The organism is Anaerosolibacter carboniphilus (assembly GCF_014205875.1).
GTDB classification, from domain to species: Bacteria; Bacillota; Clostridia; order Peptostreptococcales; family Thermotaleaceae; genus Anaerosolibacter; species Anaerosolibacter carboniphilus.
Genome location: NZ_JACHEN010000002.1, coordinates 175,499 through 218,877 on the forward strand (window position 1 = coordinate 175,499; position 43,379 = coordinate 218,877).

The 43,379-nt window shown below is 37.9% G+C and carries 40 protein-coding genes and 2 tRNA genes (1 of these 42 cut by a window edge); 13 read left to right on the top strand and 29 right to left on the bottom strand.

Annotated elements, in window-relative coordinates:
- From HNQ80_RS02835 to HNQ80_RS02850, 4 genes are all read right to left on the bottom strand, one after another.
- Positions 1-1,769: the 5' portion of a GAF domain-containing protein gene (locus HNQ80_RS02835; protein ID WP_184307979.1), read on the bottom strand. It extends 79 nt beyond the left edge of the window; the window shows 1,769 of its 1,848 coding nt (coding positions 1-1,769); its start codon is at positions 1,767-1,769; its stop codon lies beyond the left edge, outside the window.
- 13 nt (positions 1,770-1,782) lie between these two features.
- A complete protein-coding gene (locus HNQ80_RS02840; protein ID WP_184307980.1) occupies positions 1,783-3,363 on the bottom strand; it encodes a DUF342 domain-containing protein in 1,581 nt (526 codons plus the stop codon).
- 481 nt (positions 3,364-3,844) lie between these two features.
- Entirely contained in the window at positions 3,845-4,591 is a 747-nt protein-coding gene (locus tag HNQ80_RS02845; protein WP_184307981.1) for a nitroreductase family protein, read from the bottom strand.
- A 118-nt stretch (positions 4,592-4,709) separates the two neighbouring features.
- The gene (locus tag HNQ80_RS02850) at positions 4,710-5,642 is read right to left on the bottom strand and encodes a helix-turn-helix transcriptional regulator (protein WP_184307982.1); all 933 of its coding nucleotides are present in this window, start codon (positions 5,640-5,642) and stop codon (positions 4,710-4,712) included.
- Between the two features lie 143 nt (positions 5,643-5,785).
- On the opposite strand from HNQ80_RS02850, the gene HNQ80_RS02855 reads away from it, so the two are divergent.
- Complete coding sequence (locus HNQ80_RS02855) at positions 5,786-6,208, top strand: pyridoxamine 5'-phosphate oxidase family protein (protein ID WP_184307983.1); 423 nt, start codon at positions 5,786-5,788, stop codon at positions 6,206-6,208.
- Positions 6,209-6,378: 170 nt separating this feature from the next.
- On the opposite strand, the gene HNQ80_RS02860 is transcribed toward HNQ80_RS02855, so the two are convergent.
- The 4 genes from HNQ80_RS02860 to HNQ80_RS02875 all read right to left on the bottom strand — a co-directional run bounded on the left by HNQ80_RS02860 (position 6,379) and on the right by HNQ80_RS02875 (position 10,586).
- Positions 6,379-6,786 (bottom strand): DUF2000 domain-containing protein, encoded by a 408-nt coding sequence (locus tag HNQ80_RS02860; RefSeq protein WP_184307984.1) that lies wholly within the window; start codon positions 6,784-6,786, stop codon positions 6,379-6,381.
- Between the two features lie 66 nt (positions 6,787-6,852).
- Positions 6,853-7,641 carry an AraC family transcriptional regulator gene (locus tag HNQ80_RS02865; protein ID WP_184307985.1) on the bottom strand — a complete coding sequence of 263 codons (789 nt, stop codon included), beginning with the start codon at positions 7,639-7,641 and terminating at the stop codon, positions 6,853-6,855.
- Positions 7,642-7,840: 199 nt separating this feature from the next.
- Positions 7,841-8,494 (bottom strand): phosphatase PAP2 family protein, encoded by a 654-nt coding sequence (locus tag HNQ80_RS02870; RefSeq protein WP_184307986.1) that lies wholly within the window; start codon positions 8,492-8,494, stop codon positions 7,841-7,843.
- A gap of 229 nt (positions 8,495-8,723) precedes the next feature.
- Positions 8,724-10,586, bottom strand: coding sequence for a DUF7910 domain-containing protein (locus HNQ80_RS02875; RefSeq protein ID WP_184307987.1), 1,863 nt, complete (start codon positions 10,584-10,586; stop codon positions 8,724-8,726).
- A gap of 516 nt (positions 10,587-11,102) precedes the next feature.
- Between HNQ80_RS02875 and HNQ80_RS02880 the strand changes: the two genes are divergently transcribed.
- The 4 genes from HNQ80_RS02880 to HNQ80_RS02895 all read left to right on the top strand — a co-directional run bounded on the left by HNQ80_RS02880 (position 11,103) and on the right by HNQ80_RS02895 (position 15,088).
- Positions 11,103-11,885 (top strand): ABC transporter ATP-binding protein, encoded by a 783-nt coding sequence (locus tag HNQ80_RS02880; protein ID WP_330602740.1) that lies wholly within the window; start codon positions 11,103-11,105, stop codon positions 11,883-11,885.
- 172 nt (positions 11,886-12,057) lie between these two features.
- The gene (locus tag HNQ80_RS02885) at positions 12,058-12,714 is read left to right on the top strand and encodes a response regulator transcription factor (protein WP_184307989.1); all 657 of its coding nucleotides are present in this window, start codon (positions 12,058-12,060) and stop codon (positions 12,712-12,714) included.
- Positions 12,711-14,156: a sensor histidine kinase gene (locus tag HNQ80_RS25800; RefSeq protein ID WP_184307990.1), complete on the top strand. Its 1,446-nt coding sequence runs from the start codon at positions 12,711-12,713 to the stop codon at positions 14,154-14,156. The genes HNQ80_RS02885 and HNQ80_RS25800 overlap by 4 nt, the downstream gene beginning before the upstream one ends.
- 47 nt (positions 14,157-14,203) lie before the next feature.
- On the top strand, positions 14,204-15,088 hold the full coding sequence (locus tag HNQ80_RS02895) for a hypothetical protein (RefSeq protein WP_184307991.1): 885 nt from the start codon (positions 14,204-14,206) through the stop codon (positions 15,086-15,088).
- A 168-nt stretch (positions 15,089-15,256) separates the two neighbouring features.
- Here HNQ80_RS02895 and HNQ80_RS02900 read toward each other — a convergent pair whose 3' ends face one another.
- The 5 genes from HNQ80_RS02900 to HNQ80_RS02920 form a co-directional block, all read right to left on the bottom strand.
- A complete protein-coding gene (locus HNQ80_RS02900; protein ID WP_184307992.1) occupies positions 15,257-15,706 on the bottom strand; it encodes a hypothetical protein in 450 nt (149 codons plus the stop codon).
- Positions 15,707-15,720: 14 nt separating this feature from the next.
- Positions 15,721-16,479, bottom strand: coding sequence for a DUF5683 domain-containing protein (locus HNQ80_RS02905; RefSeq protein ID WP_184307993.1), 759 nt, complete (start codon positions 16,477-16,479; stop codon positions 15,721-15,723).
- A gap of 174 nt (positions 16,480-16,653) precedes the next feature.
- Positions 16,654-17,964, bottom strand: a complete 1,311-nt coding sequence (locus HNQ80_RS02910) for a sensor histidine kinase (protein WP_243182942.1) — start codon at positions 17,962-17,964, stop codon at positions 16,654-16,656.
- Positions 17,954-18,640, bottom strand: a complete 687-nt coding sequence (locus HNQ80_RS02915; protein ID WP_184307997.1) for a response regulator transcription factor — start codon at positions 18,638-18,640, stop codon at positions 17,954-17,956. The genes HNQ80_RS02910 and HNQ80_RS02915 overlap by 11 nt, the downstream gene beginning before the upstream one ends.
- A gap of 140 nt (positions 18,641-18,780) precedes the next feature.
- The gene (locus tag HNQ80_RS02920) at positions 18,781-19,548 is read right to left on the bottom strand and encodes a sialidase family protein (protein WP_184307999.1); all 768 of its coding nucleotides are present in this window, start codon (positions 19,546-19,548) and stop codon (positions 18,781-18,783) included.
- Positions 19,549-19,838: 290 nt separating this feature from the next.
- Between HNQ80_RS02920 and HNQ80_RS02925 the strand changes: the two genes are divergently transcribed.
- The 3 genes from HNQ80_RS02925 to HNQ80_RS02935 all read left to right on the top strand — a co-directional run bounded on the left by HNQ80_RS02925 (position 19,839) and on the right by HNQ80_RS02935 (position 21,959).
- Positions 19,839-20,810 (top strand): helix-turn-helix transcriptional regulator, encoded by a 972-nt coding sequence (locus tag HNQ80_RS02925; RefSeq protein WP_184308001.1) that lies wholly within the window; start codon positions 19,839-19,841, stop codon positions 20,808-20,810.
- Between the two features lie 72 nt (positions 20,811-20,882).
- Positions 20,883-21,332, top strand: coding sequence for a GyrI-like domain-containing protein (locus HNQ80_RS02930; RefSeq protein ID WP_184308003.1), 450 nt, complete (start codon positions 20,883-20,885; stop codon positions 21,330-21,332).
- 150 nt (positions 21,333-21,482) lie between these two features.
- Complete coding sequence (locus HNQ80_RS02935) at positions 21,483-21,959, top strand: SAM-dependent methyltransferase (protein ID WP_184308005.1); 477 nt, start codon at positions 21,483-21,485, stop codon at positions 21,957-21,959.
- Positions 21,960-22,407: 448 nt separating this feature from the next.
- Here HNQ80_RS02935 and HNQ80_RS02940 read toward each other — a convergent pair whose 3' ends face one another.
- From HNQ80_RS02940 to HNQ80_RS03005, 14 genes are all read right to left on the bottom strand, one after another.
- On the bottom strand, positions 22,408-23,121 hold the full coding sequence (locus tag HNQ80_RS02940; protein WP_184308006.1) for a flavodoxin family protein: 714 nt from the start codon (positions 23,119-23,121) through the stop codon (positions 22,408-22,410).
- A gap of 54 nt (positions 23,122-23,175) precedes the next feature.
- A complete protein-coding gene (locus tag HNQ80_RS02945) occupies positions 23,176-24,045 on the bottom strand; it encodes a helix-turn-helix transcriptional regulator (RefSeq protein WP_184308008.1) in 870 nt (289 codons plus the stop codon).
- Positions 24,046-24,145: 100 nt separating this feature from the next.
- Positions 24,146-24,625: a 23S rRNA (pseudouridine(1915)-N(3))-methyltransferase RlmH gene (rlmH, locus tag HNQ80_RS02950; RefSeq protein WP_184308010.1), complete on the bottom strand. Its 480-nt coding sequence runs from the start codon at positions 24,623-24,625 to the stop codon at positions 24,146-24,148.
- A complete protein-coding gene (locus HNQ80_RS02955) occupies positions 24,622-24,972 on the bottom strand; it encodes a rhodanese-like domain-containing protein (RefSeq protein ID WP_184308012.1) in 351 nt (116 codons plus the stop codon). Before HNQ80_RS02955 ends, rlmH begins: the two co-directional genes overlap by 4 nt.
- A gap of 148 nt (positions 24,973-25,120) precedes the next feature.
- Positions 25,121-25,288, bottom strand: coding sequence for a CxxH/CxxC protein (locus HNQ80_RS02960; RefSeq protein WP_184308014.1), 168 nt, complete (start codon positions 25,286-25,288; stop codon positions 25,121-25,123).
- A gap of 63 nt (positions 25,289-25,351) precedes the next feature.
- Positions 25,352-26,608, bottom strand: coding sequence for a serine protease HtrA (gene htrA, locus HNQ80_RS02965; RefSeq protein ID WP_243182944.1), 1,257 nt, complete (start codon positions 26,606-26,608; stop codon positions 25,352-25,354).
- Between the two features lie 17 nt (positions 26,609-26,625).
- Positions 26,626-27,438: an MBL fold metallo-hydrolase gene (locus tag HNQ80_RS02970; protein ID WP_184308016.1), complete on the bottom strand. Its 813-nt coding sequence runs from the start codon at positions 27,436-27,438 to the stop codon at positions 26,626-26,628.
- A 79-nt stretch (positions 27,439-27,517) separates the two neighbouring features.
- A complete protein-coding gene (locus HNQ80_RS02975; RefSeq protein WP_184308018.1) occupies positions 27,518-28,780 on the bottom strand; it encodes a UDP-N-acetylglucosamine 1-carboxyvinyltransferase in 1,263 nt (420 codons plus the stop codon).
- A 236-nt stretch (positions 28,781-29,016) separates the two neighbouring features.
- The gene (yycI, locus tag HNQ80_RS02980) at positions 29,017-29,838 is read right to left on the bottom strand and encodes a two-component system regulatory protein YycI (protein WP_184308020.1); all 822 of its coding nucleotides are present in this window, start codon (positions 29,836-29,838) and stop codon (positions 29,017-29,019) included.
- 17 nt (positions 29,839-29,855) lie between these two features.
- Positions 29,856-31,346, bottom strand: coding sequence for a two-component system activity regulator YycH (yycH, locus tag HNQ80_RS02985; RefSeq protein ID WP_207726830.1), 1,491 nt, complete (start codon positions 31,344-31,346; stop codon positions 29,856-29,858).
- A gap of 30 nt (positions 31,347-31,376) precedes the next feature.
- Entirely contained in the window at positions 31,377-31,913 is a 537-nt protein-coding gene (locus HNQ80_RS02990) for a hypothetical protein (protein ID WP_184308023.1), read from the bottom strand.
- A gap of 92 nt (positions 31,914-32,005) precedes the next feature.
- Positions 32,006-33,808, bottom strand: a complete 1,803-nt coding sequence (locus tag HNQ80_RS02995; RefSeq protein ID WP_184308025.1) for an ATP-binding protein — start codon at positions 33,806-33,808, stop codon at positions 32,006-32,008.
- Between the two features lie 2 nt (positions 33,809-33,810).
- Positions 33,811-34,500 carry a response regulator YycF gene (gene yycF, locus HNQ80_RS03000; protein ID WP_184308028.1) on the bottom strand — a complete coding sequence of 230 codons (690 nt, stop codon included), beginning with the start codon at positions 34,498-34,500 and terminating at the stop codon, positions 33,811-33,813.
- A 378-nt stretch (positions 34,501-34,878) separates the two neighbouring features.
- A complete protein-coding gene (locus HNQ80_RS03005; RefSeq protein ID WP_184308030.1) occupies positions 34,879-35,703 on the bottom strand; it encodes a peptidase MA family metallohydrolase in 825 nt (274 codons plus the stop codon).
- 249 nt (positions 35,704-35,952) lie between these two features.
- Here HNQ80_RS03005 and HNQ80_RS03010 point away from each other — a divergent pair, with 249 nt between their 5' ends.
- Entirely contained in the window at positions 35,953-37,254 is a 1,302-nt protein-coding gene (locus tag HNQ80_RS03010; RefSeq protein WP_184308032.1) for a S8 family peptidase, read from the top strand.
- Positions 37,255-37,285: 31 nt separating this feature from the next.
- Here HNQ80_RS03010 and HNQ80_RS03015 read toward each other — a convergent pair whose 3' ends face one another.
- Together HNQ80_RS03015 and HNQ80_RS03020 are read right to left on the bottom strand one after the other, a co-directional pair.
- Positions 37,286-38,713: a M23 family metallopeptidase gene (locus tag HNQ80_RS03015; RefSeq protein WP_184308034.1), complete on the bottom strand. Its 1,428-nt coding sequence runs from the start codon at positions 38,711-38,713 to the stop codon at positions 37,286-37,288.
- 265 nt (positions 38,714-38,978) lie between these two features.
- Positions 38,979-40,496 carry a M1 family metallopeptidase gene (locus HNQ80_RS03020; RefSeq protein WP_184308036.1) on the bottom strand — a complete coding sequence of 506 codons (1,518 nt, stop codon included), beginning with the start codon at positions 40,494-40,496 and terminating at the stop codon, positions 38,979-38,981.
- A 154-nt stretch (positions 40,497-40,650) separates the two neighbouring features.
- Here HNQ80_RS03020 and HNQ80_RS03025 point away from each other — a divergent pair, with 154 nt between their 5' ends.
- The 4 genes from HNQ80_RS03025 (at position 40,651) to HNQ80_RS03040 (ending at position 42,953) form a co-directional block, all read left to right on the top strand.
- On the top strand, positions 40,651-41,700 hold the full coding sequence (locus tag HNQ80_RS03025; RefSeq protein WP_184308038.1) for a DnaD domain-containing protein: 1,050 nt from the start codon (positions 40,651-40,653) through the stop codon (positions 41,698-41,700).
- Positions 41,701-41,714: 14 nt separating this feature from the next.
- Complete coding sequence (locus HNQ80_RS03030; protein WP_184308040.1) at positions 41,715-42,698, top strand: ATP-binding protein; 984 nt, start codon at positions 41,715-41,717, stop codon at positions 42,696-42,698.
- Positions 42,699-42,797: 99 nt separating this feature from the next.
- A tRNA-Lys gene (locus tag HNQ80_RS03035) sits at positions 42,798-42,873 on the top strand.
- A gap of 5 nt (positions 42,874-42,878) precedes the next feature.
- Positions 42,879-42,953, top strand: a tRNA-Thr gene (locus HNQ80_RS03040).
- Positions 42,954-43,379: the final 426 nt, after the last annotated feature.

Sequence of the window (43,379 nt, forward strand, 5' to 3'; positions counted from 1 at the left end):
ATTTTGCAGAAAAGATTTCGATTCATGGTTTCATAGGTGAAGAGAAACACTAGATTATCAACCACATAGCACTCTTCCCCTTCAATAAACATATCTTCAAATTTTTCAAAGGGACTCTTATCTACAATCTTATAATATAGATAAAAATCTGATCCATATTCCTTTCTTTCCGCCAATTTTCTCTCTGCAGCCCGAAGGAATTGCTGTAGTGGGTCGACTCTATATTCCCCTCGAATTCGCTGGTTTAAATCCATTTGATAAATGACAGGGGTAATATTATTGGCAATCGTATCTATTAAAAGTATCTCTTCTTCTTTGAGACTATCCTTGGTTTCCAGGACAATCAGAAAACCTATGGGCGAAGAGACTTCATGAAGGAAAGGTCTCCCAGTGCATATAGGAGAAATAACAATACAATTGGAGCCCCCTATTTGTTCTATAAAACTTTTTTCAAAAAAACTTTGTACTGCATCCTCCCGAAAATCTAAAATCATTTCTCCATGCAATGCATTTTCCCATTCATCATTCAGCGTAAACTTTGTTTCTGCGCTCTCTACCCCTAGCCCTATGCCATAACGGACCACATAATCATTCTGACTACGATATGCAAAGAAGGCTTTTTTGATACCAAAGTTTAAAGATAATACTTTCAAAGTTAAGATAGACAATTCTTCAATATTCGTACTGTGATTGATATTACGAATAATTTTGTTCAAAGTGTTTAGTATGTCAAATTTTCGCTCAGCACGCTCTTTTTCTGTAACAATTTCTTTGAATAATAGCGCATTGGAAATGGCAATATGGGTAAAAGATGCCAATGTTTCAACAAGCTCAAAAACAGCATGGTCATAAATATTGTCATTAACTGGTTCACTGAGGGTAACTACTCCTAAAATCTCATCTTTTACCAAAAGAATAACATATTTAGCTTGAAGTGCTTCAAACTCTTCCCCATTACTAAAAATAGATTCTATAATTTCTCGGTCCTTTTCCAGTTCCAAAACAACACGTTGAGATTGATAGGTATGCTCTAGTAGATGTAGTTCTGTAACAAAAGTAGTATAAGTAGACACATTCCTATAGCCTAGCACCTTAATGCTTTTAGAAATCGGATCATACATACCAAATGAAGTAACTTTACTGCAGGTAGTCTCGCTAAACACATCGGTAGCTAGCGCGTACAAAGCGCTTAGACTAACCTCTGAGAGTAGGGACTTTGCACTCTGATTGATTGCAAATAGATTAAATATCTTCTGATCCAATTGCTTGTTTTTCTCATAAAGCTCATGTATTTGCCTGCTGTTTTCAAGGGAATTTCTAAAGAGTTTTGTCAATGCACTGGCAATAATCAAGTCATCTTCATTCAAGCTGCCAAGGATCTTGCCATTTGAAATGATAAAACCATGAAGCAAGTCATGCATAATCAGCGGAATTACCAGTCTCATTCCAGATTTTTTAATAACTTCTTCAGTAAAAAACGCTTCAAATCTATTGGTAATGATATCTCCGTGAAAAATCGGCAGTTCTTCAAGAGCCTGACTATTCGGGATTGTCCATGGCTCTCTATCACACAATCTGCTGCCCTTCTGAACAAACACATCCCCATCCCAAATAAATAATATAGAGGCATTTAGTGTTAGCATCTCATTTGCAAAATCGAAAGCATAGTTTCCCAATTGATCCAAATGAAACCTTTGGGTGAAAAAATCTATCGCTTGTAACAATGCTTCATAACGATATATCTTATTGGTGGTCTTTAATTCGTCCAAATTAATCTCTCCCTTAATCATACATCAGTTGATTATCTAATGCATAAAATGTACCGCTGGTAACTTTCTTAATCCGTTTTTGAATGTTCTTAATTTCTAAGAAAGTCTGAGGATATGCTTTTTCATAGATAGACACTTCCCCTTCTCCCTTAGATGATAGAACATTTTTCAAATTCTTTCTTTGTTCCTCCAATGCATAGATTTTATTCAATATATCTTCATGGGCGTTATGATATTGAATATACTCACTCGTACTTTTTATCTCCTTTGAAGTGGTTAGTGTGGTCTCATATATTTCTAACTCACGTTCTATTCTTTCCGCGTCCTCAAGCAACTTCTTATATTCCATCAACAGATCATCCAATTCCTGCTTCACCGCTCTTCTATCAAACCCCTGTACTTGAATATCGGTTTTTTTCTCATAGATATTGCCTACAGTACGCAGTGAAACCTTTGCCTTTGCATGTATACTGCCACCAATGGTTTTTCCATTTTTTGCTTCTACCAATATACTATTGGCTTCCAAATGACTATTTAAGGCATAGAATCCTATGTTAATAACATCTCCAGCTTTGATTTTACATGCATTCGAATATTTGACAAACACGTTCTGCCCTGCTTCAATGATCGCTTTCCCTTTGCCAGAAACTCCACCCTTGATGTAGATATTTCCTTTCCTTGAAACAATTTTTTCTACTGCCCCAATTCCCATATCACCTAATATGGAAATATCTTTATCTGCCATAACTGAAAATCCATCCTCAACGATCCCATGGATCGTAACATACCCCTTAAAATCGATGTTGCCTGTTGCATAGCTAACATTCGTGTATACAATCAAGTGGTCCACAACACCGATTCTTCCTTCTTTGATTTGTACCGCTCCATCAAACTTAGCACGCAGCACCGTTTTATTACCTTCTTTAATGACTTCCACACTATTGCCATCAATTCTTAAATTTTTATCCCGTCCTGACTTCGAAGGCAATATTTCTCCTTTGATATTCATTCCAGGTTCTCCTGGACTCGACAATACCTTTTCCCCTAGCCAATCTCCTTTCTTGACGTAACGGAATAAATTCATCTCATAAAAATCTACACTTCCATCAGCTCTAACGGTGGGTTTCATCTCAGGTAACTCAAGATAAACAATATTGGCATCGATACCATGCTTTGGTAGTTTGGCAGTTGCTACAGTGATATTCTTCTGAACTTCTAAATGTTTATTGATTACATCATATAGGATGCCGTATGTAATTTTCTTACCTTCTAATAGTTGTAATATTTCATCTGCAATCTCTGCTTTGTTTGCATCAAATTCTTCTTTTGTCAAATTGAGATAGATTCGACTTTCCAAGTTATCTGGCGTAATAAAGAGTTCTACTTTGGGTTTTAATTTGCCAAACTCAACGCCTTCATTGGTGGGCTGCTCCAAAGCATTTTTCAGCATAAGAAAGTTACTTACGAGAATACGAGGATGTTTCTCCATAATCTCTTGGAATTCACGGATAGAAAAACCTGGACATACCGTATGTATAAACAGTTTTTCACCCTTTACTGTAATAGAAAAATATTCATTTTGCACAAGAACCATAACGTCACCTTCTTTATCATGGGATTTATTTTTTCAATATGGATGGGATATGTGAATTGGCTAAACAATATAGATAGGTATTGGATAATTAAATGCGTTCACTTTAATTTACTATTATTATACCTGAGCACCAAATACTCCTGTAGGGCAAAAGTAATTTAGTTTTGTGCAAGAAGCACTAATTATACGCATTAGGACATACAGTATCCTACTTAAGTCCTAAAGAAATTCTGTATCGCTACTACTTGTGTATATCCATATGAAAACAATTACTTCAAGTGAAGTCCACTAGACCATCAATCCGACTGCTAAATATTCTCTTTTATTTTAAACTGGTCAGGTAACTTTTTAGTTCTACCCAAAAAGACTTTTTTCTCATTTATAGATAGGACAATGATAAAACCCCGTACAGCATTTAATGCAGCACGGGGTTTTATCTACACTCTGAGGCTACTACTCGGAAACAGTAGTAGCCTTTATATTATTCTGACCGAAATTTTTTAAGATATTCCGATGCCGAGCGATTCATCTCCAAAGCAAAATCGGACATATACTTACGTTTGCAGAAAGCTTTTATATCTGCATTGATATCTTTATTTGCTAAGCCCATCTTTTCATTTCTTGTATGATGCATTGCCAAGTGTTCATCTTTGGTTACCCTATGGTATTTATTCTCAAGCACTACATACTCTTTTTCAAAACGTGCAGGTTTTTTCCTGTTTTTTTGAGCCTCCACAGGATAGCCATAAACCACCATAGCAGCTGGCAACACATAATCGGGGAGTTCCAACAACGCCCGAACAGTTTCACAGTTTTCAATGATATCACCAATATAACATGAGCCAATTCCAAAGGATTCTGCCGCTACCACGGTATTTTGAGCAGCTATGATTGCGTCCGCACAAGCAAGCAGAGCGTCTCCCTCCCCTGGTTCCCTAGGATTGCAGTCCTCAAAGGAAAAAGCATCATACCATCTCTGATAGTCTGCAAGGAATATAAGCACCAACGGTGCCTTTGCAATAAACGGCTGATTATCACAGGTTACTGCCAACTTTTCCTTTAATATTTCATCCGTAATATCGAGTATGGTATAAAGCATCATGCACCCTGCAGTTGGTGCTTCAAATGCAGCATTTAATATTTCCTTTTTGAGCTCATCTGTAATTGGTTTATTCTCAAACATCCTCATTGATTTTCTATTTTTTATTTGTTTTAAAACGTCGTTCATCGTATTACCCCCTTGTATATCAATATTTCTTTGAAAAAAAAAGGATCCTAAGCAACGCCCTTTTATGGCTCTATTCCATGTCCAATAGAGATACTAAATTTTCAATTTTAAAATCTGTTTATTGTTTATACACCTCCAGTATTTTTTTTATTCGTTGAATAACCTCCATTCGTATATTTTCAGGTTCTAAGCATTCACATTTGTCACCAAAGCTAAGTAAGAGATTATACCCTAGCTCATCTTCTACGAATGGAAAATGGACGATTAATTTATTATTCTCATCTGGTTCGATGTTTTCTTCTCCACAATGTTCTACCATTCGTTCCCTGAGAGACTCATCAACCAATAGTTTGATTGTAATACTCCTATTTTTTATCCAATCTACCTCACCTAATGGCTTGGCATGAAATTCCCGAGGAATAAACATTTCTTCCATTATTTCAAGAGCTGAAATACGAGACAGTTTAAACGTTCGAAAATCTTTCTTAGAAATACAGTAGCCTTGCAAATACCAGTTTGTCTCTTTTAACACTAATTTATAAGGTTCAACTTTTCGACTGCTTTTTTTACCACTGCGGTCGGAATACTTAAAAGATAGACATTTACTCTCATTTAACGCCCTCTTGATTTGCTCAAGGTTGGGCTGCAAGTTCTTATTACCAGCCCATGGGGTAAGGTCGATAGTAATTTGACTTGATTTTAATTCAATATCTCTAAATTGCTCCGCTGGAATTAGACCTTTTACTTTTGCAAGGGTATTTACGATTTCTTCGCTGGATAATGTTGAAGAGATACTTCCAAGTCCTATCAGGAGTGTTGTAATATCCGATGTAGTGAAAAGCTTTTTATCTAATTTATATTCCTCCATGATGCCAATGCCACCATTGGCACCAGGATAAGTAACAATAGGAATCCCTGCCAAGCTTATTGTTTCTATATCTCTATATATAGTCCGAGGCGTTACTTCAAACATTTCTGCAAGCTTTGTTGCACTGATTTTTTTACGTTCAAGCAACACCATAATAATGGAGATTAGTCGATCTATTTTCAATTGTTATCATCCTTTGATTCTATTTGATTTATTTCATCATATAACCATGACATACTGTTGTCAAGGTTGTATGATAGAATAGGATTATATTTGGAAAGAATCTTGAATAACCATTTATAATAATCTATAGGAGGAGAATGAAAATGGAATTTTTACAAGCGTTTCATAGGATGATGGAAAATACGAAGGATATCGCTTTGGCGACTTCCGTAAACAATGTTCCGAATGTTAGAGTTGTGAATTTTTATTATGATCCTCAAAAGAAAGGTGTTCTTTATTTTTCATCGATTAAAGATAATCCTAAGACTTTCGAGTTTTCACAAAATAATAAGGTAGCATTTACAACAATTCCAGTTGATATGATTGAACACACTCGCGTTACGAAAGGGATAGTTAAAAAAAGTGATTTCACAATATTTGATTTAAAAGAGGCATTTATCAAAAAATATCCGAGTTATGAAATAATGATAGCACAAGCTGGAGATAGGCTAGCTATTTATGAGATTCATTTTAATGAAGCAAATATAACATTGAGTTTTGACAAGCAGGGTAAAGTAACTTTATAACATAATTTTATCTTGAATCTCTGCTTTAGTTATTTCAACAATTATTAAAAACCGCAGTCAGAGTTGTACGCTTCACCGTACCTCTCTGACTGCGGTTTTATAGACGAAAAAAGTCAAATAGCCCGATCCCTGTAATACGCTATATTTTCATTGTAGGCTGTTTATTCCAACTATCTTAACATTTTCAAATTTCCGGTCAGTTTATTGATCTTTTTCTTTGGTCCGTAGAGACATAAACCTAAATAGTTAATTTCACTCTTACTTACCCCTAACAGCTTTACCCCATAATCATCATAATTCAAGGATTTTTGAGCGATCTCACTAAACCCAATCACATGAATATCTTCATCTTGCTTCTCTAATAGTTCATCGTACCTAACCTTTATTTCCTCTTTGGATAAGGTTAATATTGGAATTGGGATATTGGTAATGCCTTGATGGGTTCTGCCGTCCTTATCCAATAGTTTTTTACCAATCAATCCATTTACTGCACTTGCCAGACTAATCCCTAAAGCGGCAGTTGTGTTTGCAATAATCCCTGTAGGCAAGTTTTCGTCAACAATCATTATACACTTCATAGAAATACCTCCTTTATGAAAAATTATAAAGGTATTTTCTATTTGTTTATTGTATGATATTGACCCTTAATCATGTAAAGCTTTGTAATATTGGAACGGTGTGATTCCATAAGCCTTTTTAAACTCTTTTGTAAAATGAGCCTGATCATAAAAGCCAGATTTCAGTGCTATATCTACAATGTCATCGCTGCTTTTTAATAAGCATTTCCCATAATCAGTTTTAAGCTGCAATTGATATGCACTTGGCGTCGTATTAAATTGACTCTTGAAATTTCTAATCAAAACAAATTTACTAATGTCAAACTTTTCTTCCATGTCTTTCAGCTTTAAAGGTTCAAGAAAGTTTTCTTCAATATAAGCCTTTACTGCAGTTATTTTTTTGCTGCTCTGTAGCTGTATTGCTATATCCTGTACGTCAAATAAATGTATGAGCGTACTTATCAATTCAACTTCCTTATCAAATCCACTGGTATTGCTTTTTAAAACATCGACTAAACTTTGAATTTGATTAAATTCAAAAGTGCCTAATTTCTTTATACCAATTGCATTTTTGCTGCCTAAATGATGAAACATCTCTTCACAAAATTCATTCTGTATGTAAATCATTGTGAACTTCCAATCATTCAGATCTAAAGGCTGGCATTTATGACTTACATATGGATATATCATGATAGCTTCTCCAGCTTTCATGTAATAATCGCTTCCATTAATATTTAGTATGGATGATCCTTTTTCTATATAGCCAATGGATAGCTCTTGGTGAAGGTGGTCTTTGTACGCATGTATATCGTTGGAGCAAGTTTTAACTTCCACCATGTTAAATGGTTCTGATCTATAATAATCAATCCTTTTCATATGCACCTTCCTAGAAAATCATAGACTAGATTTTTTTCTATGCCTTGATTCTATTATCGAATTCTTTTTAAGTCAAGAATCATCTATTTGACAAAGCGCTATTTGTCTTTAAGCATGGAAAAACTCCTTTTGGCAGTAGTGTCTTGACAGCCCCATCATACCAAATTAGGGGTTTTTCTTTATAGAATTCAACTTATTACTAACGATTTTTTCCAATATTCAAGATATATTTTTCAGATGCCTCTCCTTGCCTCCAACATATATTACTAATCAGATTAAATAACACTTCCCCTAAGAAAATGGCAGCAATAGCGTCTAGCACAACATGCTGCTTTACAAATAGGGTAGACAAAATAATAGTGAAGGCTATACTCGAAATTACCAGCTGGTTTCGCTTATTTTTGATACTGCTATGTCTAATCCCCTTAAACATCAGATAACTGGTTAGGGAATGGATACTTGGAAAACAGTTAAAGGGTTGATCCGTAGCATACACCCATGCCACCATTCTGGTCAAAATATCTTCTCCTACTAACAAAGGTCTGGGCACTGTAGTCTGATAAAAAAAATACACGCCATAACAAATCAAAAGACCTAAATTCAGAGAAAGCAGTGTTTTATAATAGGTCTCCCGATCCTTCAAGCAAAAGAAAACAAGGGTACCAAGTAAAAATAGATACCATGCCACATAGGGAATAATAAATATTTTTAAGAATGGGATTCCTCGATCTATATCTGTCATAAGACTATATGCACCCCTGTCCCCATGGTTCAAGATACCATAGAGGATATTTAAAAGGGGAATGGACATCATCAGACATAAGGCCATAACATTTCCCTTGATTTTTTTCATTTCCATCTCTCCTTTACGATTGCTATTGTTATTGTAAAGGAAAGAGATTAATAAAAGGTTGGAAGATCCTTAAAACTTCATTAGAATTCCATTAAAAACCATAAACATGGGATCTTTCGTAGATCACGTGAAAAATGGCACTGTAGCTATATCCGAAACAATGGGGCATATTCCTTTGTCTTCACTCTCTATAAATAAGAAATGAACAAGGCTAAGCCTTGTTCATCTCTTATCTGTTAATCTTAATGGTTACTTTTTTTGTTGTTCCATCCCAATCTGCCTCGCACCCAAGATTCTCAACGATGAATCTTAAGGGTAACATTGTTCTGCCACTTTCTGAAATATATGGTGCTACATCGCTCTCTTTGCTTGCACCATTAACTTTTGCAGTTTTGCTTCCAATCCAAAGATAGATCTTGTTGTTCTTTAAATATATACTAACCCTTTTATCCGATGCGTCCCATGCTACTTCTCCACCCATGGATTCAATAACCGCCCTTATAGGAAGAAAAGTTCTACCATTTTTTATAGTCATTGTGGTCCCCTTACCAGGGTCTATTTCTTTTCTCTGTCCACTAACGAACATATACTTGCTTCCTACTTCTAATACAATGGTTTTGTTATTTGAACCAGATTTTACACTAACCTCATTTGAAGCAGCGCCTAGCGTTTTATCCTTATAAACAGCTTTCAAAATATAATAGTAGGTAGCGTTATTTTCAACATTTTTATCCGTATAGGATGTTCCTTCTATAGGGAAATCTGCAATAGGAGTACTTGACTCTCTACCTGAAGCAGTTCCTCTATAAAGGTTATATCCTACAATGCTACTTGCATCACTTGGTTTGTTCCATGATAGATTAACACCATTTTCTCCTGCTTTTGCACTTAAAGTTATTCTGGATTTCAATGATACTGCCACTTCATTAGAAGTAGTTCCTAATGTCTTATCTTTATAAACTGCCCTTAGCACATAGTAGTATGTGGTTCCACTTTCCAAGTTTTTATCCATATAGGAAGTTCCTTCTATAGGAAAATCGGTAATAGGAGTACTTGACTCTCTACCTGAAGCAGTTCCTCTATAAAGGTTGTATCCTATAATATTTTTTGTATTATTTGGTTTGGTCCAAGTGAATGACACGCTTTTATCACCAGGTATTGCGGTTAAATTACATTTGTCAGAATGAGCTTCTTGAACTTTTATGATTTTAAAAGTAGACCACTTATTCACTTCTTTGCTGTTTGCTGCAATCTCATCTTCATCCTCTACAGTTACATATTTTCCATTGCTAGCTTTTAGTGCTACTCGATCATTCCCTAAATCGGAAAAAACAAACTTTGCTCGATCACTTATTTTTGTCGCCTTTGCATTTATATTTCCATCTTCTTCATCTTGAAGATAGAGATACTTGCCATTACTTGTCTTCAAAACTACGGTATTTCTATCTACCTTGATGATTTCAAATGTTTCCCAACTACCGATTTGATCTCTATTTGCTACAACTGCATTGCCGCCTCCATCTTCAGCACACAGATATTTTCCATTTGCTGCGAGTAATGCTATATATTCTAATCCTTCAAAGTCTATCTGGTCATCACCTGTTTCAATTAACTCAAAGGTTTCCCAGTCTCCTATTTTCTTTCTGTCCGCAACTACTTTACCCCCGCCGCCATCTTCTGCACACATATAATTTTTATTATAGGTTTTAAAAGCTATTTTATTATTATCTAGGTTTATTAATTGAAATATCTCCCTCTGCCCTATTTCGTCACTATCCACATAAACATTTTTTCCATCTTTAGAGACACTCACATAATCTCCATTACAGCCCTTCAGCGCAATATACCCTTTTCCCAGATCGACCATTTGAAAGATTTCCCATTCTCCAACCTTGTTTCTATTCGCTGTTAATTCACTTCCGCCTCCATTCTCAGCACACAGATATTTCCCATTAAATGTTTTGATGGAAACCGTCATCTTTACATTATTTAACCCGTAGACGTCATCCGGCAAAGCCATCAGTGATATCAACATCACGAATGCGATCACATAAACTGTACATGTTTTGAAATGGTCTTTCATTTTTTTCATACCAACACTCTCCTATTTTTTTGAACTAAATCACAATAAGTATTCACTCAAAAAATTATGAAATATGAATATCTCTTTGAATTAGTTTAGTATCATTATTAGTGTCGTACTCTCTGAAATATTCACATTCTATGGAACTGTAATGAAAATAAGATAATTGTAATCATAATGTAAATAAAATATAAAGCTACTGTAATTATTTCTAGCTCGTTTTTAAAAAACACAGATAGCCAATCATCTGAGTCACCGACAACTGCCGTGGCTCTCTAACTATAAAGATTATTCAATTTTTTCAAGAATCTAGTTCAAATCATAACGAAACACTTGTTATCTTCATCCTAAATATCTAAAACTTTCATGAGATTCTTGCCCGAAATAACAGGCAGTAAACTTTCCTATATCTACACAAAGAAATAAAAAGATGACTTTATCCAGAAAATTTATTATAATAAGAAAAATCAATCAAATGCTATTAGGCATTAAAATCTTATTTTAATAAAGGAGCGAATTCAGTTGGTGATCGAAGCAAAGCAGGTTTCAGTTATTCGGGATTCAAAGTATATTTTAAAAGAAGTGAATTGGTCGGTAAAAGCTGGCGAGCATTGGGCAATCTTAGGGTTAAACGGTTCAGGGAAAACCACCCTGTTAAATATGATCAACGGATACCTATTTCCTTCAACGGGAGAACTCCAGGTTCTTGGCAAGATCTTTGGGAAATATGATTTGAGGGAGTTAAGAAAATCTATCGGTTGGGTAAGTACAGCTCTTCAAGAGAGACTCTATGGAACTGAATCCGTAGAAGATATCGTTTTAAGTGGCAAGTTTGCTACGATCGGTCTATATGAACACCCTAGTCAAGAGGATAGAGATTTTGCTAAAAGTTTATTGGATCGTTTGGCTAGTGGTCATCTGTCCAATCGAACCTATCAGTCCTTGTCCCAAGGTGAAAAGCAGCGCGTTCTAATTGCTAGGGCTCTTATGTCTTCCCCCCGGTTGCTTATTCTGGATGAGCCCTGTACCGGATTAGATATATTCGCAAAGGAACAATTGCTCTCCACCATAGAAAAATTAAGCTACGAACAGGATGCCCCTACACTGATTTATGTTACCCATCGTACGGAGGAAATCCTACCAACTTTTAGCCATACCCTACTACTGCGTAGAGGACAAGTCCATTCTTCAGGAAAAACAGCTTTTGTGCTGACCAAAGAGAATCTTTGTGATTTCTTCGAGGCACCTGTCCTATGCGAGAAGCTAGGGGATCGGTTTTTACTGCGTCTTGATTCTCAGCCATTTTAGCGCCTGTATCTATAGACAAGCGCCCATACGCTCTGCCACTGGTCTCAATTAACAGTTTTAAGGTATGGTAATTCGTATCTTATCCCTTATCCAATATCCACCAACCCGAATTTACAACTCTATTACATTTCTTAATTATCATATATGGTAAACTAAGAGCGGAGGTGGTTTTATGGCGCATATTCTCATCGTTGAAGATGAAAAATCCATAAACGATCTTATTGCTATGAATCTAGAGTTGGTAGGTCATACCAGCACACAGGCATATGAAGGCAATGAGGCGCTTGACTACTTAAAGCAGAATACTTATTCACTCATTATTCTGGACATCATGCTTCCAGGACTAGACGGTTTTTCCTTGATGCAATATGTTCCTGAAAATACACCTGTAATTTTCCTTACTGCCATGGGCAATCTATCGGATAGAGTCAAAGGATTTAAGCTAGGTGCTGACGATTACATCGTAAAGCCTTTTGAAACAATTGAGCTACTGGCACGTATTGAAGCTATACTTCGCCGCACCCAACGATCATTAAATATTTTTTCACTAGACAGTACCGTTGTAAATCTGGAGAGCAGAGTCGTTACCGTGAACGGAAGTGAAATCGAACTTACCCTTCGCGAGTATGAATTACTGGAAATACTCATTAAAAATAAAAATATCGCCCTATCCCGGGAGAAACTGCTGAAACTGGCCTGGGAGTATGACTACTTTGGAGAGACAAGAACAGTAGATGTGCATATTCAAAAACTGCGTAAAAAATTAAACTGGGAAAACAGAATAAAAACTGTATATAAAATGGGATACCGTTTGGAGGTGGACCAGTGAAGTTTTGGCAAAAAGCATTTATTGGAATTTTAATTATTTTTATTATTTCCATCAATATCTGTCTCTACCTTACTTCTAAATATAGCTTCTCCCTTAACATGCAGCGAGATACTGACCGAGCACTGGGTGAATATCACTTCATCATGAATGGTATTCATGAAACGATGAACAGCATTTACTACCTTGAAAAAGCCGAGATGACGCCCTCCTCTATAGGGAACTTGATGCGCTCCTATGCTGACTATTATAGAAAGCAAGATGTGTTCCTTGAGCTAAAGCACTCAAACGAGCTCCTTTTCACAAACATCCCTTTTGCTGTCACATACAATACAGATAATGACGCGCTAGATTGGAATGCTGTAAAATTACAGGTACTATCAAACAATGGAAAAAACTACCTATATATCGCTGGAAAAATAGGTGGGCAATATGAAGACTATGCGCTTACTTATGTTCGTGACCTGTCTGAACTGTATCATACCCACTCCCAGCTCACTCGCTATCTGATCACGGTTACTGCATTGGTGGAAATCGTGCTCACATTGATATTGCTGTTGTTATTAAGGAAGCTTACCCGGCCAATAAGAATTATGCAGAAGGCTACCCGTAAAATATCCAGTGGTGTATATGATGAACGAGTTAATATACCAGGCAAAGATGAATTCCATGACTTGGCAGAAAACTTCAATCAGATGGCTTCCCGCATACAAGAAAAGATTATTGAGCTTGACAAAAATGCACAAGATAAACAGCGTCTCGTAGACAATTTAGCCCATGAGCTGCGGACACCGCTTACAGCGATTCGCGGCTATGCCGAATATCTCCAGGCCACTAACACCAACGAGCAAAACCGCATAAAAGCAGCTGGTTATATTGTAAGCGAAACTGACAGGATGCAAAACTTAGCATTTAAATTGCTAGATTTAGCACTTATAAGAAATAGTAAGTTGGATGTACAGAAAATAATTCCCTTGGAATTGTTTCATCAGGTAAAATCAGCGTTAGAATCAAAGTTAAAGGAGAAATCCATCCAGCTGGATATTCATTCCTCATTAAATGAACTAATAGGAGATCCTATTCTTCTCCAATCACTATTAGTGAACCTTGTAGACAATGCAGTGAAAGCATCTTCTAAGGATTCTTTCATACAACTGTCCGCTCATTTTGATACTGTACCAATACTTGAAGTAAGGGATTGGGGTTGTGGAATGGGAGAGGACCAAACTGCCTTGGTGTGGGAACCCTTTTACCGCGTGGACAAAGCTCGTTCACGAAGCACAGGCGGTATAGGATTGGGATTATCCCTTTGTAGAGAGATCGCCCATCTACATGGTGCTGAGCTGAAGATCCACTCTTTCTTAGGAAAAGGGACCACCGTTCAAATCGTTTTTACAACTTCTTTACAACCTTCTGAAAACTCCGTAATCCTTAGAGATGTATGATGTATTTGTAGTACTACATTACATTTATTGAAAAGGAGATCATCAAAATGACAAAGTTTAAGACAATCGCTAAAAACACATGGGTATTTGTTGCAGCAGCCGCTCTAATCGCTGGAAGCAGCTCCGCAATGGCTTTAACACTTGACCGTAACGTGCCCGAAAGTGTATCGGCAAATGCAGTTCGCACCACAACGAATATTACGGAGTATGTGAAAAGTCAATCTGCTGAAACTGAAACTATCGCAGAATATACTGTTATTGACCTATCTAAGGCTGGATCTGAACGAATGGGCCTTATTAGAGAAAAGTTGAGCAAGATTCCCGGCATCACCCCTGAGGGAATCGAAGAGAAATATAATGAGATCATTTCTAATCTTACACCCGGCGATAAAGATATTTCAGCACAGCAAGCTGCCGCTTATGCTGCAGACATACTTAAAAAGGCCTATGGGGTTGATTTTAAAGGCTACACTGCGGAAGCAAGTTTTTCAAAAAACGCTGTTCCAAACTCTGATAATTGGACAGTAGTATTCCGTTCACCAGAAGCAGCCCAGAATAAAGATCAAAACAGGATTGTAAGATCATATATTGCCAGCGTAAATTCTGTGAGCGGTACAATGCTTGACGCAGGTTTTTACGATGATGATTATACTACGCATATCAGTAAGAATCTGGAAGACCCTGCATGGATAGAAAAGGCAGAGCAAGCTATCTCCGTATTGCTTCCAGAGAATGTTTCCATAAGCAGCAGCAAAGTGGTATTAGCAATGCCTGAAGCCGGTGTCACCGTGGTATGTGAACTATCTGACGGTTCCGCATGCGCAGTGCGCTTAACTGGTGAAAACAAAGAAGCAGCAGCCTATATATACTTTCCAAATGGTTACGACGGAAGTTTAGATTATAAGCCACTCACAGATAAAGCAGTAGGATAATAGATCAACGGGACGTTTTGTTTGATATAAACTTTTCAAACAAAACGTCCTATAATTATACAAATCTTTTTGTCCCGTGCTATAGAATTTAATAACAGCTAAATCGTGTACGGATTACTTACATGCCCAGCCGCTGTTTGCAATTCACATCGACAAATGCGTTTTATTTTAGGAGACCTGTCCAATCGTCAGAACATCATATTTCCACATAATCTCCATAACCAGATTAGAATGTTCTTCTGAACATTGAACGATGATAGTAGCTTCAGGAAGTTCTTTTGAAAGATTTCGATGAGCGCTCTTATAAAAGAAAAAATACAATCCAAAGCCTATAATGAATCCGATAAATGCAGCCGTTAATCCCCAAATAATTGGGCCCCATCTCAAAACGAATCCCATACTAGTACCTATAACTGAACATGCAGTTGCACACGCCATACCTACTTCAATGCCTTTTGAATAAAAGTCATGGGATTCACTTATAAAATCTATTGAAGTACCAACGTAAGTATTCATAGGAACAGCTAATATATGTTTTCTAGATATACCATTATTCTCTAACTCCCCTAAAGCTTCCTCCAGTTCAATAGAATATTTGAAAGCTCCAATTATTAGCATATGTTAAACACCTTCTAATCAAAAATGCGTACATCAGAATCTTGATAGCGTTCTTTTAGAAATCGACGCTGTTCCAACCGAAAAAGTCGATTGTGTTCCTTACTAGTAATAAATGCATGATACACTGACCCACCTAAAACTGATGGCATAAATAATAGCCAATGGGGATGAAGAAGGGGGATTGACATTTCAATATTTCCAGTTATTATCATGGTTAAAGATTCATGGGCCCGCGACAGAGTCAAATATATCCACCACCATAACATTGCATAGAATGCAAGTCCAAATCGATGATTATATAATTGCCCCAGCCCTGGAAAGAAAAAAGAATATATTGCTGCTGTAGCTGGTTTTTTCTGTTCTAGGTATTGAATCTCACTGGAAGTAAAAAGCATACAATCCAATCGTTCATTTTCAAGCTCTGCTAGATGGCACATTTTGTTTTGTGCCAAAGTTGAGCGATAACTATCCCAAATTGAATAGAAATAAATAATAATATACCCTAATGCCCATCTAGGTTGTAAGACCACTTTAGCCCGCTCAAAATCTCCGCAAAAAGTATATACGATAGCTTCATTGACATGGGCGAGAGTATTTGTAATTACTTCCGTTAATGTTAACAAGGTAGCTCGAAAATACTGATTTAGTAAATAATGACCAAATCCAGGAAAAGCAGCAGCCCACCAAGCTACTATATAAGGATTCTGACGATGTAAATTAGTAACTCCAAACTTGCTCAGGATTGCCAAAGGACGGCGGTGATATTTTTTCATAATCATTACACCTACTACATGGATAGTCCACCTTGAAAGTCATATCTTTTGCTGATGATTCTACTATATTTTCTCATTGTTACTTATGTTTTATTCTTGTTGAAGTATATCTATTGCCACGCCTAAAAATTTCATAGCGCAGACAACGCGCCCTATATCATTTTGCTTGATACATTACAGTCTAAGTGTAAATGTAAAAGTCGTCCATTCATTTTCCACGCTTGTAGCACCTATCTCGCCGCCCAACCTATCTATGATTGTTTTTGCAATGGATAGCCCTAAACCATAACTGCCGTTTTCATGGGTTCTGGATGGATCTGCTCTATAAAATCTATCAAAAACTTTCGCTAAATCCTGTTTTGCAATTCCTTTCCCACTATTTTTTATAGAAAATACAACTTGCCGTTTTGATTTTTTAAGTGATATATCAATCTGCCCATTTTCATTTGAATATTTTATAGCATTATCGAATAAAATCGTAACCACCTGTTTAACTCTTTCTGGATCACCTTTAACAATTATGTCAGGCTCTATCGAATGGGAAAGACCAATACCTTTTTCAAGCACTACTGCTTCCATCGACAACATTACATCATGAATAGCGCTGCTCATATTAAATGGCGTTTTTTGTGCTTCTAAATTTATATCCTCTATTTTAGCCAAAGACAAAAGGTCATTTATAAGTTTTGTCATTCTATCTGTTCCGATTCTTATATAGCCAAGCCATTTTAATTGACTTTTAATGGTTTCCTCCTGATTTGCCAAAAGTGCATCGTAATTTGCGTTTATAATTGAAAGGGGTGTTTTCAATTCATGAGAAGCATCAGCAACAAATTGTTTTTGCTTTTCCCATGTTTCGGCTATTGGTCTAATTGCCCGATTGGCAAAGTAAAGGCTAATGATAAAAATAACAAAAATCATTATTAGTCCTACGAAAAGTAACGTAGTAAGCAGTTCAAACAGGGTTTTATTGGATTCCGTCACATCTAAAAACATTATCTGATACTTGTTTTCTACGACAGTATATTGTTGTCCGTTTCCTTGAATAACATGCTTTCTCATTTGGTTTATAGTATATTTCCATTGTTTTCCTTCTAATGTTATTGTAGTATTGTTTTTTCTATTGCTCCATGCAGTCTCTGCAGCTTTATAATAGGCTTCGTTAGGCATATCAATAAAAGAGTTGATTTTTAAAATCTTACCATCCGTATCTACCTCGATGTTAAATGAAAGAGGACCATCCAAAGAAAAATTTTGGGAAGTGACCATAGAACCTCCCTTTTCCGCGTCATCAGGCAAGTCGGTTCCTTCTATCGCTATTTGCATTTCAGATCCTGCATTCAATTTTTTTTGAATTTCCGAATGTATATTGCTATAGGTAATAAAATAAATGATAGCAAACGCAGCAATCATTACCATCGAAGTAATTGCCATATTAAGAATGAGAAATTTGTTGCGCAGCTTTATAAACATTTTATTCTCCATCCTTTACTGTCTTCAGCACATATCCCGCACCCCGTATCGTGCGAATAGAAACCTCAGATTCTAGCAGCGTTAATTTTTTTCGTAAAAGGGATACATGTATTTCTACATGGTTATCTTCAGCATCAGTATCATAACCCCATAATTTTTCAATAATAATCTCTTTTGAAGTGATCATGTTACTTCTTTTTATTAGTAGTTCTAATATTTGGGACTCTTTTAAGGTTAGTTTTATCTCCTTATTTTCACAGCGAAGCATGAGCGTAAGCGGATTCAACTCAATATCTCCATATTTAAGTATGCCGTCATTGATCAGTTCCATTTTTCTACGCCCCAATGCACGCAAACGAGCTAACAGCTCGTCAGTATGAAATGGTTTTGCCAAATAATCATCCGCACCGCTGTCAAGGCCGCGTACCTTGTCCTCTGTTTCACCCCTTGCCGTTAACAGGATAACAGGTGTTTCAATACCATTTCGGCGTAATTCTTTGAGCACGCTTATACCATCTATTCTGGGAAGCATAATATCTAGAATGATGATATCATAAATGCCAGAAATCCCACAGTCCAGCCCATCTTCACCATTATACTCCAAATCAACACTATAGTGATTCTTTTTAAGGACTTGAGCAATCGCTTCAGCCATATACTTCTCATCCTCCACCATTAAAATCCTCATTTTCACACCTCCTACCTGCAAATTCAAACAGAGATAAAAACAAGATGGTTCCACGGCATAGGGGCTGATTTCAGCTCCTATGCCGTGGACATTTTTCTGTCTTTTTTACCGCATCTGAGCAGATTTGTAGTTTATGCCGATTAATTCCCGATTGTAACACTATCCTCTGCACCATCAGGAGCCTTCTCACTCCAGGTCTTACCTCCATCTGTGGAGTAGGTTCTAACGCCGTTCTCCACTTTACTCAATAAGCCCTCCCCTTCACCATCTTTCGGGAGTGTTCCGTTCATCATGATGATTTTGCCATCATCACCTATTGTTACACCGTTGGGAGCATTTTTACTCCAGGTCTTACCCCCATCTGTGGAGTAGAATCTAACACCATTTTCCATTTTAATCTGTAAACCTGTTCCATTAGCATCTCCAGAAGGAATACCATTCATGTGGGTTATTTTTCCATCCTCACCTATCGTTACGCCGTCCTTTGCACCATCAGGAGCCTTCTCACTCCAGGTTTCACCTCCATCTGTGGAGTAGGACCTTACACCATTTTCTACTTTGCTCAATAAGCCCTTCCCTTCACTATCTTTAGGCGGAGTGCCGCTGGAGATGGTGAGTTTGCCGTCCTTGTCGTTAACCATTATACCATCGGGAGCATTTTGGCTCCAGGTCTTACCATCATCCATAGAGTAACTTCTAACGCCATTCTCCATTTTAACCTGCAAGGAAGTTATAGAATTTGCTGCAAAAGCCGTTCCGGCACCTATTGCTGCCACAAGTGCTCCACAAAGAGCAATAGCGCCTACTTTCTTTTTTGCTGTGTCCAGCATTGATAGAGTTTTGTTTTTCATATTCATGATACCTCCAAAAAATTTTTTTGTAAGCAGCTGCCTTACATTTACTATCATAAACACTCTACCTTTAGCGAACCTTTAATAAAAAATAAAATGAAAAATTTTTCCCTCAAACTATTTGTTTCTTACTAGGAAAAGTGAGACCATCAAAAAACTCATCCTAGGACAAATATATGTTTTTTCTTTTAACATTGCTTGCACAAAAATTATTCAATTGAATTGTTTTATTTCTTATAATAGGTATAAGGAATATCCTATATTGAACTTTAGATGGTCATATTTTTATATATAGCATTTTTCATTTTTGATAAATTCTCAAATCAATTAAGATAGGAGTGTTTTTAATGAGGCTTCACAGACTTTTGGGAATTATTATGCTGCTTGATTCACGGGGGGTAATGACGGCAAAAAATTTAGCGAAGATACTTGAAACCTCGGAAAGAACCATATATAGAGATATCGATATATTATGTGAAGCAGGCATTCCTATTTTTTCAATTCCAGGTCCTAATGGAGGCTATTCTTTTATGGAAGACTACAAAATTAATTCAAATGTCTTGGAAAGTGGAGATGCAATTCATCTTTTACTTTCAAGTATGGGCATTAGACCGGAAAAGAACACTGAAATGGCTCAACAACTTAAAAATGCTATGATTAAGCTTGAAAACAACGTATCAAAAGAACATAAAGAAGAACTCATCAAAGCTAAGGAAAGATTTTTTATTGATTCAGAACCATGGTGGGGCAAAAGAATAGAGAGCAAGAATATAGATATCATTAAAAAATCAGTACTTAATTTGAAAAAGTTAAAGGTGCGCTATAAAAAATTTAATGGAGAAGTATCTGAAAGAATTTTAAGACCTTATGGTGCTGTGGTTAAAAATTCAGAGTGGTATGTAATAGCTTTCTGTGAATTGAAAAATGATATTAGAGTCTTTATGAGTAATAGAATTGAAAATATTGAAGTTCTAGATGAAAGTTTCAGCATGGCAGAAAACTTTTCTTTAGAAACTTTTTGGGAAAATAGTAAACAACAATTTGTGAAACATGCCTCCCTTAAGATAGAGCCTAAAGTTTATCCTGTTAAACTTAAATTCTATGAAGAAAAGCAGCAAACGCTTCAAGGTTTTTATGTGCATTCTTTCAGTAAAGTGGAGAATGATTGGATTTATGACATAGATATGATAAGTTTTCAAACCGCTTGCAATGTACTCTTTCCACTGAGCGACAGAATAGAGGTTTTAGAACCCGTAGAACTTCGGGAATACATAATCAAAAAATCCACTAAAATCTTAAATTTATATAAAACTAGATAAATTCCTGACATACTATTGGCAAGGATTACTTGATATAATTCAAATATCCAATAAATGAAGGGAGTTAATAATATGGAAGGAAAAATCGTGAACATCAAAGAATTCAAGGCTATAGGTATCACCTACTTTGGAGACAACAAGAATGGAGAAATTCCAAGTCTTTGGGAGGTATTCAACAAACACTACAAAGACATAAAGCAGAAAAGTAAGTCCATGCTGTGTTATGGTATATGCGATGGTGAACTAGATTCAGAAGATAGGTTTCACTATACTGCATGTGCAGAAGTAGACAGCTTTGAGGATGTACCAGAAAATATGGAGACAAAGGTTGTTCAAGAGGGTAAGTATATCGTATATACTTATATCGGTGCTTTAAAAGATTTAGGAGAATTTTACGACAATATATTTACTAAGTGGATTCCAGCTTCAGGGTATGAACTAGATTATAGACCGCAGCTGGAACTATATGATGAGAGATTTATGCGCAATGGAGAATTTGACATATATATTCCCATTAAATAATATTTTGTAAACGTAAAAAGGATATGGGTATTTTGATATAACAAGCCTTTACCGTTCACAAATTATTTCTCAAAAATGCTTGTAGTATAAAAACACATTGGTATACTGAATATAACGGCGCCGTAAATAAAGCGAAAAGGAGATTTATTTATGGAACAATTTATTGTGAAATCAATTGGCAAAATTCATGTAGATGATAAGGGAACGCGGTTAGTATTGGATAAAGAATATACCCCTGCCCTTACAAATCTTGAGGATTTCAGTTACATTAATGTGCTTTGGTGGTTTGATCAGTGTGATAACGCTGACTCCCGCTCAAAACTTATTGAGAAAAGCCCTTACAAAAATTCCCCGGAGATATTAGGAACTTTTGCAACACGTTCTCCAGAGCGTCCAAATCCTATTGCGCTAACCTGTAGCTATGTGACTTATATCGATACTCAAAACGGCATCATTGGCTTAGCTTATATCGATGCCAAGGACGGAACCCCTATTTTAGACATTAAACCCTACACGCCTAGCCTTGATAGAGTAGAGACTCCATCCGTACCAAAATGGTGCTGTGATTGGCCTAAAAATATAGAGGAATCTGGAGATTTTGATTGGAGTTCAGTCTTTAACCGCTAGCCCTTAAAGCTAAAAATCTTTTAAATGACCGAAAAGCCTGGTTTTCTTTTTTAGAAAACCAGGCTTTTTGATGAATTACGTCAGCTTGTACACCCTATTTCTTTTGCATATTAAACCGCCGTTTACCATTTCATCTATGCAATCCTGTAGAACTCGTGTAGAACCCAAGCATCACAGTCCAGCTAACGAATGTCAAAAAAAGTTAAAATGAAAACGTACTGAAAAAGGGCATAAAAATGATTTTCTCGGATTCAGGGTTAAATTATTCGCTTACTTTCTTTCAATCAACAGCACACACTCGACATGAATAGTATGTAAAAATGTACATGTGCAAAACCCCAGTCACTCATGATACGGCTCACCGTATCGCTGTAACTGCGGTCTTCTTAGGCGGATATTATAGTTCCATAAAGAAATACAGCTAACCTTTTCGATCAGCTGCATTTCTTTATCGGCTATTAATCTGTTGATTATATACATCCACAGGTATAAGCGGCGCATCTAATTTCCCTTGTGTTTGTTCGCTAATACAACACTGTGTTGCTATTTCTCTTCCCGCTTGTCTAAGCAACTCCCGATAATGATCAACAATGGGCTTCAATTGCTCATTCTTCATAGCCAGAAGGGGCCCTTGTCCTCTAAAAATCTTTGCTATCACTTCGGAACTCATGTTTCTTGCCATTCGATCCATCATAAATTCCAAAGCTTGGAACTGACTTTTTTCTGCGAATCCACCGTTGCTGATTACAATAATTCTAGGCGCCTGTTTTCCATTATGTTTTTCCTTATAAGCGTCAATGTGCTTGCTTTCCCCATGTTCATCTTTTTCTATAAAGTATGATCCATAGGCAATACATCGGTCTAAGAATACCTTTAACATACCCGATACATTATCAAAGTACAGGGGTGTACCCAATATGAGGATATCAAGGTCCTCAAAATGGGATATGGCATCTTCCATATCATCATTCAAAATACACTTGTTCTTCTCCACGTACCAACAATGAAAACATCCAGTACAGTGGTGAATATTTTTTTCTGAAAGTGTATAGTTAACTACCTCTGCACCTTTCTCCTGAGCGCCTTTTAACACTTCATCAATCATCAGATTCGTAACACTATTCTTGCCTTTTGGACTTCCATTATATGCAACAATTTTCATATTTGCACCTCCTATTCTTAACTATTAGTATAAGTGATAGAAGGAATTCGTTCTTTACATTCCTTGCGGTATTGCTCGAATTGGTAAGAATAAACTAAATGAACCATCTTCTTGATACGTCTGATCATAGGCTTGTATAAAAGATATCTCTGTCTCAACCATTTCGATTTTAGCGATAGTCATCCACCGCTTTAGATCTCGAACAACCATATCCCCTATATACAGCAAATCACCTGTATATCGAAACTTAGCATAAAGCATATTAGGAAGCTTGTATGTTGGCCAAACTAAGTTTTCATCTTCTGCTTTCCAGCCAATCCCGAAAAAAGTATGAATACATTTATTTTCCAACTCCGAGGTCTTTTGAAAATAGATTGCAAAGGCATTATACCCATCTTTAGGTTTTACGGACTGTAAAAAGGCCTTAGCTTTACGGTTCACTCTGTATTGAATATCTTGATCAGAAAGATCCACGTCCATGTAGAAACCTATTAAAACTTGTTGTTCTTCCTCTACAAATGTGAAGTCTGTTACCACATCACTATTAAAATTCTTCAGCGCTCTCTTAAGAACAGCAGGGACCGGTGTAGGGCTTAACTTCACTGCTCCTTTGCGCACATAACCGGGCGGAAAACCATAGTTGTTTTTAAAAGCTCGGGTAAAGGAAGCTTGAGAACCAAACTGTAGCCTATAGGCAATGTTCACTATAGGTTCAGAGGTATCCAGCACATAGGTGAGGGCTTTATTAAGGCGTCGTTGCTTGATGTATTCTATTAATGAGCAGCCCATCACTGCTGAAAAAATACGATGAAAATAGTACTTAGACAAGTAGCACCTTTCTGAAAGTGAATCTAACGTCAATTCTTCTTCCAAACTTTCTTCGATATATTTAATGGTATTCTCTATTAAATATATGTAATCCATATCATTGACTCCTAATGTCTCTTCGCAGTTACAATAAAATCCAATAATTAATCTCTTTTATCAATCCTATTATATTTCTTCTTGCACTAAAAAAACATAACTATTTATGATACGGTTCACCCTTCATGATCCGAAAGCCCCTATAAATCTGCTCTAGCAGGATCACCCGCATCAGCTGATGGGGAAAAGTCATAGGTGAAAAGGACAGACGAAAATCGGCTCTCTTTCTTACCTCGTTCGATAAGCCCAAAGATCCTCCGATAATAAAAGCGACACTGCTATTTCCCTGCAAGCCCAGCTTCTCCATCTTGTCTGCCAGCTCCTCAGAGGATAGCATCTTTCCTTGAATATCCAGAGCAATCACATACATGCCTTCCTTCACGTGCTTTAAGATATTCTCTCCCTCTGCTGCTTTAACTTGCTCCATTTCTTTATCGCTTAAATTTTCGGGCGCCTTCTCATCGGATACTTCAATGATATTTAGCTTGCAATACCTACTTAATCGTTTTGCATATTCATCTATGGCCTTTACCATGAAATTCTCTTTTACCTTCCCAACACCTATAATCGTTATATTCATTCTTCGTCCTCCTCTGTCAAAGTAAAGGTATAATTTTCATCTCCCTCAACTTCCTTTTTCCAAGCAGTGTAACCTCCCGTGAGATTTAGCACCTTTTCATAGCCCTTCTCGCTGAGCATAAAGGCAAAGGCTTTGCTTGATCGCCCTATGTAGCAGCTGACCACGATTGCCTTATCCTTGGGTAATGTATAAGCCTCCCCGGGCATTTCAAATACAAAGGGCATGTTGACTGCATGGGGGATATGGCTTTCTTTATAAAATCTAGGCAGCCTAGTATCTATGATGATCAAATCTTCATGGTTCTCTATCTTTTCTCGTAGTTCCTGCGCTGAGATACTCCTGAGCATGGTATCGTCCTCCTATGGTAAATACTTAATCCTGCCCGAAACGATGAGGGCGCCTTTCCCTAGTTATTTGATTTCAGAATGAGCATGCAAGTTTACCTCATGTAAAATTTATCTTCCAAAAACAAAGGCGAGGTTTCCCTCGCCTATATTATACCACTAAATATTTAGGTCCTTTATCACAAAAATCACAGGTATTGGGTGTAATCCAATCGGTAAAGGACACCTTGTCTAATTCGTAAAGATCCGGCGGCTGCTCATAGACTTCTACAAAATCGTCTATAGCCTCAGAGAGATGATCGGGGCATACTACGTACATGCTATCCACTCCATAGTCATTATTTTTTAGTTTATCACAATCCAGCAGGTTCTATACCCTTTATTATCTTTGAGATGTGCTCTCCAAGGTTGCCTCCAAGGTCATTCTCTTTTTCTCACGAACAATTTCAAGGACCACCCGATCTCCAGGCCTATACTGATAGAGTTGTCTCACCAGTTGTCCCATCGTGTCGATTTTTTCGTCATCAATAGAGGTGATTACGTCTCCAGCTTTCAATCCTGCTCTACTGGCTGGAGAATTTTCTACGATTTCATAAATAAATGCGCCTTTTTCTGTTCCCAAGTTGTTGCCATAGCTAGCTATGTATTGGGTTACACCGATACCACGGATTCCCAATTGTACCTTTGTAAATTCGCCTTTCTCAATAAACTCATCTACAATAGGTTTTGCAATATTAATAGGCACCGCAAAGCCTAAACCTTCGCCTGTTTGAATCTTGGCCGTATTGATCCCAATAACCTCTCCCTTGGTATTTAACAAGGGGCCTCCACTGTTTCCAGGATTGATGGATGCATCCGTTTGGATCAGTCCCTCAATGCTTTCAAACTCGCTGAGGGGGATACTTCTCTCTAAACCACTGATGATACCTGATGTGACTGTCCTTTCAAAGGTTAATCCCAAAGGGTTTCCTATGGCTACAGCCGTTTCTCCTACCACAATTTTATCAGAGTCTCCTAGCGTAGCAGCCTTTAAGTTTTCGGCCGTTACCTTTAGTACAGCTAAATCCAATGTGGGATCGTTCCATAATACCTCAGCCTTAGTAGTGTCTCCATCATAGAGCAACACATTTACTTCTTCACTTCGACCATCATTGACCACATGGGAATTGGTCAATATGTATCCTCGACTATCTACAATAACCCCTGTCCCTACACCTTGACCTTTTCTGGCACCAAAGAAAAGATCTCTCTGGACAGTAATCGTCGTGATTCCTACCACGGAAGGCATGGCTTTTTTTGCCACTGCTGGAATCACATTGAGTTCCTCGCCTTTGGTCACAATTTCGATCTGCTGCTGACCGACACCATCGGTCTGAGGATACGGCACATACTTACCATATAAATACCTTGGTCCGATATAGGCACCTAGGATACTCCCCAACATGCCAGCAATCAATGCCACCACAACGATGGTAACATAAGGAGTCTTTTTTTCCTTGTAATAGTAGCTTGCTCTTGGCCTGGTAACATAATAGCTTTCACTGGATGGCTGTTCTTCCTTCTTCTCTTCTTCGCCCTCTTGAAAAGCAATCCTTTTTTGGAAGTCGTCTTGATCCTGATCATCATTACGATAATCCATGGGCTTCCCTTCTTTCTTTATAGTGATTTATATACCTCATATACTTTACTTACCCGATCTCGATAGGTTAAATCTATATTTATATCCATTCCTACCTTTATTTTTCTGGCGTTGAGTATGCCTTTTACCGTTTCAAAGGCCAATTCAGGAAAGTTATTTTCCTTGCTCAGATGGGCCAACAATACATGCCGAAATGATCCATTGTTCTCCATCATTTCTGCCAGCACGCTCCCCGCTGTATCATTAGATATATGTCCATGATCCCCTAATATTCTCTTTTTTAAATACCAAGGATACTTCCCCATTTTCAGCATGTTTACATCATGATTGGATTCCAAAACCAAAAAATCTGCATCCTGGATTTCTTCCTTAATCTCATCACTTACATAACCTAAATCTGTAGCCACACTGATCTTTGCCTGATCATGATGAAAAGAAAATGCCACTGGCTCAGCCGCATCATGGGAAATAGAACAAGCTTTAATGGAGATATCTCCGATTTCAAAAGATTTTCCAGTTTCAAAATATCGGATATTCTCTTCTTGAACAACACCAATTTTATCTCTCATAACTTCCCATGTTTTAGTATTTGCATAGATCGGTATATTAAACCTTCGAGACAATATTCCAATTCCTTTAATATGATCGCTATGCTCATGGGTCACCAAAATACCATTTATCTTTTCAGCATTCTCTCCGATGCTTTCCAGCCCCTGCACTATTCTTTTTCCTGCTAACCCTACATCCAGCAGGATACGGAATTCTTCTGTAGCAATATACTGACAGTTTCCGCTACTGCCGCTGGCTAAAGAACAAAATCGAAATCCCATATAAATCCTCCAGTTCTATATCTCTAGTATAATCCTTCTTATATATAAAAGGAAAAACAGGCGGTAATATACTGCCTGTCTATATTTCAATGCTCCTAGAAATTTTGGCGCCAAGGCTAACGAGCTTCTGCTCGATATTTTCATATCCTCGATCGATATAATGAATATTTTCAATCTCTGTGAACCCTTCCGCCATCAAGCCTGCCACAATCAAAGCGGCACCAGCTCGTAAGTCAGTGGCTGATACGGCGGCCCCTGACAGGCGTTCAATGCCCTCAATAACAGCAACACGACCCTCTACTTTGATTTTTGCACCCATGCGCTTCAGTTCATCCACGTGCTTAAATCTACCTTCATAAATGGTTTCCGTTACAATACTAGTTCCTATGGCTTGAGTCAGCAACGCTGACATAGGCTGCTGCAAATCTGTAGGAAACCCAGGATAAACCAGAGTTTTTATATTACACTTTTTGGGTCTTCCATTACCCATGATGCGAATCGATTCTCCGTTTTCTTCTATCTCCAATCCCATTTCTCGCAATTTAGCCGTGATTGGGTCTAAGTGCTTCGGGATCACATTGTCAACAACTACATCACCACCGGTAGCCGCGGCAATAATCATAAACGTTCCTGCCTCAATTTGATCTGGAATTACACTATAAGTACATCCTCTCATTTCGTCGACGCCATGAATCTTGATTACATCCGTTCCTGCGCCCCGAATATCTGCGCCCATGGAATTTAAAAAGTTGGCCACATCCACCACATGGGGTTCCTTCGCAGCATTATCGATAATGGTGGTACCCTTTGCTCTACACGCAGCCAGCATAATATTGATGGTTGCACCTACGCTCACCACATCCAGATAAATTTCTGCCCCCACCAGTTCATCTGCCTCCACATGAACAATCCCATGATCGATGTTGACCTTTGCTCCTAAAGCTTCAAAGCCTTTAATATGCTGATCAATCGGTCTTGTACCAATATCACAGCCGCCCGGATAAGCAACACGAGCCTTTTTAAACCTTCCCAAAGCTGCACCTAAAAGATAATAGGATGCCCTAAGCTTCTTCGCCATTTCATAGGGTGCATAGCACTCTTGAATCTTACTGCTATCTATATGCATTGTCTTTAACTGGCTGTCAAATGCCACATCCGCTCCAAGCTCTTGGAGAATTTCACCTAACACTTCTACATCCTTGATATTCGGTAGGTTTTCAATCGTACATTTATCTCCTGCCACAATTGCAGCCGGTATGATGGCCACTGCGGCATTTTTAAATCCGCTAATACTGACTTTCCCCTTTAATTGGTGCCCACCTTCAATAACAAACTTCTCCATGTTTTGTTTTCAATCCTTTCAATGAATGATTACATGTTTATGTAAACCAACGAAAGCGCAATGTTTCAATCAAAAGTTATACTTCCCCAATTCTATGATATGTTAACCTTCACCCATTATATCACTATTGTTTCTATTTGATAAGTAGCAATTATATGGAAACGATGACTTTTAAGCAAAAAAATAAACCTCTGTATCATATTTACAGAGATTTTGCTTTCATTCTTATTTTTTAATCAATGGTTTTCATAGGCATCGATAAAAATCATTGTACCTTCTTCCAGGGCAATTCTCCATACAGGGAAGGCCGTCCCGGATTTTGCATTTTGCATGCTAGGTGGATCAAAACGATAGCCTACGCCAACGTCTATAATCGTTTTTGGTCCTTCGATTTCATTTAGTTTTTCAATAGCTTTTAACAACGCCTTGGTCGCTGGCATGATTTCGTTTTTGCTATCCCCTAAGTTGATGGGTCTTAACCATACTCTTTCAAAATACTGTATATCACCTAACTCCGTCACTTGGATGTTCATATAGCTATCTTCTAAAAAAGTCCCTTTATATCTCTGTTTAAATACTACGTTATACGATTCACCATCAAAATCTGTACGCCAATAATCTACATCATTTTTCATAAATCCATAATACTTTAAAAAACCTTCTGCCCTATCCTGGGCTTTTTTACTGTCAATTCTTACCCCCACTTTGCTGCTGCCATCAGCAGCATATATAAGAATTTTATCATTTACCACTTCAAACTGCCCCTTTGGACCATTGTCCCTATCCTTCTCCTTATAGGCAAGTCTAGCAATCTCCTCATCTTCATAGGTCTCATATTCCACCTCCAAAACTGGCATGGGCGTCATGGTTCGAGGAATATCCGTTTTGATATGGATATCTTTTTCCTCCATGACATGGATTACGCCTTGAACAGTTTTATCGATAGGTAGTGGAAGATTTGGCTCCTGAAATAAATTTCTTTCAATAGTAATGACGAGAAACACGTTGGTAACAATGAACGCAATGATTAGTATGTTTTTCGCCTTTGACCAATCCATAGTTTCCTCACCATTCCTTATATTTTTGCTTTCATACGATTGATAATATTTCCCTTCATAGCATCAAAGAAATATGTGCCATCCTCTATTTGTATTTTCCACACGGGAATCAATTCGCCTTTGTCACTGGCATTATCGCCATAGTAGCAGAGTTGAACGGATGCTAGTTTTGTCATGATATCATTGAATACCTTATCTTCATCTCCTGTGAGACCAAGATCTCTTTTCATTATCTCTGCATTGATATCAATCACCTCATAGATGGCCAATGGCTCTGGACGCTGAGGTGGAATAAAACTCACATCAATTTTTTCCCTTAATAATAACTTTTTATAAGAGGTAACTTGCTTCCCGAATACTTGGACCTCAATGGATGCCTGGGATGGATTCTCTTTTACATACACAGGAAGACCATTGATACGATTTGCGAAGAGAAGCTGATATCCCTTCCTCTTATCTCCTTCATTACCTCCAATGGGGCGAATGTCTCTTAAATAAATATCTTGACCCGGCGTAATCTCCCGAGAAATTACGAACTGAACCGCTGTTTTGATAGACTCGGTTATATCCGTACTGGCTGTGGCCTTGTTATTGTCCAATCCCTCTACATACTCCATGGCACCAGACGCGCTTACTTTCAGCACCTTCTGGCCATAGCCGTACATATAAATAACCGAACCATCGGTTTGAATGATTTTCTTTACAAAGTCAAAGTTCTCTCCAAAAAAAGCACTGGCAAAAATATCTATCTGCTTTAAAGTACTTGCATAAGTAGATGCCTGCTTTAATCCCTCAACGTTGATTTCATTTTCAACTTTTATTTTTAATAGTTCCCTCGATAGATCTAGTGGAACCAACACATTATTATCAATCGCATAAACTTGTCGAATGGATGAATAGTAATCGTAATTGTATTGACTCCCGATCTGATCTATTAAGAAAGCCACTTTGTCCTTATTGATTTTGCCGAGCAATCTAAAAAATCTTCCATTGAATTTGTCAGATATGTAAATAACCCCATCCTCTGACACAGGAATCAAAATGCTATCCAAAGCAATTATTTTCCCTTGAATGCCAGGTCCTTTACCTCCTACGATACTACTTAAAATACCGATGGGCATGCTGTAGCCAAACTCCATTTTGATTGCTCTTATATCGCTAATTTCTTCCCATCGCGCTGGTGTTATATCTTCAACGGTAATCCCATCTTCAAAGTATCCCCTTAAAATCGGCAGTACTTCCTTCCAGATTCCATGGGAGTCGGAAAAAAGTACTGTATGATCTTTACCCCCAAAACTAATTACAAAGCTTTGGGGGTTAATAACGTCAGATATGCTATTCACTTCATTCAGTTTATTGCGATCTGCCTGTAGAGTCTTTTCTTTTGAAGAAGGTATGCCAGAAGCCGTTGGCATAGTAATCCACAGCTGTTGGGTAAGGGCGATGCTTAAAACAACCAGCACTGCCAGCAGTATTGTCTTAAAGCTCTCCTTACGCATTTTGGTCATCACTCCATATACATCTATTTGTTAATTAAATTATTCTTTATTCAATAAATTACCTAAGGCGTCGGTACTTTGGATGTCTTTTAAGGTTTTAGTCACTTCTTCATCTTTATTTTTCACCGTGAATTTCTTCACCATGGGTTTTTGTTTCTTTCCATCTTTATCCTTAATCTCAGACACGATAGCATATTCTCCAGGGCTTAACTTAATTCTCTTTTGGTAGAATTTTTCACCTTGATCGATCTTATCGTCAAGGACTACTGCCCCTTTGATCGTTGTTTTTTCATCGACTTCAAATTCCTCAATTTTTACCTTATCTGCCTTTACCGCATCCTGCTTGTAAATTTTCAAAGAAACAGTGGCATTATCATAAACCTGCACAGAGATTAATACATTATTTTCAAAAATAATATTTTGATCTGCAGAAGGTTGAATAATCTTCACATAGTTTTCTGTAGTATTTCGAGCATATCGATAAGATGGTATCTTACTTGATGCAGCATGGCCTGTTACACTTGTTGTGCCCAAAATCACAACGACCAGTGCACCCGTGACAACCTTTTTTAACATCACAATTCCTCCTAGTGTACACATTCATCATTATACATTTACATTATATACTATGAATGTTACAGACATATTACAGGCGGTTTAAATTCCCATTACACAACTTTTTCCTCTAATGGCAGTTGAATGATCACTTCCGTACCCTCTCCATATTCACTGTCTATGCGTATACTTCCATTATGAGCTTCCACAATCTGCCTTGCGATAGAAAGCCCCAAGCCAGTACCGCCCATTTCTCTTGATCGTGCCTTATCAACCCGATAGAAACGCTCAAACAATCTAGGAATATCCTCTTTCGGAATACCCATTCCATTGTCGACAACGCGAATGATGCCTTGGTTTTCTTTACACTCTAAGAATACTTTAATTTGGCCCTCCTCCGGTGTATACTTAATAGCATTGGATACAATATTTAGAATGACTTGTTCGATTCGATCACTATCAAAATAGCCTGGCATACTGTCTTCCTGAGAAATATATTCTAAGGTTTGACTTTTATTTTTTGCAGTCATTTCTACTTTCATAACAGAATTTTTAACAATTTTCACTAAGTCATAATCTTTTTTATTCCATTTCACTTGCTTGTAATCCAAACTAGACAGCTGGAGCAAATCCCTTACAAGTCTTGTCATTCGATCTGCCTCGCTATCCACAACCTTTAGAAACTGTTCGGCCATCTCCTTATTTTCCAGGGCACCATCCAACAAGGTTTCTGTATAGCTTTTGATACTGGTCAAAGGTGTTTTTAGCTCATGGGATACATTGGCTACAAACTCTTTCCGCATATTATCTAGCTTCTGGCGTTCCGTAATGTCCTGCAGCACCATAACAATGCCTGCTTTCTCATCCTTTTCATCCTTAAAAGGCGCATAGTTGGCTTGATAAATGGAATCATTGATGCGGATAATCTCACTGCCCTCCCAGTCTGGATTGTTTTCTGAAAGATAATCAAGGGTTAGACTTTCATTTAGATTACGAATCAAATCATCATAGGAATCACAAATCAGTTCATGCTTCGATAGATTTAGCATCTTCATGGCGCTAGGATTGGCATGAATGACATGGCCTTGCATATTGACTGCAATCAATCCATCTGCCATATAATTTAAGATGGTTTCCATCTTACTCTTTTCACTGGAAATTTCAGATAAGGTATCCTTTAGCTTTTCTGTCAAATAGTTAAACATACTGGCCAATTGACCAATTTCATCATCAGATTTCACTTCTACAACCTGATCAAAATCTCCCTTTGCCATTTTGGCTGCCTTCACTGTCACATCAGTGATAGGCTCTGTAACACTTCTAGCTATAAAAAAACCAAGCACTACCGTAATGAATAATGCTAATGCTGTAGCCTCGATTAAAATATCCTTTGAATTTTCTAAAGTTGTATAAATATTTCCTAAATCTGAACGGAAATATAAGATGCCTTGAATTTTTCTATTGGCATCCTCAATGGGAAAGATGATATTCTTTACAGGCGTAACTTCTCCTGTAGTTTGATTTGTAACAAAGTCTCTTCCTTCTGCCATTCGTCCTGCGCGACCGTCTAGCAACAAATGCTCGTCCACGATATCTAACACATTTTTGCCAATCAAGCTGTCATTGCTGCTGGCAATAATCTTAAAATCTGTGTTTACCACAGAGATTTCATCACTCAAGGCGATCTGCCAGTTTTTAATCATGCTTTGCACTTCATTCTGATTGGCATCTAACCCATTTATTTTACTCAGATCAGGCAACACCGTATTTCGAGCAACTCTCTCTAGGTTTCCACTGACAACACCTAGGTGATACTCCTCAAATTGTTGTAAAATAAACACACCTACAATCACCATGGCCATGAATACCAGGAGAAAGTAGATGGTAATAAATTTCCACTGAATGCTTCGAAACATCATTAGCCCCTCCTAAAGTAGTATCCTACGCCTCTCTTCGTTTGGATATATTGAGGGTTGCTGGAATTGTCTTCAATTTTTTCCCTTAATCTTCTTACCGTAACATCCACCGTACGGATATCACCATAATACTCATAACCCCATACTTCCTCAAGAAGTTGCTCTCTGGTAAACACTTGATCCTCTTGGGTAGCTAGGAATTTTAACAATTCAAATTCCCTTAGGGTCAAATCAATGGTTTCCTGTCCCTTTTTCACTTCATACTTGTTTAAATCGATATTTAACAAGCCAAAGCTTAAGGCTTGGCCCTTCACGCCATTGCCATTGGAATCCATCCTACGCATATTCGCCTTTACCCGAGCTATCAGTTCCCTTACGCTGAAAGGCTTCGTGATATAGTCATCTGCACCTAGTTCTAGGCCCAAGACCTTATCCACCTCTTCTTCTTTTGCAGTCAGCATTAGGATCGGCGTGTTCATGCTTTCCCGGATTTTTTTACATACTTGAAAACCATCAAGCTTTGGCAGCATAATATCTAATAGAATCAAATCCGGCTCAAACTGGTATACCTTACGAACAGCTTCTTCTCCATCATAGGCAACGCCAACCTCATAGCCTTCTTTTTCTAAATTGAACTTTAAAATATCCGAAATCGGTTTTTCATCATCTACTACAAGTACTTTCCTTTTCACGCAAATTCACCCCATCACTTTGATCTCTCTTGATAGTATTCTTTTTTTTTTCTTTGAATCCTTTTGCCCCAACATAAAATATTTAAAGTTTGCTGAAAGTTTTTTCATTTATATCTTGAGAATGATGATCCCATGATTTTCCTTGTCCTACTTTAGCACTAGATGAATCCTACATTTTACCCATATCTATGGCTGCTAATATAAGATATAATGACATTAGTCTTTATGGATAGTATAAACATTTTTCGTCGCTTTCTCTCCAATTTCTACATTTCTACCTAACTACTATCCTATTTTAATTTTACAGAGAAAACAACTCCTCCTTTGACATATAATTTGCAGGATATATTACCCCAATATATCCTGCTCTTTTTGACGTTATTTTTCATAAATTGTTTCAACTGTCTTATTAAAAACTTTTTGATGGGCTCTTTCAAATTCTTCTCCCTTGCCCAATTCCCTTAAAATCTTGTTTAAGTCTTCTGATCCATTGTTTTCTACCATCGATTTCATCATTTCAAAGGATCTCTTATAGGCCAACATTTCATCAAGTTCATGGAAATTGTTTGTCAATTGCTCTATGTCATAGGGAGTCCCCTCAAATTCCAGATCCTTGCCCCATTCATAGCCTGTATTCACATATTCTTGATATAGGGCAACCCCCTCTGTAAACCACAGTGGATAGTTTCCTCGTGTCAGGTCATCTACCAGTAGATGGGCAAATTCATGGACCATTGGCCCTTCATTGATAAATATTTCTCTCATGTCTGCATTTTCTGGAATCCATTGTCTCGGAGATAGAATTTGAATAGTAGATGCATAGTATACCCCCATAGGAGGCTTTCCTTGCCCTAGATTTGCATTTTTCATAAGCTTTGCAGGATCGTCGTAAATCACGACAGTTGTTTTTTCCTCTGGATAATAATTCAGTAACTTGCTGGCATCATCGTAATGCTTTTCAGATGCCTCTGCCACCAGATCGATCACTTCTTGATCTGATTTTTGATATTTTATAATAAAGTGTTCTGTTTCCCTTACACCAAAATCCTTTGTCTTATAATCGATGATTCTAGATTGGACTTCGCGGAAAAGAGGATATAAGCTGACTTTCAGCACCTCTGGTCGGAATGCACCCAAGCATAGTATCACCGCTAGAAGAAGGTATAGGGAAACCCCTGTCTTTCTCTGCAATACTCTTTTCATTTATATCCCCTCCCTTTATAAGAGTATGTATATGTTTTATTGGGAAGGAGAATGTCTGCTTTCTAAATGAATGATAAATGATTTACAGTATTATGTCAACTATTACAAAACAATTACAATAGATTACCAAAACCACCATGAAAGAACACTAAGCTTTTTTCCATGTCGAACACTTCCTGCCATACTGGCATACATTGGTACTGAGAAAATAGGATTTTTCCAGAAAATTAATGATATGGAGTGAGTTGAATGAACCAAAACATGGTAAGAAAGAAGTTTGTTCATCCTACTGTTCAGAAACGAATTGCCGCTGGGTCTAAGCAAACACTATCTGTGATTGTCTATAGCCAAGGCAGATGTGACCATATTCGAGAATGTATTCAACAGGCTGGTGGAAAGATAAAGTATGAGCTTCCTGCAATCCACGCCATTGCTGCTGAGATTCCCGCGGAGTCCGTGGATCAAGTGGCAGCCCATCACATGGTACAATTCATCAATGATGATGCCAAGGTATTTAAATGCATGGACTTTGCTTCCTTAGCCGCCAATGCAAGCTTGGCAAATGAGGCAGGCTATACTGGAAAGGGTGTAGGGATTGCCATCCTGGACACTGGTGTCTATCCCCATTATGACCTGGTGAGACCTACCAATCGCATCATTGCCTTTAAGGATTTTATCAATAGTCGCCCTCAGCCCTATGATGATGATGGTCATGGAACCCATGTGGCGGGTATTGCTGCAGGGAATGGTTTTAGTAACGAACGTTATAAAGGTATTGCACCAGAGGCCAATATTATCGGTGTAAAAGTCCTCGATGAAGAAGGAAGCGGTACTACTTCCGATATCATCGCCGGTATTCAATGGGTCATCGATAATAAGGAGAAATACAATATCAAAGTTGTCAATATGTCCTTTGGTTCTCCAGCAGATAACAGCCACCGAGATGATCCTCTATCCAGGGCTGCTGCTGCCGCTGTACAAAGCGGATTAACCGTTGTGGTTTCAGCTGGTAATAGTGGTCCCAATGCCCGGACCATCACTTCTCCTGGTATCACGCCCTCCGTCATCACAGTAGGTGCCGTCGATGATAACCGCACCTCCACCTATGCCGATGATTTTGTAGCAGATTTCTCCAGTAGAGGTCCAACGCCTAGTGGTGGTATCAAGCCTGATGTAGTGGCCCCAGGGGTCAATATTACATCTCTATCCAATACAGGTCCTACCGCCTATGTAAGCCACTCTGGTACCTCCATGGCGTCTCCTATGGTTGCAGGGGTTGCCGCCCTCATGTATGAGCAAGATGCAAACCTCTCTCCTTCATCGGTTAAAAATAAACTTATGAACACTTGTGTAGCCATTGGAGAACCTAAAACGGCAGAGGGTTCTGGCATTATCAATATTAATAAAGCCCTGGGTGTAGAGGATATCACCCCAAGTCAAGGGAGCCCTCAACCATCTTCGCCTAGGCCAAGATTTGGCCGGTCAAGGCGACAAAACCCTAGGATGGGTTTTGACTCTAGTCTTTTGGCGCTGTTGTTTCTATTTTTATAAACAAAAAGCCTGGCTTATCGCCAGGCTTATATTAATATTTTACATAGGATAGTGGATTTACAGGCTTTCCATTCTTTCGAACTTCAAAGTGCACATGGGGTCCTGTACTCCGTCCTGTATTTCCTACTTCAGCAATCTTTTGTCCCTTATATACTTTATCCCCTTTGGAGACAAGATTCTTGCTATTGTGACCATAAACTGTCTGCAATCCATTGCCATGATCAATAATAACAACCTTCCCGTATCCGCTTTGGGTGCCTGAAAAACTTACCTTTCCACCATCTGCCGCATAAATAGGGGTTCCTATCTTTGCTGCAATATCAATTCCTTCGTGCTTCCTTCCCCATCTCCAGCCAAATCTTGATGATAAAGACCCTCTGGCTGGGTTGCTAAAGGACCCGGTAGCCACCGTCAAAGGCTTTGCCTTGGTACCTTGTAAAACAACTTGTTTTTCTGGCTGAGAAAGAATCTTTTCTTCAAGAATCTTCCGCTCCACCTCTACGCCATTCTCGCGAATAACTTCAGCTAGAACTTCCCTTGCACCATCCTTGCCCTCAACCTTTATTTTCTTATCACCCTTGTAAAGAGCCGATGTATCTTCCAATACAATCTCCCGGAGAATTTTTTCCTCGTATCTTACCTTTTCTACCGTAGCTACGGTCAAAAGAGGTTTCGCCATGAGTAAGTTAATTTTTTGCTTTAGCTGCAGTCTTTCAGGATTAACTCCTGGATTTGCAGCCTGTAACTCTTCTACTTTCAAACCATACTTTTTCGCGATACTCCAAAAGCTCTCACCGCTCTGAACCTCGTGAACCTTTATTTCATCGGTTCCTTGCTGAATCAGCTTCAACGCTTCCTCCGCAGTTCTAAGCTCACTGAATTCTGCATCTATTTCTATAACTTCAACCTTCTCCCCAAAAGAGATCTGGGCATAGGTGCTTTTTTCACCGCTCGTATAGGATCCTTTGACTTGATCTAAAACCTTCTGAGCCTCTGATTGGGAGGATAATGTGGCAATCACCTTATCATTGGCTTTGATACCAAAGGCCTTCACTTGAAAATGCATCATTTCCTTTACTGCTGTCTTCAGCGCCTCGGGTTGTGTCAGCTCTTTTTTCTTGGCCCTGATTTTCTCATAAACAATGGTTTGGTTGAGTACAATCTCCCGATTATATGTACGATGCAGATTTGCCTGCATGGTTTCAATAAGTTTAGAGAAATCTTCCTTTTCTCGGACAATACCGACCATCTTTCCATCAACCTTCACGGCGTAGGCTATGTTTTGAACATAGATAAAGATGGCCAGAAAGCATATAACTACTGCTGATATGGATACTATGGCTACTTTACGTTGATCTTTTCGACTCATATGGGCAAAACGGGCAATATATCTTCTTAGGCGTATATTCGATTGTGAAAGGAACCGCTTTACATGCTCAGGGAATTTGCTGTTCGGCATTGAAAAAACTCCCTTCTAATTTTTCTATTGTTTTTCACTGCTTCTATTTCCACAAATGTTGGTTCATGTTGTATACTTTTTTGTAACACTTGTGTAACATTCCTAAGCTTTTTTATTATATCAATACTTATTTGTTTAATCAACCCCTAACTGGGTAAGTATATTCGTGGCATTCCGACATAATTTGTACGATATTATATCGTTATCAATGAGTTTACCAGAATATGGACAGCTATTATTATTATTCTATGTGAAAATTGCTAAATTATTCCTTATTATATCGCAGCCACTCTTTAAAGTTTCCTCGCAATTCCTTATTTGTCACTTGTTCACAGATTTTGATGAAGCCCTCAGTGTCTGCATTTTTAAATTTATATTTGTCAAAGTATACCTTTAGCACCTTAAAGAACTGTTCATCTCCCAGCTGATTTCTTAGGTCTTCTACAAACATCGCCCCCTTGTAGTACACCATTACTTGATATTCTATGGAATCCTTAAATTTATTAATGCTTCGATACACTGCTTCATTTCCATTGGGTTCATTATCTCGATAGGCATCATAATATCTGACGATCATGTTTTTGTAAATCTGATCCTTCACTTCTTTGCCGTATTTTTTCTCATAGTAGAGGAGGGTCGAGTATTCCGTTAGAGCCTCATCTAACCATGGTTCATTAACCTCATCGTTCCCTATAATGCCATACCACCATTGGTGGGCAGCCTCATGGGCGATGACATACTCTAAAATATCCTTACGCTCCTCTCGATACAGCCCCTCATCGATAAAAACAAGGTTGGGATACTCCATGCCCCCAATGAAAAAATCAGCCGCTGCTACGGAAAATTGGTCATAAGGGTATTTCCCAAAACTCTCGCTAAATATTTTGATGGAATCTACTGCCGTATCCAGCGCAATGTCTGCATATTCATCTTCAAAATAATAGGAAAATATGTTTATACCATCCACCTTATCCTCCAGCATCTTAAATTGGTCGCTGGTAATCATGGCAAAATCTCGAACTGCCTTGGCATCCATAGTCCATACTATATTTCCCTCTTTATTTTCTTTTTTTGTGATATTCCCTGTAGTTGCTAGGGTATATTCAGGCGGTAAGGCCATGGAAACCCTATAGTTTGCTACATCGCTGTAGAAAGGATCTCCAATCGCATAATAGGGCTCTAAGTTCCAGCCTTTATGATCAAATACAGCTGCAATGGGATACCAATTGGCAATGCTGATGGTGTTTTCTCCATAACCAAATCTGCCATAGCTTGGGGGAATTTTTACTGTATACTCCATCTCTAACTCTATAGCTTCTCCTGATTCCAATAATTTTCCTAGATTTACCTTTAAGATGGTCTCTCCTTTCCCAATGACCAAATGAGTTAATACTTCATTGTTCTTTTTTACAGAGGAGATGGTGATGTTACCTTCTTCAAATCCGCCAGGATAGGCAAGTTCCATCTCACCTTTTTCAAAGGGTACTGTTTGCTCCAACTTGAAGGCGTTCGGATAGAGATGAAAATAGATGGCATTGAAAGACCGATTGGAGTTATTCACGTATCTTACTTTTTGGGTGGCTGTCAATATTTTTTCCACGGGGTCTAGCTGTGCATTTATATCATACTCGTTGATGTTTTTTCCTGTAGGTATTCTTACACCTGAATAAACAGATGTTACTTTTTCTATCATTTGATATTTTGCTGCAAATACAGATAAGGCTAAGATTAAAAATACGATGGTGAATGCTGTGAATCTTTTGTTCAATCTAACCTTTATCAATAAAATCCCCCCTATGCTATTTTTTGTGCTTATATTACTATATGTCAGGGTTTTTCCAATATGTACATATTTTCTTCCCTAGCTTAATTTCCCCGCAAAGGTTATGATATAATAGAATTAATCCATATCTCTAAGGAAAGGGAGGATGAGATGCGTGCGTTTTATCAAGCAGACTGTTGATTTTGACTTGGGTGATACCCCTATTGAGAATATCTTTATCAATGATTTTATGCCCATGGCCAATGGCACCTATGTAAAGGTCTATTTATTAGGCTATAAATATGCCCAGGATGATGATACTTCTTTGTCTTTGAACAATCAAACCATTGCAAAACACCTGGATATCCCTTTATCTGACGTGTTGGATGCCTGGGATTTTTGGGAGAAAAAAGGCATCATACGGAAACACCTTGTAGAGGAAGAAGACAAGACTCAATTCATCGTAGAATTTCTAAGTCTCAAGCAATTATACATACATAACAACTTCAAAAGTATACAAATCAACAGCAGTGATGAAGAGGCCGAAAAAGCCTTTTATACTTCTTCGCCTGGGGATTTAATCGAAGCAAATAAGGTCCCTGAGATCAAGGATATGTTTTATCAAATTAATCAGCTGGTACGGAGAAGCCTTGTCCCCAATGAGATGATGAAGATCCTTGAGTGGATCTACAATTACAATATGGATCCTGATCTTATTACGCAGGCCTTTATGTACTGCATACAGCAGAAAAAAATTAAAAATATAAAATATGTGGAGGCTGTCATTCGAAGCTGGTATGACAACGGGATCACTACAGCTGAAAAGTTGGAGGAATACCTTTCTAAAACAGATGGAAGGTATGTACAATATGATAAGATTTTCAAAGCCCTTGGTTTCAATTTTCGAGAGCCTTCAGAGGCAGAAAAGAAAACGATGGACACCTGGTTGGATGACTGGAGCTTCAGCATGGAAGTCATTTTGAAAGCTTGCGAGAACTCTAAGAAGACCTCTAATCCCAATATCAATTACATAAATAGTATTTTGGCTGCTTGGAAGACCGGTAATGTAAAATCTGTTGAGGATATTCCAGAACAACGTCCTATGGAAAAATCATTATTCAAAAAACCAGCGAAACAACCAAATAATAGATTCCATAATTTTGAACAACCCTCATTCCAATATACAAATGAAGAGTTAGAGGAATTACTGAGAAAAAAGAAATAGGGTAGGTGTTAACCTTGCATAATCCATTTGTCAAAGAAATATTACTAGGCTATGAGAAGATCAGAGATTACGAGTATAAGGAATTAGAAAAAAGAAAACAACATGTATATGGCCTGGTTCCAAGGGTAAAGCAAATCGATGAAGAGATTTCAAAAACAGGCATGATGGTCGCTAGGGTAATCCTAACCAATCCTCAAAACCATGAGGAAGCTTTGCAGGAAATCAAAGATAAAATGGACCAATTAAAACAGGAGAAAGCTATACTGATGACAGAAAACAATTTTCCTCTGAATTACCTGGAATTAAATCATCAGTGCCAGTCCTGTAAGGATACAGGCTTTTTATCTGAGGGCCAGAAATGTAGCTGCTTTAAACAGCGTCTTATCAATCGGGCCTATGAAATGTCCAACATGGCTAAAGTTTTAGCGCAAGAAAATTTTCAATCTTTTAATCTGGATATCTTCTCTGATAGCAAATACAAAGATGAAGATCTATCACCAAAACAAAATATGCAAAACATTTTGAGCATCGCAGAGGGTTTCACCATTAACTTTGATCGAAACCTAAAGGAGAATTTATTCTTTTATGGATCTACAGGTCTAGGTAAGACGTTCATGTGCAATTGTATTGCCAAATCCCTTTTGGACAAAGGAAAGATCGTTATTTATCAGACAGCTTTTAAGATTTTAGAAATCTTGGAGAATTATAAGTTCAATAACAATCGAACACCGGATGTGGAGATGGCCTATCAGCTATTATTTGACTGTGACCTCTTGATCATTGATGATCTGGGCACAGAACTGACCAATGCCTTTACCAATACGGAAATTTTCAATATCATCAACTCCCGATTAATCCAGGGGAGAAAGATATTGATCTCTACCAATTTATCCCCAGTTGAGATCGCTAATATCTATAGTCAGCGGGTTTCCTCCAGAATTTTTGGGGAATTTACAATCCTTAAGTTCTACGGAAAGGATTTACGTTGGGAGAAATAGCTAGTAATTATGAAAATTTTTCTATAAAAAAATTCATCGTTTCGTGTTGACTTATGCTGTTGTATCCTGTAATATATATAACTGTGATACAAACAGTATGACCCATTAGCTCAGTAGGTAGAGCACTTGACTTTTAATCAAGGTGTCCCGCGTTCGAGCCGCGGATGGGTCACCATCTTCGCTAGTGTGGCTCAACGGTAGAGCAGCTGACTTGTAATCAGCAGGTTGGGGGTTCGATTCCCTTCACTAGCTCCACTACATAAGAATGAGGGATGTGAGATCAGTGGACTCATGTCTCTTTTTATTTTTTTGTAAAGTTGATTCGGTCAGGATTGTAGAAAAATACGTCGCAACAATAACGGTTGGACAGGGTCGTCCAACCCTACGATAGATCAATTCATCATGATTTTGTGTAGGGAACGACGAGAACGCCGATTTCTACAAAATACTGTACACATGGGTAGGGACGATTCACGAATCGTCCTTTGACCACAGATACCAACCCAACTGCCATCCTGGGTAGGGAACACCCCTTGTGGTGTTCCGTTGATAAACAGTCAATAATCTGGAACGGCACAGGGGTGCGTTCCCTTGTAATATATAGTTAGATGGATTATCCATTTTCTATCTTAAAAAAGTCCGAATAATCATGTCAGTGGGTATATAAATCTGGAAGGATAT

Coding starts and splice junctions, on each gene's coding strand:
- HNQ80_RS02885 (WP_184307989.1), top strand. CDS start 12,058: ATGGCGCATATTCTCATCGTTGAAGATGAAAAATCCATAAACGATCTT.
- HNQ80_RS03010 (WP_184308032.1), top strand. CDS start 35,953: ATGAACCAAAACATGGTAAGAAAGAAGTTTGTTCATCCTACTGTTCAG.
- HNQ80_RS02860 (WP_184307984.1), bottom strand. CDS start 6,786: ATGAAGTGTATAATGATTGTTGACGAAAACTTGCCTACAGGGATTATT.
- HNQ80_RS02905 (WP_184307993.1), bottom strand. CDS start 16,479: ATGAAAAAATATCACCGCCGTCCTTTGGCAATCCTGAGCAAGTTTGGA.
- HNQ80_RS02845 (WP_184307981.1), bottom strand. CDS start 4,591: ATGAACGACGTTTTAAAACAAATAAAAAATAGAAAATCAATGAGGATG.
- yycH (WP_207726830.1), bottom strand. CDS start 31,346: ATGACCAAAATGCGTAAGGAGAGCTTTAAGACAATACTGCTGGCAGTG.
- HNQ80_RS03005 (WP_184308030.1), bottom strand. CDS start 35,703: ATGAAAAGAGTATTGCAGAGAAAGACAGGGGTTTCCCTATACCTTCTT.
- HNQ80_RS02930 (WP_184308003.1), top strand. CDS start 20,883: ATGGAAGGAAAAATCGTGAACATCAAAGAATTCAAGGCTATAGGTATC.
- HNQ80_RS02900 (WP_184307992.1), bottom strand. CDS start 15,706: ATGCTAATAATTGGAGCTTTCAAATATTCTATTGAACTGGAGGAAGCT.
- HNQ80_RS02865 (WP_184307985.1), bottom strand. CDS start 7,641: ATGAAAAGGATTGATTATTATAGATCAGAACCATTTAACATGGTGGAA.
- HNQ80_RS03015 (WP_184308034.1), bottom strand. CDS start 38,713: ATGCCGAACAGCAAATTCCCTGAGCATGTAAAGCGGTTCCTTTCACAA.
- rlmH (WP_184308010.1), bottom strand. CDS start 24,625: ATGAATATAACGATTATAGGTGTTGGGAAGGTAAAAGAGAATTTCATG.
- HNQ80_RS02910 (WP_243182942.1), bottom strand. CDS start 17,964: ATGGAGAATAAAATGTTTATAAAGCTGCGCAACAAATTTCTCATTCTT.
- HNQ80_RS02895 (WP_184307991.1), top strand. CDS start 14,204: ATGACAAAGTTTAAGACAATCGCTAAAAACACATGGGTATTTGTTGCA.
- HNQ80_RS02935 (WP_184308005.1), top strand. CDS start 21,483: ATGGAACAATTTATTGTGAAATCAATTGGCAAAATTCATGTAGATGAT.
- HNQ80_RS02920 (WP_184307999.1), bottom strand. CDS start 19,548: ATGATAGTAAATGTAAGGCAGCTGCTTACAAAAAAATTTTTTGGAGGT.
- HNQ80_RS02875 (WP_184307987.1), bottom strand. CDS start 10,586: ATGAAAAAAATGAAAGACCATTTCAAAACATGTACAGTTTATGTGATC.
- HNQ80_RS02955 (WP_184308012.1), bottom strand. CDS start 24,972: ATGCTCAGGAGTATCTCAGCGCAGGAACTACGAGAAAAGATAGAGAAC.
- yycI (WP_184308020.1), bottom strand. CDS start 29,838: ATGGATTGGTCAAAGGCGAAAAACATACTAATCATTGCGTTCATTGTT.
- HNQ80_RS02960 (WP_184308014.1), bottom strand. CDS start 25,288: ATGTACGTAGTATGCCCCGATCATCTCTCTGAGGCTATAGACGATTTT.
- HNQ80_RS02840 (WP_184307980.1), bottom strand. CDS start 3,363: ATGGTTCTTGTGCAAAATGAATATTTTTCTATTACAGTAAAGGGTGAA.
- HNQ80_RS02915 (WP_184307997.1), bottom strand. CDS start 18,640: ATGAGGATTTTAATGGTGGAGGATGAGAAGTATATGGCTGAAGCGATT.
- HNQ80_RS02990 (WP_184308023.1), bottom strand. CDS start 31,913: ATGTTAAAAAAGGTTGTCACGGGTGCACTGGTCGTTGTGATTTTGGGC.
- htrA (WP_243182944.1), bottom strand. CDS start 26,608: ATGGATTATCGTAATGATGATCAGGATCAAGACGACTTCCAAAAAAGG.
- HNQ80_RS02925 (WP_184308001.1), top strand. CDS start 19,839: ATGAGGCTTCACAGACTTTTGGGAATTATTATGCTGCTTGATTCACGG.
- HNQ80_RS02995 (WP_184308025.1), bottom strand. CDS start 33,808: ATGTTTCGAAGCATTCAGTGGAAATTTATTACCATCTACTTTCTCCTG.
- HNQ80_RS02870 (WP_184307986.1), bottom strand. CDS start 8,494: ATGAAAAAAATCAAGGGAAATGTTATGGCCTTATGTCTGATGATGTCC.
- HNQ80_RS02855 (WP_184307983.1), top strand. CDS start 5,786: ATGGAATTTTTACAAGCGTTTCATAGGATGATGGAAAATACGAAGGAT.
- HNQ80_RS02945 (WP_184308008.1), bottom strand. CDS start 24,045: ATGGATTACATATATTTAATAGAGAATACCATTAAATATATCGAAGAA.
- HNQ80_RS02975 (WP_184308018.1), bottom strand. CDS start 28,780: ATGGAGAAGTTTGTTATTGAAGGTGGGCACCAATTAAAGGGGAAAGTC.
- HNQ80_RS02970 (WP_184308016.1), bottom strand. CDS start 27,438: ATGGGATTTCGATTTTGTTCTTTAGCCAGCGGCAGTAGCGGAAACTGT.
- HNQ80_RS02940 (WP_184308006.1), bottom strand. CDS start 23,121: ATGAAAATTGTTGCATATAATGGAAGTCCAAAAGGCAAGAATAGTGTT.